37 protein-coding genes and 1 pseudogene are annotated in these 43,069 nt (G+C 64.3%); 19 read left to right on the top strand and 19 right to left on the bottom strand.

Features of this window, described 5'->3' with window-relative positions; translation table 11 throughout:
- A partial coding sequence (locus tag G3O00_RS14420; protein ID WP_206143366.1) for a CaiB/BaiF CoA-transferase family protein occupies positions 1–576 on the bottom strand: 576 nt, incomplete at its 3' end.
- Between the two features lie 793 nt (positions 577–1,369).
- Between G3O00_RS14420 and G3O00_RS14415 the strand changes: the two genes are divergently transcribed.
- Positions 1,370–2,923 (top strand): MFS transporter, encoded by a 1,554-nt coding sequence (locus tag G3O00_RS14415; protein WP_011350182.1) that lies wholly within the window; start codon positions 1,370–1,372, stop codon positions 2,921–2,923.
- Between the two features lie 273 nt (positions 2,924–3,196).
- Positions 3,197–3,904 (top strand): Imm50 family immunity protein, encoded by a 708-nt coding sequence (locus G3O00_RS14410; RefSeq protein ID WP_174929100.1) that lies wholly within the window; start codon positions 3,197–3,199, stop codon positions 3,902–3,904.
- Between the two features lie 17 nt (positions 3,905–3,921).
- On the opposite strand, the gene G3O00_RS14405 is transcribed toward G3O00_RS14410, so the two are convergent.
- Positions 3,922–4,566, bottom strand: coding sequence for an HD domain-containing protein (locus G3O00_RS14405; protein ID WP_206143368.1), 645 nt, complete (start codon positions 4,564–4,566; stop codon positions 3,922–3,924).
- Positions 4,567–4,735: 169 nt separating this feature from the next.
- Between G3O00_RS14405 and G3O00_RS14400 the strand changes: the two genes are divergently transcribed.
- A complete protein-coding gene (locus tag G3O00_RS14400; protein WP_011350185.1) occupies positions 4,736–5,143 on the top strand; it encodes a DUF3224 domain-containing protein in 408 nt (135 codons plus the stop codon).
- Between the two features lie 197 nt (positions 5,144–5,340).
- Here G3O00_RS14400 and G3O00_RS14395 read toward each other — a convergent pair whose 3' ends face one another.
- Complete coding sequence (locus G3O00_RS14395) at positions 5,341–6,579, bottom strand: SfnB family sulfur acquisition oxidoreductase (protein ID WP_206143365.1); 1,239 nt, start codon at positions 6,577–6,579, stop codon at positions 5,341–5,343.
- Positions 6,580–6,870: 291 nt separating this feature from the next.
- On the opposite strand from G3O00_RS14395, the gene G3O00_RS14390 reads away from it, so the two are divergent.
- Both G3O00_RS14390 and G3O00_RS14385 read left to right on the top strand, forming a co-directional pair.
- Positions 6,871–8,148 carry an acyl-CoA dehydrogenase family protein gene (locus G3O00_RS14390; protein WP_206143364.1) on the top strand — a complete coding sequence of 426 codons (1,278 nt, stop codon included), beginning with the start codon at positions 6,871–6,873 and terminating at the stop codon, positions 8,146–8,148.
- A complete protein-coding gene (locus G3O00_RS14385; RefSeq protein WP_206143363.1) occupies positions 8,145–9,539 on the top strand; it encodes an LLM class flavin-dependent oxidoreductase in 1,395 nt (464 codons plus the stop codon). The genes G3O00_RS14390 and G3O00_RS14385 overlap by 4 nt, the downstream gene beginning before the upstream one ends.
- A 272-nt stretch (positions 9,540–9,811) precedes the next feature.
- Here the strand turns inward: G3O00_RS14385 and G3O00_RS14380 are convergent, their stop codons facing one another.
- Complete coding sequence (locus tag G3O00_RS14380; RefSeq protein WP_206143362.1) at positions 9,812–11,239, bottom strand: MFS transporter; 1,428 nt, start codon at positions 11,237–11,239, stop codon at positions 9,812–9,814.
- Between the two features lie 332 nt (positions 11,240–11,571).
- Between G3O00_RS14380 and G3O00_RS14375 the strand changes: the two genes are divergently transcribed.
- Genes G3O00_RS14375 through G3O00_RS14365 form a run of 3 tightly spaced genes read left to right on the top strand, consistent with a single transcriptional unit; the run spans position 11,572 to position 14,248 of the window.
- Positions 11,572–12,564, top strand: a complete 993-nt coding sequence (locus tag G3O00_RS14375; protein ID WP_206143361.1) for an aliphatic sulfonate ABC transporter substrate-binding protein — start codon at positions 11,572–11,574, stop codon at positions 12,562–12,564.
- Between the two features lie 11 nt (positions 12,565–12,575).
- Positions 12,576–13,430, top strand: coding sequence for an ABC transporter permease (locus G3O00_RS14370; RefSeq protein ID WP_206143360.1), 855 nt, complete (start codon positions 12,576–12,578; stop codon positions 13,428–13,430).
- Positions 13,427–14,248 (top strand): ABC transporter ATP-binding protein, encoded by an 822-nt coding sequence (locus G3O00_RS14365; protein WP_206143359.1) that lies wholly within the window; start codon positions 13,427–13,429, stop codon positions 14,246–14,248. Before G3O00_RS14370 ends, G3O00_RS14365 begins: the two co-directional genes overlap by 4 nt.
- Positions 14,249–14,455: 207 nt before the next feature.
- On the opposite strand, the gene G3O00_RS14360 is transcribed toward G3O00_RS14365, so the two are convergent.
- Together G3O00_RS14360 and G3O00_RS14355 are read right to left on the bottom strand one after the other, a co-directional pair.
- Positions 14,456–14,986, bottom strand: coding sequence for an OsmC family protein (locus G3O00_RS14360; RefSeq protein ID WP_206143358.1), 531 nt, complete (start codon positions 14,984–14,986; stop codon positions 14,456–14,458).
- A 467-nt stretch (positions 14,987–15,453) separates the two neighbouring features.
- The gene (locus tag G3O00_RS14355) at positions 15,454–17,019 is read right to left on the bottom strand and encodes a methyl-accepting chemotaxis protein (protein ID WP_206143357.1); all 1,566 of its coding nucleotides are present in this window, start codon (positions 17,017–17,019) and stop codon (positions 15,454–15,456) included.
- A 1,236-nt stretch (positions 17,020–18,255) separates the two neighbouring features.
- On the opposite strand from G3O00_RS14355, the gene G3O00_RS14350 reads away from it, so the two are divergent.
- Positions 18,256–19,809 (top strand): DHA2 family efflux MFS transporter permease subunit, encoded by a 1,554-nt coding sequence (locus G3O00_RS14350; RefSeq protein WP_011350196.1) that lies wholly within the window; start codon positions 18,256–18,258, stop codon positions 19,807–19,809.
- Positions 19,810–19,900: 91 nt separating this feature from the next.
- Here the strand turns inward: G3O00_RS14350 and G3O00_RS14345 are convergent, their stop codons facing one another.
- From G3O00_RS14345 to G3O00_RS14330, 4 genes are all read right to left on the bottom strand, one after another.
- Positions 19,901–20,050 carry a hypothetical protein gene (locus G3O00_RS14345; protein ID WP_206143356.1) on the bottom strand — a complete coding sequence of 50 codons (150 nt, stop codon included), beginning with the start codon at positions 20,048–20,050 and terminating at the stop codon, positions 19,901–19,903.
- Between the two features lie 102 nt (positions 20,051–20,152).
- Positions 20,153–20,644, bottom strand: a complete 492-nt coding sequence (locus tag G3O00_RS14340; RefSeq protein ID WP_346778976.1) for a VOC family protein — start codon at positions 20,642–20,644, stop codon at positions 20,153–20,155.
- Between the two features lie 19 nt (positions 20,645–20,663).
- A complete protein-coding gene (locus G3O00_RS14335) occupies positions 20,664–20,951 on the bottom strand; it encodes a cupin domain-containing protein (protein ID WP_011350198.1) in 288 nt (95 codons plus the stop codon).
- 179 nt (positions 20,952–21,130) lie between these two features.
- Entirely contained in the window at positions 21,131–21,772 is a 642-nt protein-coding gene (locus tag G3O00_RS14330; protein WP_341459754.1) for a MarR family transcriptional regulator, read from the bottom strand.
- Between the two features lie 130 nt (positions 21,773–21,902).
- Here G3O00_RS14330 and G3O00_RS14325 point away from each other — a divergent pair, with 130 nt between their 5' ends.
- Together G3O00_RS14325 and G3O00_RS14320 are read left to right on the top strand one after the other, a co-directional pair.
- Positions 21,903–22,907: a catalase family peroxidase gene (locus G3O00_RS14325; RefSeq protein ID WP_206143355.1), complete on the top strand. Its 1,005-nt coding sequence runs from the start codon at positions 21,903–21,905 to the stop codon at positions 22,905–22,907.
- 130 nt (positions 22,908–23,037) lie between these two features.
- Entirely contained in the window at positions 23,038–23,424 is a 387-nt protein-coding gene (locus G3O00_RS14320) for a tautomerase family protein (protein ID WP_241025136.1), read from the top strand.
- A 155-nt stretch (positions 23,425–23,579) separates the two neighbouring features.
- On the opposite strand, the gene G3O00_RS14315 is transcribed toward G3O00_RS14320, so the two are convergent.
- Together G3O00_RS14315 and G3O00_RS14310 are read right to left on the bottom strand one after the other, a co-directional pair.
- Positions 23,580–24,317: a formylglycine-generating enzyme family protein gene (locus tag G3O00_RS14315; RefSeq protein WP_206143353.1), complete on the bottom strand. Its 738-nt coding sequence runs from the start codon at positions 24,315–24,317 to the stop codon at positions 23,580–23,582.
- A 15-nt stretch (positions 24,318–24,332) separates the two neighbouring features.
- A complete protein-coding gene (locus G3O00_RS14310; protein WP_346778977.1) occupies positions 24,333–24,821 on the bottom strand; it encodes an ATP-binding protein in 489 nt (162 codons plus the stop codon).
- Positions 24,822–25,290: 469 nt separating this feature from the next.
- On the opposite strand from G3O00_RS14310, the gene G3O00_RS14305 reads away from it, so the two are divergent.
- Together G3O00_RS14305 and G3O00_RS14300 are read left to right on the top strand one after the other, a co-directional pair.
- A complete protein-coding gene (locus tag G3O00_RS14305; protein ID WP_174929075.1) occupies positions 25,291–25,626 on the top strand; it encodes an aspartyl/asparaginyl beta-hydroxylase domain-containing protein in 336 nt (111 codons plus the stop codon).
- 8 nt (positions 25,627–25,634) lie between these two features.
- Positions 25,635–26,909 (top strand): MFS transporter, encoded by a 1,275-nt coding sequence (locus G3O00_RS14300; protein WP_206143350.1) that lies wholly within the window; start codon positions 25,635–25,637, stop codon positions 26,907–26,909.
- A 193-nt stretch (positions 26,910–27,102) separates the two neighbouring features.
- Here G3O00_RS14300 and G3O00_RS14295 read toward each other — a convergent pair whose 3' ends face one another.
- Complete coding sequence (locus tag G3O00_RS14295; protein ID WP_206143349.1) at positions 27,103–27,450, bottom strand: hypothetical protein; 348 nt, start codon at positions 27,448–27,450, stop codon at positions 27,103–27,105.
- 140 nt (positions 27,451–27,590) lie between these two features.
- Between G3O00_RS14295 and G3O00_RS14290 the strand changes: the two genes are divergently transcribed.
- A complete protein-coding gene (locus tag G3O00_RS14290; RefSeq protein ID WP_206143348.1) occupies positions 27,591–28,499 on the top strand; it encodes a PDZ domain-containing protein in 909 nt (302 codons plus the stop codon).
- A 51-nt stretch (positions 28,500–28,550) separates the two neighbouring features.
- Here the strand turns inward: G3O00_RS14290 and G3O00_RS14285 are convergent, their stop codons facing one another.
- On the bottom strand, positions 28,551–29,252 hold the full coding sequence (locus G3O00_RS14285; protein ID WP_206143347.1) for a TetR/AcrR family transcriptional regulator: 702 nt from the start codon (positions 29,250–29,252) through the stop codon (positions 28,551–28,553).
- A 53-nt stretch (positions 29,253–29,305) separates the two neighbouring features.
- On the opposite strand from G3O00_RS14285, the gene shc reads away from it, so the two are divergent.
- Positions 29,306–31,342, top strand: a complete 2,037-nt coding sequence (shc, locus tag G3O00_RS14280; protein WP_206143346.1) for a squalene--hopene cyclase — start codon at positions 29,306–29,308, stop codon at positions 31,340–31,342.
- A gap of 12 nt (positions 31,343–31,354) precedes the next feature.
- On the opposite strand, the pseudogene G3O00_RS14275 reads toward shc, so the two are convergent.
- Positions 31,355–32,142, bottom strand: a pseudogene (locus G3O00_RS14275) (IS5/IS1182 family transposase).
- 666 nt (positions 32,143–32,808) lie between these two features.
- On the opposite strand from G3O00_RS14275, the gene G3O00_RS14270 reads away from it, so the two are divergent.
- Positions 32,809–35,232 (top strand): right-handed parallel beta-helix repeat-containing protein, encoded by a 2,424-nt coding sequence (locus G3O00_RS14270; protein WP_206143345.1) that lies wholly within the window; start codon positions 32,809–32,811, stop codon positions 35,230–35,232.
- A 321-nt stretch (positions 35,233–35,553) separates the two neighbouring features.
- On the opposite strand, the gene G3O00_RS14265 is transcribed toward G3O00_RS14270, so the two are convergent.
- Positions 35,554–36,216 carry an ankyrin repeat domain-containing protein gene (locus tag G3O00_RS14265; RefSeq protein ID WP_206143344.1) on the bottom strand — a complete coding sequence of 221 codons (663 nt, stop codon included), beginning with the start codon at positions 36,214–36,216 and terminating at the stop codon, positions 35,554–35,556.
- Between the two features lie 43 nt (positions 36,217–36,259).
- Positions 36,260–37,117: a helix-turn-helix transcriptional regulator gene (locus G3O00_RS14260; RefSeq protein WP_206143343.1), complete on the bottom strand. Its 858-nt coding sequence runs from the start codon at positions 37,115–37,117 to the stop codon at positions 36,260–36,262.
- 271 nt (positions 37,118–37,388) lie between these two features.
- On the opposite strand from G3O00_RS14260, the gene G3O00_RS14255 reads away from it, so the two are divergent.
- From G3O00_RS14255 to G3O00_RS14245, 3 genes are all read left to right on the top strand, one after another.
- A complete protein-coding gene (locus G3O00_RS14255; RefSeq protein ID WP_206143342.1) occupies positions 37,389–38,507 on the top strand; it encodes a polyamine ABC transporter substrate-binding protein in 1,119 nt (372 codons plus the stop codon).
- A 77-nt stretch (positions 38,508–38,584) separates the two neighbouring features.
- Positions 38,585–38,956 (top strand): cupin domain-containing protein, encoded by a 372-nt coding sequence (locus G3O00_RS14250; RefSeq protein ID WP_050781553.1) that lies wholly within the window; start codon positions 38,585–38,587, stop codon positions 38,954–38,956.
- A gap of 121 nt (positions 38,957–39,077) precedes the next feature.
- The gene (locus G3O00_RS14245) at positions 39,078–39,965 is read left to right on the top strand and encodes a LysR substrate-binding domain-containing protein (protein WP_206143341.1); all 888 of its coding nucleotides are present in this window, start codon (positions 39,078–39,080) and stop codon (positions 39,963–39,965) included.
- Positions 39,966–39,977: 12 nt separating this feature from the next.
- Here G3O00_RS14245 and G3O00_RS14240 read toward each other — a convergent pair whose 3' ends face one another.
- Positions 39,978–40,664, bottom strand: a complete 687-nt coding sequence (locus G3O00_RS14240; RefSeq protein WP_174929064.1) for an HAD family hydrolase — start codon at positions 40,662–40,664, stop codon at positions 39,978–39,980.
- A gap of 141 nt (positions 40,665–40,805) precedes the next feature.
- Positions 40,806–42,947, bottom strand: coding sequence for a phospholipase C, phosphocholine-specific (locus tag G3O00_RS14235; RefSeq protein ID WP_206143340.1), 2,142 nt, complete (start codon positions 42,945–42,947; stop codon positions 40,806–40,808).
- Positions 42,948–43,069 lie beyond the last annotated feature (122 nt).

Raw genomic sequence — 43,069 nt, 5'->3', positions numbered from 1 at the left:
GACCACCTGCCCCTTGCCCGACCGCTTGCTCTCGAGGATCGCCGACACGACGCCTAGCGCGAGATACAGCGAGCCGCCACCGAAATCCCCGGCCAGATTGAGCGGGATCACCGGCGGGCCGCCGGCCGTGCCGACCGAATGCAGCACACCGCTCAGCGAGATGTAGTTGATGTCGTGGCCCGGCGCCTGCGCGAGCGGGCCCTGTTGCCCCCAGCCGGTCATCCGGCCATAAACCAGCGACGGGTTCGCCGCGAGGCAGGCATCCGGCCCGAGACCGAGTTTCTCCGCGACACCGGGGCGAAACCCTTCGACCAGCGCATCGGCCTGGCCGACCAGCTTCAGGATCGCCGCAGTCGACTCCGCTTTCTTCAGGTCGAATGCGGCACTGCGCCGGCCACGGTTCAGCAAGTTGAAACGCGGGTCGCCGGGCTGGCCGCCGTCATAGCCGGGCGGGCGGTCGATCCGAATGATTTCGGCGCCGAGATCCGACAGCAGCATGCAGCAGAACGGCACGGGGCCGACGCCCCCCAGCTCCACGATCCTGATACCGGCAAGCGGCCCTTTTGCGCTGTGCATCCTGGTTGTCTCCATGAGAGTGTTTTTCAGCTTCGGCGCGCCGGGCATCGTGCGTGCGGCACGCGGACGCGATCGTGTGATTGCCGATCCCGCTACGTGATGGGTCGCGCCGCGAGGCGCCTTTCGCGAAGCGCGGGCCCGTGCGTCGCGCATTTTTCCGCCGAGCGCGCGGCCGACAGGAGATGCCAACCTCACGCGCGAATGCGCTTGCGATCCCTTCGCCGATGCCTCGATACGCACCGGTATTCGGCACACGCTTCTCGTCTCGGATCGGTATCGCGGCTCACGTGCCGGCCGGTCTCACGACATCGCCACACCCGCTACATCGCAAACGACTGCGGAATCCGCTGACCATTTCATTGTGGGATCTAGGCTACCGTCGTCGATTCCTCGATCCAATTGATCATTTTCGAAGTGCCGCCTTCCCTGCGTCGAAACGGCGGGCAACGCGCGGCACAATGGCGCTCACGCAGCGAATGATCAAACGGACGGGGACTAGCGCGCGATCAGAGGACACGACGGCCACGATCCGCAGTGCCCGCATGGCTTTCATGGAAATCGCACGTCGACGATGCCGTCGGCGACCACGCATGCGGATTTCGAAGTACGGAATCGATGCGCGTTAACCCTTGATCTCGCGAGAGGGCAGGCCGAATATCCGTCGGATTTCGCCCGGAGACCACGTGTTCCATCAGCCTCACATCGGCGCCACGCTTCATGCGCGCGTCCTGCCCCCCACCCGATTCGTCCGCCGCCACCGGCCGCCGGCGCGCACGCCCGACGGTACCGCGTCATGAAACTCACGCCTGCCCGCGCCCGCCTGTTCACGCTCAGGCATCTGCGCAGCGACCTGCTGCCGTGGGCGATCGCGTTGTCCGTCGGCATCGACTACTTCGACAACTCGATCTTTTCGTTCTTCACGAGCTATATCGCGGGCGGCATCAATGCGTCGCCGGACGAGCTGGTGTGGTCGTCGACCGCCTACGCAACCGCTTCTGTGCTCGGCATCGTGCAGCAGCAATGGCTGATCGAGCGCCTCGGCTTCCGGCGCTACCTGAGCGGCTGCCTGCTGATGTTCGCGGCCGGGTCGCTCGCCGCATCGCTCAGCGAATCGTCGATGTCGCTCGCGATGGCCCGCGGCTTCCAGGGCTATTTCATCGGACCGATGCTCGGCACCTGCCGCATCATGCTGCAAACCGGCTTCACACCCGAGGAACGCGCCCCCGCCACGCGCATCTTTCTCGTGATGATCCTGCTCGCCAGCGCGCTCGCACCGATGGCGGGCGGTTATCTCGTCGCGCACTTCGACTGGCGCGCGCTGTTCCTGTGCTCGACGGTCGGCGGGGCCGCGCTGTCGGCGTTCACCTTTCTCGTGGTGCCGCACATCGGCCGCCGCCCGATCGAGCGGCGCAGCGACACCCATCTGTGGCCTTATCTGGTGTTCGCGATCGCGCTCGGCGCACTGCAGATCGTCGCGCAACAGCTGCGCTTCGAAGTGTTCAGCACCACGCCGCTGATGCCGCTGGCCACCGTCGCGGGGCTGACCGCGCTCGGCTGGTTCGCGTGGCACCAGTGGCACGATCCGCGCCCGCTCCTTCGCGTGAATGCGCTGCGCGAAGGCCCGTTCCGGCAAGGCATCGTGCTTTACGCGTTCTATTACTTCATCAGTAATGCGATCGGTTTCCTGATCTCGCGGCTGCTGCAAAGCGGGCTCGGCTATCCGGTGGAAAATGCGGGCCGCCTCGTCGGGCTCACTTCGCTCACGGCGATTCCGATGGCCATCGCGTATTTCAAATACGCGCGCCTCATCAAGCGCAAATGGCTGATCGTGCCGGGCTTCGCGATGGCGGCCGCGATCGGCATCTGGGTGCTCAACCTGCCGCCCGACGTCAGCATGGGCTGGCTGCTGCCGCCGCTGGTGTTGCGCGGCTTTCTGCTGATGTTCATCGCGCTGCCGACCGCGAGCGCCGCGTTTCAGATTTTCTCGAACGACGAATTCACGCACGGGTACCGCTTCAAGAACGTGGTCAAACAGCTGGCCTACTCGCTGTCGACGGCGACATTCATCATCGTCGACCAGCATCGCACGGCCGTGCACCAGACGCGTCTCGTCGAGTTTGCGAATCCGTACAACCCGGTGTTCGTGAACACGCTCGACACGATGACGCACGCGTTCGAGGCGCAGGGGCTGGGTGCAGCCGAGGCGCGCGGCCTGTCGTTGGGCCAGATCGCGCACATGGTCGCGCACCAGGCCAGTTTCCTGAGCGCGCTGGACGGCTTCGAGATGATCGTGGGGCTGGCGCTGGTGGGGGGAACGATCGCGTTCGTGCAGCGGCAGATTCGGTAGTCCGGGGTTCGAAGCCGCACTTCCCGGCGCGGGTTTCCCAAGCCCGGCCAAGCCGCGCCGGTGGGTCTTTGCGCATTGCCGCAACCGTAGCCGATACCGCCACCGGCTCACAACGGACGATTGACAGCCGCCGGCAGACGGCCGACAGTTCCGGCATCGCAGGTCGATCGCGCAGGCCGGAATGCCGGGGATCGGTCGCCGCGAGCGCGAGTGCCGCGCCTGTCGCAAGCAAGGCGCCAATGGACTGCTGGCCAACAATACCGAGAGAACAGCATGCCGCTTCAGTCAAACTACCCCAACACGCTCCACTACGTCCGGCAGAATGCGCGCCGGCTGACTTATGACATCGGTTACTACCTGAGCCCGCAAAGCGACGGAGCAATCACCGTCGGCTACGAGATCGTGCAAGCGGCGCACAACGGTCGCATCAGCTGCGCTGCGACCACGCTCGACTTCCGGGGCTCGCTCGAAGAAGCGGAGCGGTACTTGATCAAGATGCTCGAAGCGATGGTCGAGGGCTTATCCGAGTCGTGGGAATCGGATCAATACAGAAACCGCAAGGAGACGGACGAGAGCGCGGTCGAGCATGCATGGCTGATACGCAGCGTCTACGGCTACTGGCCGAAATTCCACGATGCCGGGGTGCTGGCCATCACGCTGCGCCGGGTTAATGTGAACGGTGGATGGCAAACGGATATGGAACTCACGATCCGTCATGCCGGGCAAGACAATCCGGCCTGGAAGGGGCCGCAAACGCCTTGCCGGATTACGTTCCTGTTCGAGGACGTCGAGGGAAGCGAGTTCGAGACGGAAAATGTCGCGTTCCCGTCGTGGATTTACGATCTGCGGTTTTCTCACTGCGACGACGGCCGCATCCAGATCGACCTGTATCCGTCGACCGGCTTCGGGATCCTGCTCTACTGCCGTGCCGCGACCGTCATCCGCATCGAGCCGTGCGCATCAGACAACCACGGCATCTAAAAGCCGCATCGGCACCATCAGATCTCGTCGGAAAACTCGTCGAGAAAGCGCTGCAATCGATCGCGGCGAACGATCGCCATGCGCGTACCCGTGACGGTCTGGAAACCGGTTGAAAGCCGCAGCAGTTTCGTGCGGAAGTGATCGATCGCGAAACGCGTGTCGTCGAGCGCACGTTCCGATGCGTGCGGATCGACCGGGTCATACAACGCGCTGCCCATCCGGCCCGCGACATAAAAACACCGTGCGACGCCCACCATGCCGATCGCATCGAGCCGGTCGGCATCCTGCAGTATCCTGGCTTCCAGTGTCGTCGGCGCGATACAGGCCGAAAAACTGTGGGCCTCGACCGCATGCGCAACCGCATCGATCTTCGCATCCGGCCAATCCAGCGATTTCAGCACCTGCCGGGCCTTGTCCGCCGACAGCCGCGATGCCTGCGCGCGAAGCGGGGAATTTTTCTCCACCGCCACGCAGTCGTGCAGCAGTGTCGCCGCAAACAGCACCTCGGCGTCGCCGCCCTCCTTCGCCTGGATCGCGGCCGCGTTCTTCCACACGCGTTGCAGATGCGACGTGTCGTGGGAGCCATCGCCATTGGCATCGCTCCAGTGAGCGAGCAAGGCGTTGGCCAGGTCCTGAAAGGGTGCGAACGCAGGGAGAGTCATCGGGGGAAAGCAGTGGAGGTCGGGATGCCGATTATCGCCGCAAGTGCCGCGCGGCATACGATCCGCGATCCGATCCGTCCTTAATGCCGGCAGATCAAGCAAACCGTTACCTCCGGCGATACCCGGTTGGCTTATAGTGCGGGTTGCCAATTCGACGAGGAGCGCTGCAATGACACTGCTGGCCAATGGTCCGTTTGAAGTGAAGCTGAATCCGGAATCCCTGAGTCCCGTCGCGGAGCAGACCGGGCTCGGCCGCATGTCGCTGGACAAGCAGTATCACGGCGACCTGGAAGCCGTCAGCCAGGGAGAGATGCTCGCGTTTCGAAGCAGCGTCCAGGGTTCCGCCGGCTATGTGGCGATGGAAACCGTGCAAGGCGCGCTGGGCGGCCGCCACGGCAGTTTCGTCCTGCAGCACAGCTCCACCATGACGCGCGGGCAGCCGCAGCAGTCGATCACCGTCGTACCCGATTCCGGCACGGGAGAATTGCTGGGGCTCACCGGCTCGCTGATCATCACCATCGACAACGGCCAGCATTCTTACCGCTTCGACTACACGCTGCCGGAATCGCCTCGGTAAGCCGACTCACAGGGATGCGGCGACTTCATCGCGTCGCCGCGCCAGTGCGATAACGCGCCCCGGGCGGCCCGATACCCGGCACTAGCACTTCGACGAAGGCATTGCCGGGTTCGCTCATGATCGCGTGGCGGCGTTCGACCGCCGGGACGCGCTCAACTCGCTCATCGGCGAGCCGTCACACGCCGATCGCCACGCATTCAATTCCACGCATGGCGCGCCGGCCGCACGCCGTTCAGGTAGTAGTTACCGACGAGGTGATATTTCCAGCGCACCGGATCATGCAGCGTATGCGTGCGAGCGTTGCGCCAATGCCGGTCGAGGTTGTGCTCGGCCAGCGTCGACTGCGTGCCGGCCAGTTCGAACAGCTTCTCGCCCGCCAGCAGCGCGATCTCCGTCGTCAACACCTTCGCCTCGCCCACCGCCACCGACGCGCGCGCGACATCGTCCTCGGTCACGTTGCCGCTCGCCGCGATCTCGTCGAGCGTACGCGCCGCGCGCTCGAGCAGCGCCTCCGCCGCATGCAGCTGAATGTGCAGATGGCCGATCTCGCGAATCGTCAACGGATCGTCGGCCGCCCGTTCGACGCCGCTGTCGACCCACGGCCGCGTGCGCGAGCGCACGAAGGTCAGCGTATCGTCGAGCGCGGCCTTCGCGATGCCCGCGTCGATCGCGGCCTGGATGATCTGCGACAGCGGGCCGTTCAGCGTCGGCAGATCCGACACGCGCTGGGCCGGCAGCACATGCGAGGCAGGCACGCGTACGTTGTCGAGCACGACGGTGCCGCTCGCGGTGGTCCGCTGCCCGAACCCCGACCAGTCGTCGATCACGGTCAGCCCCGGCGCGGGCTGGCGAATGTACGCGAGCCACGCGTGGCGCGCGTCGTCGAGGCCGAGCACCGGCACGTAATGCGCGAACAGTGCTCCGGTCGAATAGAACTTGGTGCCGTCGACGACGTAGTCGTCGCCGTCCCGCCGCACGCGCGTCTTCAGGTCGAGCACGTGCTTCGTGCCCTTCTCCGAAAAGCCGTTGCCGAACCGCTTGCCGCTCAGCACTTCCGAAAACAAGTGGCGCTTCTGCGCGTCGGTGCCGGTCAGCGCGATCACGTCGACCAGCCCGAAATGATTCTGCGGCAACTGCCCGAGCGACGGATCGGCCGCCGCGACGATCTTCACCACCTCCGTCAGCGTCACATGCGAAACGCCCGCGCCGCCATAGGCCTTCGGCACCGTGATGGCCCACAGTCCCGACTGCGAGAACCATTCGATCTCGTCACGCGGCAGCCGGCGCTCCCGGTCGCGCTCGGCCGCGCCTTCCGCGAGCCGCTGCGCAAGGGCATGCGCGGTCGCGATGGCCTGCGCGTCGTCGGCGATCACGTGGGCCGCCTGCGGTTGCGTATCGGCCGGCCGTTCCTGGATCGTGGCGCTCGTGTCTGACATCGGGCTCTCCTGCTGATTGACGGAAACATTCAATCTAGCAGCGCACCGCACGCCGGCAAACCGAGCGATTCGCACAACGATATTCCTTCGCATGACAAGCGATACGGCACGCTGCGCGCAAGCAACCGCGCGTCAGCGGCGACATCGACGCTCCGGCATCGACGCCGCGCCGCCTCGCCCGCGTAATGCCCGATGGCGATAACGATGTACGAATCCGTTATTGGATCGTCCGCAGCGTGCTTCCTATACTGGCCTGCCGGCATCGACGGCCCCGCCTTTCAAGGACCCCGCATGACTTCGTCTCCCGCAGCAACCGAACTTTCCACCGGCACCGACTATGACGCGCTTGCCAGCCGCTTCAGGCCGATCTTCGAACGCATCGCGGCCGGCACCGCGGAACGCGAACGCCGCCGCGAGCTGCCGCACGAGGCGATCGGCTGGCTGAAGGCGGCCGGCTTCGGCGCCGTGCGGCTGCCGGTGCGCGATGGCGGCGCCGGCGCGTCGCTGCCGCAGCTGTTCCGGCTGCTGACCGAACTCGCCGCCGCCGATTCCAATCTGCCGCAGGCATTGCGCGGGCACTTCGCGTTCGTCGAAGACTGGCTGAATGCGCCGCCCGGCGCCGATCGCCAGACGTGGTTCGACCGTTTCGCGAGCGGCCAGCTCGTCGGCAATGCGTGGACGGAAACCGGCGACGTGGCGCTCGGCCAGACCATCACGAAGGTATCGGAAAAGCATGGCCGGCTCGTGCTGAACGGCCGGAAGTTCTACAGCACCGGCAGCCTGTTCGCCGACTGGATCGATGTGTTCGCGCAACGCGCGGACGACGGTAGCGACGTGATCGTCGCCGTGGCAACCGCGCAGCCCGGCGTGATCCGCGAGGACGACTGGGACGGCTTCGGCCAGACGACGACCGGCAGCGGCACCACACGCTTCGAAGATGCAGCGGTCGACGCCCGGGACGTGATCGACTTCGCGCGACGCTTCAAGTACCAGACGGCGTTCTACCAGCTCTTCCACGTCGCGACGCTGGCCGGCATCGGCCACGCGATCGTGCGCGACGCGGGCGACCTGGTGCGCCGCCGCACCCGCGTATACAGCCACGGCAACGCACCGCGCGCGGCCGACGACGCGCAGCTGCAACAGGTGATCGGCGAAATCGCGTCGTGGGCCTATGCGGCCGACGCGCTCGCGCTGCGCGCCGCGCAGCCGCTGCAACAGGCCTACGAAGCGCACTTCGGCGGCGACGCCGCGGCCGAGCACGATGCGAACGTCGCAGCCGAGATCGAATCCGCGCAAAGCCAGCTCGTCGTGTCGGAACTCGTATTGCGCGCGGCGACGCGCCTGTTCGACGCGCTCGGCGCCTCCGCGACCCGCAGCACGACGGCGCTCGATCGTCACTGGCGCAACGCGCGCACCGTGTCGTCGCACAATCCGCTCGTCTACAAGGCGCGGATCGTCGGCGACTGGGTCATCAACGGGCGCACGCCGCCGTTCGTCTGGCAGATCGGCAACGGCCCGGGGGCGAGTACAAGCACGAGCACGCATGCAGAAACAGGAGCCGCCCAATGAGCAAGACCATCCGCTTCAATGCGTTCGAGATGAACTGCGTCGGCCACCAGTCGCCCGGGCTGTGGGCCCATCCGCGCGACCGGTCGTGGCAGTACAAGGATCTCGACTACTGGACCGACCTCGCCCGCGTGCTCGAACGCGGGATTTTCGATGCGATCTTCATCGCGGACGTGATCGGCTACTACGACGTCTACAAGGGCAGCAATTACCACGCGCTGCATCAGGCCGCGCAGATCCCGGTCAACGATCCGCTGCAGCTCGCCGCGCCGATCGCGATGGCGACCGAGCATCTCGGCATCGGCATCACCGCGTCGACGACGTTCGAGCACCCGTACACATTCGCGCGCCGGCTGTCGACCGCCGACCATCACACGAAGGGCCGGCTCGCGTGGAATATCGTCACGTCCTACCTCGAAAGCGGCGCGAAGAACGTCGGCGACAACGGCCTGCGTACCCACGACGACCGCTATGCGGTCGCGGCCGAGTACGTCGAGGTGCTGTACAAGCTGTTCGAGGGCAGCTGGGAGGACGGCGCGGTGGTCCGCGATCGCGACGGCCGCGTGTTCACGCATCCGGAGAAGGTGCACGAGATCGGCCACAAGGGTCGCTTCTTCGATGTGCCCGGCTACCACCTGTGCGAACCGTCGCCGCAGCGCACGCCCGTGTTGTTCCAGGCCGGCGCGTCCGGCCCCGGCAAGGCATTCGCCGCGCAGCACGCGGAATGCGTGTTCGTCGCCGCGCCGACCCGCCCGCAGCTGGCGCGCGACGTGGCCGACGTGCGCGCGCAGGCCACGGCCGCCGGGCGCGACGCTAGCAAGGTCCTGATCTACAACCTCGTCACCGTGATCGTCGACGAAACCGACGAGAAGGCGCAGGCCAAGTTCGACGAATATCGCAAGTACGTGTCGTACGACGGGTCGCTGGTGTTCATGTCCGGTTGGACCGGCATCGACTTCGGCCAGTACGCGCCGAACGATCCCGTCCGGCGCGTCGAAACGAATGCGATCGTGTCGGCGGTCGAACACCTGGCGGGCGGCGACACCGCATGGACCATCGAGGCACTGGCGGCCTGGGGCGGTATCGGCGGCCTGGGCCCGGTGTTCGTCGGGTCGGCCGCGACCGTCGCGGACATCCTGCAGGAATGGGTCGCGGCCACCGACGTGGACGGCTTCAACCTTGCGTATGCGGTTGCGCACGAAACCTTCGAGGACGTCGTGCGTTATCTCGTCCCCGAGATGCAGCGGCGCGGCGTGTATCCGACCGGCTATGCGCCGGGCACGCTGCGCGAGAAACTGTTCGGCGGATCGGCGCGGCTGCCGGACGAACATCCGGCCGCGCAGTACCGCGACATTGAGCAGGTCAAGCGCGAGGCCGAACAGGTGGCGGCCTAAGCGTGACGGCCATGCAGCGGCTGGTTGGCCCGCCTGCGCGGGCCAACCGGCTGGCTTCACGATGAGCAGCAACCGGTGCGTCGGGCCACCACTCGCCCGACACGCCGCCGCTTGATCTCCCCGCTCCCCTCACTCGACTCCCGGTGCAGCCCCGATGCGGGTTCTGCCACCGCGCTCGGACATCGAGAGGACGAACATTGTGGTTACAGCAACGAAAACGCGCGCACTGAGCGTGCGCGCGCTGCCCCAACGATGAGCGACCTCGACCGTGTTCAAACCACGCCGTCGTCGTCGATATCACGCGCCGTCGGCTCGTAACGCACGATCAACAGGAACACGATCGGCGTAGCGGCGCTGATCGCGACAACCCAGAACATGTCCGTACCGAGCCGCGCCTGCAGGATCGGCAGCACGAACAGCGCAAGCGCCTGACCGATGCCGCACAGCGAACGCCCGAAGCCGACGCCGGTACCGCGGATCGCCACCGGATACGACAGCGTCGGGTAGATCATCATCTGCGCGCCCGGCCCGAACCCTTCCGCGAACAGCCAGGTGCCGAGCATCAACAGCACGAAGCCGATCGCGAGGGCGCCATGCGGATGCCCCGCCAGCGCGAGCGCCACGAGCGCGACGAACTGGAGCGCGAACCCCGCGATCGCGACATGACGCGACGCATGGCGATGGGCGAGGCGCATGCCCAGCAAGCCGCCGGTGAACGCAAACAGCACGTTCAGCGCCAGCGACGCGGCGATCGTTTCGAACACCCCGGCACCGAGAAACTGCGACAGGATCGACGGCAGGAAGAAAGCGATCGCCGTGTATTCGAACGGGATGCACAGGTTCATCACGCTGGCGACGATCGTGCGCCCCAGGTACGGGCGCTGGAACAGCACACGAATTCGCACGGGCGGCGGGCTCGGCGCACGCCCGGCGTCCTCCGCTTCGTGTGCATGAATCCCGTACGACTCGCGCAGAATCCGCGCGGCGTTGGCCAGGTCACCCTGGTTCGCGGCCCACAGCGGCGATTCGTTCATGAACCGGTTCCTGAACAGGATGATGACGAGCGCGGGTACCGCGCCGAAGATCAGCGACGCGCGCCACAGCCATCCCGCATGCTCCGCAGGCAGCAGGAAATACAGCCCGAAGATCAGCAGGAAGCAGACCGAGGACGCCACGTACCACATCGGGCACCACGCCGCAAGCCGCGACGCCTTGTTGCCGCGACCGTTGAACTTAGAGAATTCCGCGAGAAACGCCATCGCGACGGGCAGGTCGATGCCGACACCGAGCCCCATCACGAAGCGCGCACCGATCAGCACCCAGACGTTCGGCGCCAGCCCGGCCGCGATCGCCGCGACCACGAAAAACAGCATGTCGGCCATGAACACCTGATAGCGGCCGATCTTGTCGGTCAGCCATCCGCCGATCAGGCTGCCGAAGATCGTGCCGATCATGATCGCCGACCCGACCAGCCCGGTCAGCGCCGGCGTCAGGCCGAACTCGCGCGCCACGTCGTCGATCCCGTAGGACAGGGTCGTCAGATCGTACGCATCGAGAAAGACGCCGCCGAGCGCCAGCAGCACGATCATCCGGGCATGGCTGACCGAGCTGTCCACCGTGTTGATCAGGCGCGCGACGTCGCTGGCCGAGCGAATGGGCGAGGAAACCGGGGTGACGGCGTTCAGATCGATCGAACTCATCGCATTCCTTAGTGTTTCGCCGCATGATCGGCGATGTCCGCATGGCGCCGGAAGTCGCGCGTCTGGCATTCGCGCCCAACAGAGATCCGATGCAACCGCGATCCCTTCGCGTTCCGGCAGCAGGCATTCTGTTCTCCCGATCCGGTTATCCCAAGCGATATAAATCGATAAATTAATCGGCCCGCGTCATTAAGTTGCTCGCCGTCCGCGCTTAGCAGCGGCGTGCATGTTCAATCGCGGATTTCTTCGTTCGCGGCGCGCCGATGCTTCGTTACATTAGCCGGTCACCCTGCCTGTACGCGGCCCCTTGCCGCCCTTCCGGAGAATCCCCGATGAAGCTGTCCTGGTCCCGCGCGTGGCAATCCGCGGCCCTCGTCGTTGCCGCGTTCGCCAGTCTCGTTTCGGTGCAAGCCCGCGCGGCGACGCCCGCGGAAATCCGCGTCGACTACGCGTACTACTCACCGGAAAGCCTGGTGATCCGCCACTTCGGCTGGCTCGAGGACGAGTTCAAGGCCGATCGCACGTCGATTCGCTGGGTGCTGAGCCTGGGCAGCAATCGGGCGCTCGAATACCTGAACAGCGGCGCGGTCGATTTCGGTTCCGCCGCGGGCCTCGCGTCGGTGCTCGCGCGCGCGAACGGCAACCCGATCCATACGGTGTACGTGTTCTCCCGCCCCGAGTGGACCGCGCTGGTGGTCCGCAAGGATTCGCCGATCCGCTCGCTCGCGGACCTGAAGGGCAAGAAGATCGCCGCGACGCGCGGCACCGATCCGTTCCTGTTCACGCTTCGCGCGCTGCACACGGTCGGCCTGACCCGCGACGATGTCGAGATCGTCAACCTGCAGCATCCCGACGGGCGCACCGCACTCGCGAACGGGCAGGTCGATGCGTGGGCCGGCCTCGATCCGCACATGGCCGCGGCGCAGCTCGACGACGGCGCTCGCCTGCTCTATCGCAATGTCGCGTTCAACACCTATGGCTTCCTGAACGTCCGCGACGCGTTCGCCACCCAGTACCCGCAGGCGGTCACGCGCGTACTGAAGGTCTACGATCGCGCACGCCAATGGATCGTTGCGCATCCGGCCGATACCGCGCAGATCGTCGCCGACGAATCGAAGGTATCGCTGCCGGTGGCGAAACTGCAGCTGCAGCGCAACGACTTCAGCGATCCCGTTCCGGGTGACACCCAGCGCGCGGCGCTGAAGGCGGCGGCGCCGGTGCTGACAGCCGAACAGCTGACCAAGCCGGGCGTCGATCCCGCGAAGATCGTCGATACGCTGATCGATCCGTCATTCGCGCGCCCGCTGGTCGACGCGTCGCGCTGAGACTGCCGCCCATGACCGACACCGCTGCCCGCGACGATACGCTCGCACCCCGCCGCCCCGCCTCGTCACGCGCCGTCCGGCGCGATCCGCTTCGCAGATGGCGGATCGCGGGCCTCGCGCTGCTGTTCGCGGCGCTCGCGTTGCTGGAAGTCGTCGTGCGGCAGGGCTGGCTGCCGAGCCATCTGGTCCCGGCGCCGAGCGAGATTCTCGACACGCTCGCCCGCATGGGCGTCACGCGCGTGGCGCGCCATGTCGGCGCGAGTACGCTGCGGGTCGCGGCGGGGTTTGCGGCGGGCGCCGGACTCGCGCTCGTCGTCGGCGCGGCGATGGGCCTGAGCCGCCGGATCGACGCGCTGTTCGAGCCGACCTTCCAGGCGCTGCGCGCGATTCCGTCGCTCGCCTGGGTGCCGGTGTTGCTGCTGTGGCTCGGCATCGATGAAGCCCCGAAGATCACGCTGATCGCCATCGGCGCGTTCTTCCCGGTCCACCTCGCGGTGGTCGCGGGCATTCGCGATGTCGACCGCAAGCTCGTCGAGCTTGGCGCGGTGTACCGGCTCGGCCCGCTCGCGCTGTTCCGCCGCATCCTGTTGCCGGCCGCGCTGCCGCAGATCGTCACCGGCTTGCGCACCGGCCTCAGTCTCGCGTGGATGTTCATGGTCGCCGCGGAGCTGATCGCGGCCACGCGTGGCCTCGGCTTCCTGCTGAGCGACGGCCGGGAAACCGGGCGGCCGGATCTCGTGTTCGGTGCGATCCTGCTGCTGGCGTTGCTCGGCAAATTGACCGACGGCGCGATGGCGCGCGTCGAATCGCACTGGCTCGGCTGGCGCGACGCCTTCGATCACACGCCACGCAAGGTGTCGACATGAGCCCCCCTCCTTCTGCACACACGGCGGCGAGCACCGCTACCCCGCTGCTCGACCTGCGCATCACCCGCAAGCTTTACGGCGATCGCACGATCCTCGCCGACGTCCCGCTGCAGGTCGCGCGCGGCGAGATCGTCTGCGTGGTCGGCCCAAGCGGTTGCGGCAAGAGCACGCTGCTGCGGATCGTTGCCGGCCTCGACACGGATTTCCGCGGCAGCGTGAAGCTCGGCGGCATCGCGCTCGACGGCCCCTCGCCGCGCGCTGGCGTGATCTTCCAGGAACCACGGCTGCTGCCGTGGCTATCGATCGCCGACAACGTCGGCTTTGCGGCGGGCCCGCGAGGCGGGCGCGAGCCGTCCGTCGCACGGCTGCTCGACGAAGTCGGCCTGGCTGGCGTCGCCCGGCAACTGCCGGCCACGTTGTCGGGCGGGATGGCCCAGCGCGCCGCAATCGCGCGCGGGCTGTTCGGCGAGCCGGACCTGCTGCTGCTCGACGAACCGTTCAGCGCGGTCGATGCGATCACGCGGATGCGGTTGCAGACGCTGCTGCTCGATGTCGTCGAGCGGCACCGGACAGCCGCGATCGTCGTCACGCACGATCTGGACGAAGCGCTGTATCTCGGCGATCGCGTGTTGATGCTCGCGCCCAACCCGGGCCGCATCGATGACGAGATCCACGTCGAGGTCGCCAGGCCGCGCGATCGCCGTGACCCGACGCTGGCCGTGCTGCGCGCGCGGCTGCTGGACGCATTCCAGCAACTTCAGGATCGTGCCGACGAGACGAAGTGCCGAACACTCGACCTTCAAGCCGCTGCGGCCTGACTTCGCGCCGGCTGGTGCACGACGACCGGCGTCGCCCGGCCCCGAGTCGGCACGCGCTCAGCAGCTGGATGACGCATCCGCCATCGAATCCCAGTGCGACAGGAATCGTCGTCATATCAGAGCCCCGACAGGGTGCTCGGCGTAGCGACCGCCCGCTCACCCCGCAGGGACGCGACACGCTGCAACGTGCCGATGCACCGGCGCACTTCAACCGTGCGTATGCCGCAACTCGCCGTCGATCGTCTGCGGCAGCCTCAACAGGTTGAAGATCGGGCACACGGCCTCGACTGCTTCATGCAGTGCACGAATCGTCTCCGGCGGTTCAGGCGAGACGATATCGAGCGTGTAGCGAAGGTTGTGCGGGAACACCGGCACATGCTCGAACCCCGGTTGCTGCGCAAGCGGGTGCTGGTCGCCGGTCACCTCGACTTCGATCGAGTCGATCCTCAGGCCGCGCTCCGCGGCCTGGATCAGCGTGATGTGCGTCAGGCAACTGCCCAGCACGCCGAGTTGCAGCTCCGGCGACGCCGGCCCGAGGTTGTAGCCCGCGAAATCCGGCGGGCTGTCGCTGATCACCTGGAAATCGCGAATGCGGATCTCCCGCACGCCGCTGCGGCCCAGTGCGCGCACCGTCGCTTTCAACGGGGTGGCCTTGAGTTCCGGATTGCCGCGGGCGGCTTCTTTTTTCGCGAGCCAGGCGTCGCGTTTTTGTTGGAGATAGTCGTTCAGTGTCGTCATGTCGGGCCGGTACGGTCGCAATGACTGGCCATGCATACGGCGGCCAATCGAGAGGGATCTTCATGCTATTCCCTTCCGTGACAGCCACGAAACGATCATTCCGGCAAAGCAATTCGCGGTATGTGATGTCGCATTGCGACACGCGTGTCGGGGAATCGTCGGCGGTCCTTCATGCTCCACGAGTTATCCACAATTTCCGTGCATAACCCTGTGGAGAACCTCGCCGCAATTGCGCCGCAGCCCCTGCCGACAGGCGTCACGGCGCTACCTTCGTCGCGTCGCAGGCATTGCACGCCACCCCATCGCATCGGGTTCGGCGATCGTGCTTCACCGAGTCGGTGCATGGACCGCGTCGAGATCGGCAGTCGGGCGGTTCGCACCAGAAATGTGCCGCGTCGACATCGGGCGCGCCGCGTCGGCCACAAGCCCGGCCCGACGCGGCAGCTCCGGTCGCGAACATCGGCGCATCAGGCGACCGCCTCGTCACGCAGACGGAACTGCGCCACCGCCGCGCTCAGCCGCGAGCCTTGTTCATCGAGCGACAGCGCCGCGGCTGCGGCCTCCTCGACCAGCGCGGCATTGCGCTGCATCGTCTGCTCCATCTGGATGACCGCGGCGTTCACCTGCTCGATGCCCGACGATTGCTCCTCGAACGCACTGCTGGTGTCGTTCATGATCGTATTGACGCGCTCGACCGCCGCGACGAGCTCGGCCATCGCCGAGCCGGCCAGGGCAACGAGGCCGCTGCCGTCTTCGACACGCTGCGCGGAATGGCCGATCAGTTCGCGGATCTCCTTCGCCGCCGACGCGCAACGCTGCGCGAGCCCGCGCACCTCGGTCGCGACGACCGCGAAGCCGCGCCCCTGCTCGCCTGCGCGCGCGGCTTCGACGGCGGCGTTCAACGCAAGGATGTTGGTCTGGAACGCGATGCTCTCGATCACGCCGACGATCCCGGAGATCCGCGTCGAACTGTGCGAAATCGCCGACATCGTCTCGACGACGCGCTGCATCGCCTCACCGCCGCGCGACGCGATACCGGCCGCGCCTTCGACGTAAGTGCGGGCATCGCGCGCGTTGTCCGCGTTCTGGCGCACGGCCGCCGTCAGCTGCTCGACGCTCGCCGCCGCCTGTTGCAGCGAGACGGCCTGCTGCTCGGTGCGCGCGGACAGGTCGACGTTGCCGCTTGCGATCGTGCGGACGTCGCCGACGATCGTCTCCGTGCTCGCGCGCACCTGGTTCACGGTATCGACGAGGCCGTCCTGCATCCGCTTGAGCGCATGCAGCAGATAGGCCATCTCGTTCTCGCCGGGCACGACGACCGTTCCGGTCAGGTCGCCTTTCGAGATCTTCTCGAACTGGTCGACCGCGAGGTTGATCGGCTCGATGATCGCCTTCGCGAGCATGCGCTGCGCAAAGAAGCCGACAACGAGTGCGAAGAGCGCGACCGCCGCCATCCCCCACACGATCCGGTGGAAATGGACTCCGGCCGCCTCATAGCGCGCCTTTTCGCGCGCGACCTGGAACGATTCGAGCACATCGATCGCCTCCTGGTAGGCGACGAACAGCGCGGGCGGCGCGGTACGCTGCGTGTCGAGGAAGCCGAAACCATCGTCGCCGTCGAGTTGCGAAAGCGCCTTCACGAACACGCCGTCGAGCAACGCCCGACGGCGATTCTGCAGCGTGTCGAACAGCGCCTGTTCGTCGGCGTTGCGCGCGTGCAGGCCCGCATAGGCGTCCAGTTCGTCGTTGCTCTGCTTGAGGAGCGTGCGGAGTTTCGCGATCTCTTCCTTGCCCGAGCGGCCGGCGCTGATGATCTGCGCGACGTCGCTCATGCGTTCGCGCAGCACGAGCATCCGCTCGGAGCTGGTCTTCAGGTGCAGCAGCGACGCGGTGTCGTCGCGGTACATCGCCTCGAGCGAAGCGTTGCCCATGTAGAGGGCCGCGATGCATGCGCCGACCACCAGTACGAGCAGCACGGTGTAGCCGGCGATGGTCGCGACGAGACCACCACGGATAGTGAGTTGTTTTCGCATGACGTTCCCTTGCGCCGGCCGGGCGCGGCCAACGACGGATGTGGATTCCGGATCACGAAAGACGCACGCCGCGTCACAACGCGGGGCGCATGGGCTGCGAACGGGTTAACGGCGGCGGGAACGGGGAGGTTTTATCTGCACGCGACGTGAATCTTGACGATTGCGACAGGTGTCGGTCGCCCCGCGCCTGTTTCGGGCTTGCAATCCGCGACCGGCTCCTGCGTGGTCGGGCTCAGGACGTGCAGCGATGCAAGCATTGAAGGCGGAAACTTCCTGAAGCGGGCCTTGACATCAGGAGCGACGGCGTCCGATGCGACTGGCTTTCCCGATGCGTCTATCGGGTGGGCCACGATCAAACTGAAGCGTGGCCCCCGGTGCTTCGCGCATCGGATGAGGGCCGATCGCGGCGCGCTGGTGAATCCCTCGAATTTCATTTTCGATCATTGTTCTGTATGCCGAAAATTTTCCGGAGCGCGTCTCGATCAGTCATCCGCGGCAATTTTTATTGCCTGAATCTCCTATGAATAGAATGGCCTGCATATATCAGACGATGCATTAACAGGCAGCACCAGAGCGATCAACACGCTATACCTTTGACGACGCTTGATAAATCAATACTGGATACACTCATGCGGCACTATTCAATAAATCCGGGAAATTCAGCACTGATTCCGTCATTCCGATTTATTGCAGACTGACTACACGTGACGCAACAAAGACTTTCTCACACACGTAAACAATCGAGCTTCTTTTCATTTCATTCAATAATCGACGACGCGTGCAACTGATATTTGCGTGATTCACGGTTCAACGCATCCGTCGACGAATCGGATAGCCCCGTACATCGCCGGATGCCCCGCAATGGGGTGGCATCGAAAACTGCATGCCTGGCTGCGGTTTCCCCTGTTTTTCGCCAATTCACCGCGAATCATCCCGAGTTCGCCCATTCCCGGCTCGACGTTGCGCCGGCAACAGCGGCCGACCCTCTCGCCACTGCCCGCCCTCACTACAACGCCGATTAATTCTGAAATTGCATCAATCCCGAGAAACGCGCCGCGCGCGCCACTGCTTCAAAAGAAAAGTCTCGGCACAATGCCGTCGCATGCAGGCGGTCGATGCTCGCGAATCCATCGCTGGCCAGCCGCATCGCCGACCGGATCGATTCGTCGATATCGCGCGCAGCCCGTTACACACGTCCGGCTCTCGAACAAGGACGTGCCCCACCCCGGTTCCAACATGGCTCAGACATCCACTCACCATCCGCCCCTGGCTGGCGGCCAACTCGTCGTCGCGACTTTCGTGGTGGCGCTCGCCACGTTCATGACCGTCCTCGATACGTCGATCGCCAACGTCGCGATTCCCAACCTGTCCGGCAATCTCGGCGTATCGGTCGACGAGGGCACGTGGGTCATCACGATGTTCGCCGCCGCCAACGCGGTGTCGATTCCGTTGACCGGCTGGCTTACGCAACGCATCGGCCAGATCCGGTTGTTCGTCGGCTCGATCCTGCTGTTCGTGTTCGCGTCGTGGCTGTGCGGCATCGCGCCGACGCTGCCCTTCCTGCTGGCCGCGCGCATCCTCCAGGGCGTGGTGGCCGGCCCGCTGATTCCACTGTCGCAATCGGTCCTGCTCAGCTCGTATCCGCGAGCAAAGTCCGGCACCGCACTGGCGCTGTGGGCCATGACCGCGACCGTCGGCCCGATCGCCGGCCCGCTGCTGGGCGGCTGGATCACGGACAGCTACAGCTGGTCGTGGATCTTCTACGTCAACATCCCGGTCGGCCTCTTCGCGGCCAGCGTGATCTGGGCGATCTATCGCAACCGGGAAACGGAGACCCGCAAACTGCCGATCGACGTCGTCGGCCTGGTGCTCCTGATCGCGTGGGTCGCCACGCTGCAGATCATGCTCGACAAGGGGCGCGACCTCGACTGGTTCTCGTCGCCCGTCATCATCGGGCTGACCATCGCTGCGCTGATCAGCTTCGCGTTGTTCCTGATCTGGGAATTGACCGAAGCGAACCCGATCGTCGATTTGCGATTGTTCACCCAACGCAACTTCCTCGGTGGCACGATCGCGATCTCGGTATCGTATGCACTCTACTTCGGCAACCTGGTGCTGCTGCCGCAGTGGATGCAGGAAGACCTCGGCTATCGCGCCTTCGACGCCGGGCTCGTCACCGCGCCGGTCGGCATTTTCACCGTGCTGCTGTCGCCGTTCATGGGACGCGTGCTGAAAGCGGTCGATGCCCGCATCATCGCCACGCTGTCGTTCATCGGGTTTGCCGGCGTGTTCTACATGCGCGTGATGTACGTGACCGACATCGACACGTGGCATCTCGTGATTCCGACGCTGCTGCAAGGCATTCCGGCCGTGCTGTGGTTCGTTCCGCTGATCGCGATCATCCTGTCGGGATTGCCGCCGGAACGCATCCCCGCAGCGGCGGGCCTGTCGAATTTCGTCCGCATTTTTTGCGGGGCCGCGGGCACGTCCATTGCCGGCACGGTATGGAACAACCGAACGATCATGCACCACGCGCATCTGACCGAGCAGGCCAACGTCGGCAACCCGATCTTCAATCGGCAGATCGACGCGCTGCAGTCGTCGCTGCATCTCGACATGTCGTCCGCGCATGCGCTGTTCAATTCGCTCGTCGATGGCCAGGCCGCCATTCTCGGGCTCGACGATTTCTTCTATGCGTCGACGTTCATCTTTATCTGCATCATCCCGCTGATCTGGATCACCCGGCCGCTGAAGGGCGAATCGTCCGACGCTGCATCGGGCGCGCACTGACGCGTCCGGCGCAATCGGAACGCCGTCGGCGCCCCGGTATCGGGTGCGTCGACGGAGCGTTCGGGACAGTGGCGGTGATTGCGACGCTTCGTCAGCTCGATGCGCAACGCATGACGAGGCTGCCGCTCGTCGCCAGTCTCGTGTCGCCGCCTTCACGCATGCTTGACGCGATCTTGCCGCACACCACGTGGAGCAACACGTCGACGAGATCGACCCGCACTCGCTTCCGAGCATGCAGCATGTCTGCCATCTCAAGCAGTGCAGACGATCATTCGGGAGAATCTCTGCGAACCTTGGGCGAGAAACGACGCATCCTGAATGCCCGACACACCGTGACTGGTACCTAGCCGCCGCTGGCCAGCCTTGAACGGATCTCGTCGGGCGAGAGATCGCGCCGATGCGTGGCGATCTGCCATACATTTCCCCACGGATCCCTCACCATCGCCCGCCTGTCGCCGTACGGCAGGTCGGCCGGCGCTTCGAGCAGGGTCGCATGCGCTGCAAGCGCCCGCTGACAGGTCAGATCGGCATCCTCGACATAGACGTACAGAAACGCGACCATCGGATCGCGCAGGCCGTCTTCCCCGCTGATCATCACGACCGAATCGCCGATCCTGATTTCCGCAGGCAATCCGGGGCGGTACTCGCCCTGCGCGTGAAATACCGTTCGAATGAATTCGATCAGGCCTGGCGGATCGGGCACGACGATTCGGGGCGTGACGGTATGCCATCCGTCGGGCTGGAATTTGACCATGTCGGGCAGCCTCCGAAGAGATATCCGGGGTATTGTCCTCCCGGCACCGGAGGTCTGCAAAGGATCGACTACGGCTGGCACGCGGGGTTTTACGCGGCCCTCAGAGAATCTCGACTTCGACAAACACCACTTCGTGGTCCGTCGCGTTGACGACGTTGTGTTCGACGCCCTTCGGCCCCGCATAGCTGCGCCCGGCGTGCAGTTGCGACTCACGGTTGCCTTGTGCGGTTTCGAGCAGAAGCTGCCCGTCGGTTTGCGGCACGACGACATAGTCATGCTGATGAACATGCCAGCCGGTCTCGGCGCCCGGTGCAAATCGCCATTCGGTGACGATCACGCGCTCGTTCGCTACCTGCTGCGTCGGGACAGCTTTCGGACGGTGTTGCATCGTATGTCTCCCACATTATCGGGTGGCTTGGCGGCACCCCACCGGATGCCGCGATTCTGACGGCTCGCGATGCTCGCCGCCCATTCTAAAGACGAAGCGCATCGTTCGGCACCTTCAGATGGCTTGTGTTTTCCGGGGCATCTGTTTTCGCCGAACGCAGTGCACACCGGTCGGTGCCGCTACTTCTTCGCGATCCGGTACTGGCAGATGAGACGCCCGTCTCGCAGGCAATGGTCCGTGACCGTGCGCCCCGTCGCCTCGGAAAAGTAGGCGGCGATGGCGCGACACACGCAGGGCGTTTCGCGCACGGCGCTCGCGACCGGGCAGCTGTAATTGCGGACCATGATCGCATTGCCGTCGGGGACCGCTTCGGTGTGTGCGCCCAGTGCGTCGACGACGGCCATCGCCCCGGCCAGGTTCGTGTCGAAGTCGTCCGACGCCGGCAGGCCGTTCTCGCGCGCCAGGCGCCGGCCCGTTTCAACGAGCACCTTTTCGAGCTGGCGTTCGTCGAGATGCGCCTGAAGCGTGGCGAGCAGTGCCAGCAGAAACGCCGGATACGCGCTCGATGCCGCGTCCTCGCTGCCCGGCGCAGCCTCGTAAAGCACGGCCGGCTTGCCCGGTGTCCCGGTCTGCACCGGCTTGTGCCGGCGCACGAGCCCCTCCGCTTCGAGCTGCTTCAACTGCATGTTGATCGCCGTGCGCGTCACATTGAGCGATTCGCAGAGCTGCACGACGGTCAGCGGTTCTCGTTGCAGCGCGCGTAGGACGTCGTTCTTGGTAGTCACGGGAAAAGGGTTCGGATCGGCGGGTGAGCGGTCGATTATAGCCTCGCGCCGGAAGGGCTCGACCGGACCATATTAACAATAACGACACATCTATTTGTCATTATTGTCGATATGCACTAGACTCGTGTTGCCGTCCCCGTCCCCAACCCACTGAAGAGTTCCGATCATGAGACGATCCGCGTCCCATCTTTCCTGGGCGTTCCTGCTTGGCCTCGCGGCCACGCAGGCAGCGTCCGCCCAAACGCCGGCGCCCTCCGCCGGCCAGAAGTCGTCCCCGACGCAATTGGTCGATGCGCTGAATGGCGTGTTTGGCCGGCATCCCGGCGCGCGCGCCGTGCATGCCAAGGGCATCGTGCTCGAAGGGTCGTTTACGCCGAGTGCCGCGGCGCCCGGCATCAGCAAGGCGCCGCACTTCCAGGCCGCCGTCCCGGTGATCGTCCGATTCTCCGACTTTGCCGGCATTCCCGATATCGCGGACAACCATCCGCTCGCGTCGCCGCGCGGCTTCGCGATCAAGTTCAAGCTGCCGAACGGCAGCGATACCGATATCGTTGCGCATTCGTTTAACGGGTTTCCGTCGCCGACGGCCGACGACTTTCGCGATCTGCTGATCGCGATCGGCACGAGTGGCCCGAATGCGGCCAAGCCGACGCCGCTGGATACCTATCTGGCAAGCCACCCGGTCGCGAAGGCGTTTCTCACCGCGCCGAAGCCGTTCCCGGCCAGCTATGCGACGCTGCCGTACTTCGGCGTCAACACGTTCCGCTTCATCGACGCGAAAGGCGCCGTGACCTACGGGCGCTATCAGATGCTGCCGGTCGACGGCGAGCACTATGTATCGGATGCGGAGGCCGCCAAGGTGGCGCCCGACCATCTGCAAGCGGAAATCCGCCAACGCGTCGCGCAGGCGCCGATTCGGTTCCGCCTCGTCCTGCAGATCGCCCAGCCCGGCGACAAGCTCGACGATCCCTCCATCGTATGGTCGAACACCCATCGCACCGTGGAGCTCGGCACGATCTCGATCACGAAAGCGGTAGCCGACAATGCGGCGGCACAGCGCCGTCTGCTGTTCCTGCCCAACGCACTGCCGGCCGGTATCGAGGCGGAAGATCCGATGATCAATGCGCGTTCGGCCGCCTATCCGGTATCGTTCGCGCGCCGCCAGCAGTAAGTGCGACGATCGTTCCGGCCAACCTCTATGCCATTAACTCAGTAGTCCGTATGAAGAACGGCATGCCACCGCTGAAAGAAGCGGCATGCCGTACCGACGCTATCCCGACCCAGGAGAAAATCCCGTGCCAATGCTCAAATTCGACCTCATCGAGGGCCGCACCGACGAACAGGTACGCACCCTGCTGGACGCTGCCCATCAGGCGATGGTGCAGGCGTTCGATGTTCCCGCGACCGATCGCTATCAGTCCGTCACGCAACATCGCCCCGGCGAACTCGTGGTGGAAGACACCGGCCTTGGCTATCCGCGATCGCGGGACGTGGTGCTGTTGACGGCCGTGAGCCGCCATCGCACTGAGCCGCAGAAGCTCGCGTTCTATCGTTTGCTGGTCGAGAACCTGCAAACGCAATGCGGCATCTCGCCGGACGACGTCATCGTGTCCATCGTCGAAAACGGTGACGCGGACTGGTCGTTCGGTCGAGGGCGCGCGCAGTTCATCACCGGCGAGCTCACCTGATCGCCGGCTGCGCAACGCTGATTTCGATCGCCAACCGCTCCGCCCCGGGTCGAATGTCGCCGGGGCGGGACGAAGGTTGATACGGGCGGCGCACGCACATCGCAGGCCGCAGCCCGGTCGTCACGACACGACTTGCCACGACGAGGCGGCCACGATCAACCGCCGGACGATCCACGCACGACGTGCGCCGATCTCCCGTCCCCCGCATCAAGCGACCGCGCAACGCGAAACCCGAGATCGTCGATCGCAAAAGTCGGATGACTGCGACGGCGATTCGTCGCAAGGCAACTGCGCTCGACGTCGGCCCAGCCCCCGCCGCGAAACACGCGATACGAACCGTAGACTTCCGGGTCGTATTGATCCGCGCACCACTCCCACACATTGCCCAGCATGTCGTGCAGCCCCCAGCCGTTGGGCTGCTTCTGACCGACCTCGTGCGTGCGGCCGCCGGAATTTTCCCGGTACCACGCGATGGCGTCGAGCTCGCCATATCTCGGGCCCTGCGTTCCCGCACGGCATGCGTACTCCCACTCCGCTTCGGTGGGCAGCCGATAGCCGTTGCTGCCCGGAACCGGCGAGGCATTCGTTCCGTCCTCGTGGATGTCGTAACCGCAACGCAGACCGTCGGCCGTCGACAGCCGGTTGCAGAACCGGACGGCGTCGAGCCACGAGACGTTCTCCACCGGGCGTTGCGTGCCGGCATGTGACGATGGCGCCAGCCCCGTGATTGCCGCGTATTGCGCCTGGGTCACCGGGTAGCAGCCGATCGCAAAGCGTTGCAGATCGACGCACCAGGTGCGGCCGATCCGGTCGTCCCTCAAGGCAATCGTGCCGGCGGGAACCTGCACCATTGGCAGCTCGAGCGTTTCAGACGGATATTCGATGTTCACCACGCTGGCGCACCTCTTTTACGAAGACAGCCGGACGAAACCGGCCTCGTCATAAGCGACGACGCTCAACCCTTCCGCCGCGGTCGGCGCAACGAAGTACCGCGTAATCCGTTCGAACTCGGCGTCCGACGCCTGGAACGGATGGTCGCCTCGCGCATTGCGCGCGTGCAGTCGCGCCTTGCAAACGGCATCGCTGACGTCGAGGTAGTGCAATCGATGGTCGCAGCCGGCTGCCTGAGAAATGGCGAGGCCCCATGCGCGCGCGGCGACGGTATTGAACGGGACATCGAGCACCACCGACACGCCGGCCTGCAGCACCGCGCGGGCGTGATCGGCAATCACGTGGCCGACGCGCTTCGCGCACCGGACATAGTCGTCGATCGACAGGATCTCGCCCGGATAGAGTTGCGCGAGCCACGCATCTTCGCTGATCGAAACGACCGGCCCGGCGCTCACGAGCCGCGCGACGAGCGTCGATTTTCCGGATGCGATCTTGCCGCATATCATGTGGAGCAACACGGCATCGTCCGATGCCGTCGTGTGAAGTGACTTCCCGGTCTGCATTTCCAGGCTCTCCATCGAATGCCCAGAAAGCAAAAACCCGCCTTCCGGGCGGGTTGTGACGATATCCATTCAGTCGATCGCTATCCCGCCGGCAACATTGCGGCGCAAATAATCGAGGGGGTTTGCGAATGGGTCATGGGCGTCAGAATAGCTAACATCCTGATCGTGAGCAAGCGGATTGGACGCGACGCAGGTCAGTTGGTGTGCTTGCAACGGATACGCTTGCTGGACACCCAATTTCGATTCCCTGCCCCTCTTGCCGCTCCAATTCAGATAAATGTTTTTTCAGATTCATGACCCTACGCTAAAAAGAATAATTTATTAAAAGAATGCAAACCTGAAAGAATCCGAAAGATTGATTCTCGACTCGCCAGAATTCATCAATGTTCAGTCACTCAGTTATATCTGACAGGTGCCGCATGAGAGTCCGTGGCACGGATTGCCTTTCAATCTCCAACTCCGAAGCACGTGGAAAGAAGGCCAGGTATTGGCGTTTGACGACAGCTTTGAGCACGAAGTGTGGAACAAAAGCTCGTCGTCGCGCGCCATTCTCCTGGTGGACGTTTGGCATCCGGAATTGTCGTTGGCAGAGCGAACGCTTCTCGAGCCTGCACTAAAACTTTTGGACGACGACTACAATGCGTCATTCACTGTCGAGAATGCAGTTCAGGATGTTGAGCGGTCCTTCGCCCAGATCTGCCATAGCGGCAACGGCCATGATCTGGTGATCGGGGAGAGGCAGATATAGGAGAGCCCATGAGCGGATACAGGAACGAAGTCGGCGAAAACCAAAAAAATGTTCGTGCGCGTGACTTTCTTCGAAGCGTGCGCGCCGATTTCGTTTCTCTTCCGCGCGACGTGCGAACGCTTTTATTCGCGCAGTTCTTCCTCAACGTATCGACATTCATGGCATTTCCGCTCATGGCCGTCTATATGGCGAGAGGACTGCATTTCTCGGCAACCGAGATTGGCACGGTCCTGACAATCCATCTGATCGGGGCCCGTGCCCTACCGATCGTCACCGGCCCGCTTTCCGACCGCTTTGGTTTCTGTGTCTTGATGGTGTCAGGACTCGCGTTAAGGGCCGCAGGCTTCATCGGATTCGGGGCGGTCAGCAGTTTCTCCCTGATTACCGTAGCGACGCTCGCAATAGGGCTGGGCACGTCTCTTTACGAATCCGCTGTCTATGGCATTTTCGGGCGGCAGGTGACCGATCTCGTCCCACGGGTATTCGTGCTCAACAATCTGCTGCTGAATCTTGGAGTCGTCGCTGGTCCGATGCTCGGTGCGTTGCTCGTCAGCTTCAACCCCGTGGCTCCGTTCTTCGTGAGTGGGGCACTCTTCGCCGCCATGGCGATCTGGTGCATCAGATTTGGTCACCTCGATAGCCTGTACCCCAGCAGGTCGTCGTTCCTATCGGGCTGGCAGGCAGTGACGCGTGACCGTGTTTTTCTCCTGTTCTTGCTTGCGACGTCAGCATGGTGGTTCTTGTTCTCGCAGCTGTTCGTCTTGTTCCCGATCATCGCCGCCAGGCTAACCGGCTCCGAAGCCGGAGCAAGCGCCGTTTTCACAGCCAACGGCATAGCCGGCCTGGTGTTCGTCGGTGCGTCGCTGCTGGTCTTCAAAATTGTTTCACGGCATCAGGTTTTGCTGTGGTCGTATGCCTTTCTCGCGGTTCTTTATCCGCTGGCCGGACTAGGCGACGGGTTTGGATGGTTACTGGCCGTCGTTGTGGCCTACACGTTCGCGGAAACGATGATTCTTCCCGCCATCGAGTCACTCACGGCTGAACTCGCACATGAGGGGAAACAAGCAACGTTTTTTGGTGCCGTAGGACTCTCATGGGGAATCAGTGGCGGCATTGGCAACTACGTTGGCAGCTGGCTCGCAATCAGCCAACGTAGCCCGATGGTCATATGGGGCACGCTAACAATCGTTGCCTTGGTGGGCGTAGCATTGGCGGCATGCTTCAATGCAGCCTCGAAATACGGCAGGACGCTGGAAGCGAAAGAATCCTCGCACGCTAGCTGAGGTCAATCTTGCAGCATCATGCGTGTGGCGACCGCGGACGCTCGACATTGGGTTCCACCTGGACCAACCGCGTATTCGCGTCGGTCACCCAAAATACCTCGGGGTCGAACCGTTCACCGAGCCAGTCAAGCAGTTCACGTCTGGCATTCGCCATCGGGCCGGCGAGTGTGCGTCCTGATATGGATACCTCGATTTACCAAGCTGTCTCGAGCGCGTGGATGCTGCGACGGCTGCGATGTTCGCCAGCGCCTCTGATGCCGTCTTCCGTGATCTGGCGAACGTCAATTTGACGCCGCTCACCACGATTTTCGGTACTGTTCGAAGCGTATTCGAACGCGATCTGCCGGAAGACGGAGGCCGTGCCGTGCGTAGGCAACTGATCTTGATGTATATCTCTTATCTGAAGCTTGTCGGATAAGCGATTCGGCAAAGCATGAAATCGAACCGAGTTCGTGTTCGCACCGGGCTCTGCTGACGATCCGAGAACGCTTCGACGCCACGCATGTGGATGATCGTTGTCCGGCAAGGTTTGGGTGAACATGGCAGTTCAATGAACCTCGGCAACGGGTCATTCAGAATCTCTCACGTCACCCAAGACCCGCCATCAGATCTCACACGCGAACACCGATGTCGGGAATGAACGCACGAGCAAGATAACAACACATAAGAGGGCAACCGAGAATGAAACGTAGTTTTGTCTATGCCGCCCTGCTGGCGATGTCGTCATTGGCCGCACAACCGGCACTGGCGCAAGAAAAAGCCGTGCCGCCTGTCTATGCGGGGCTCTCCGAGCGCTTCCAGGGAAACACGCGTTACGATTCCCCCGTATTGACCGTCAGCGATTCGGGATTATCGGCGGATCAAGGCATTGTCAATGCGCAATTGACGCTGGTCCAGACGCCGCGCGGTGCCGATTCCGTGCTGGGGCTGGCGGTCGGCTTCCATACGACGGAGAAGTTGAATTTCAGTACCGTGCGCGACTACGGGAAATTCAGCACCCGCTACAAGGAGGCCAACGTCCCGGTCGCGATCCCGACGCTGAACGGCGGCGGCTACAACGACACCGAAAACTGGAACACGGTGGCCGACGGCGGCAAGACCTGGCCCGTCAACGGCGGCCTCTTCATCAAGCTGGACCGCTTCGACCTGAAGGCCTACGAGATCAGCGGGACCGACCTCGTGCTCACCCTCTCGAACTACGACGCGGTCGACAAGGTCTTCCGGATCCGGATTCCGGCCGCGTATCTGGCGCGCTTTCTCGACAGCATTCCGAACGACCGCAGCCTGATACCGGCGGCGATGTTGAACCGTCCGTCGGTCTTCGGCGTGCACTTTGTCGACCTGGACGAAAAAGCGCAGGCCTCAATGAAACTCCCCGGCAGCGCGATGCAAATCCTCGCCGTGCTGCCCGGCACGGTCGCCGATCGCGCCGGCCTGAAGAATTACGACGTGCTGCTGCGGTTCGGCGATCGCCCGCTGAAGCAGATGGACGACCTGAGAGACGCGGTGCTTTCGACACCCAAGGGCACGGTGGTGCCGCTGACGGTCTGGCGCGATGCCAGGGAGGTCAAGCTGCCGGCGCAATTCTGAGATCGCCGTCGAACCGGGACGCGAACGCGGCCACGCACCACGCCGCAGGCGTCACGCCGCCCCGTCGCGCCCCTTCGGAAACACGCCGCGGCTCATCGCATCGAGCTGCCGGCCGATCTCCGCGTGCAATTCGGCGGATATCTCGAGGCTGTCGAGCAGCTTCGAAATCCACAGCCCGTCGGCGGCGAGCCGGCAGATCATCAGCGTCGCGGCCTGCTCGAGCGGCACGGGGTCGGGCCGTGTCCATTCCCGCATCGGCACCGACCAGCGCTCGCGCGTGTCCTGGTCGGTAATCATCGACGCGACCAGCACGCGCAGCACGTCGGTACTCGCAACCGGATGCGACTCGTCGAGCACCGCATGCATGTACGCCCGTGCCACCGCGCCGGCGCCATCGGCATCCGCCGCCACCCGCGCAGCCATCTGCTCGGCGAACCGCTCGGTCGCCTGACCGAACAGCGCATCCAGCAGCCCCTGCTTGTTCGCGAAGTGATACTGCAGCGCGCCTTTCGTCACGCCGGCCCGCTCGGCCACCGCATCGAGCGTCAGCGCGGCCACGCCGTGATGTGTCGCGATTTCCGATGCGGCCGCCAGCAACTGCGCTCGCACCTGATCCGGCGCTTTTTTTCGACGCACGCCGGCGGTGGGGACGGCCGGCGCCAATGATGCTTCAGGCGCCTGTGTGCCGGCCGCTCCAGCCGGTTCGACGGGCGCGGGCACGTCGTGCGGCGCGGGTTCGAGGTGTTTTTTCATGGTGCGGATGTTAGCACCCGGGCGTCTCAATATAAACATTCCGGCCGGATGGTATGATCCGCCGCATGACTACACCCACCCCCTCCCCCTGGTCCGCGCTCGACACCGCCATCGCCCGTGGACGCGACGCCCTCGTGCGTCTCCAGCAGCCCGACGGCAGCTGGTGTTTCGAACTCGAATCCGACGCGACGATCACCGCGGAATACATCCTGATGATGCATTTCATGGACAAGATCGACGACCTTCGCCAGGAGAAGATGGCGCGCTACCTGCGCGCGAACCAGCGGCTCGACACGCATGGCGGGTGGGCGCTGTACGTCGACGGCGATCCGGACGTGTCGTGCAGCGTGAAGGCGTACTTCGCGCTGAAGGCGGCCGGTGACAGCGAACACGCGCCGCACATGGTCCGCGCGCGCGACGCGATCCTGAAGCTCGGCGGCGCGGCCCGCGCGAACGTATTCACGCGTATCCTGCTCGCGACGTTCGGCCAGGTGCCGTGGCGCGCGGCGCCGTTCATGCCGATCGAATTCGTGCTGTTCCCGAAGTGGGTGCCGATCTCGATGTACAAGGTCGCGTACTGGGCGCGCACGACGATGGTGCCGCTGCTCGTGCTGTGCTCGCTGAAAGCGCGCGCCCGCAATCCGCGCAAGATCTCGATCCGCGAGCTGTTCGTCACGCCGCCGGACGAGGAACGCCAGTACTTCCCGCCCGCCCGCGGCATGCGCAAGCTGTTCCTCGCGCTCGACCGCACGGTGCGCCACGTCGAGCCGCTGATGCCGAAGGGCCTGCGGCAGCGCGCGATCCGCCATGCCGAGGCGTGGTGCGCGGAGCGCATGAACGGCGAGGACGGGCTCGGCGGCATCTTCCCGCCGATCGTGTACTGCTATCAGATGATGGAAGTGCTCGGCTACCCGGACGACCATCCGCTGCGGCGCGATTGCGAGAACGCGCTGGAGAAGCTGCTGATCACGCGGCCGGACGGCAGCATGTATTGCCAGCCGTGCCTGTCGCCGGTGTGGGATACCGCGTGGAGCACGATGGCGCTCGAGCAGGCGCGCGGCGTGGCAGTGGCGGAAGACGGCGAGCCGGGCGAAGCACGACGCGCACTCGACGAACGCATCGCACGCGCATACGACTGGCTGGCCGAACGCCAGGTGAACGACCTGCGCGGCGACTGGATCGAGAACGCGCCGGCCGACGTCCAGCCGGGTGGATGGGCGTTCCAGTACGCGAACCCGTACTACCCCGACATCGACGACACGGCGGTCGTCACCGCGATGCTCGATCGCCGCGGCCGCACGCATGCCAACGCGGGCGGCACGAACCCGTATGCGACGCGTGTCGCGCGCGCGCTCGACTGGATGCGCGGGCTGCAATCGCGCAACGGCGGTTTCGGCGCATTCGACGCCGACTGCGACCGCCTGTACCTGAACGCGATCCCGTTCGCCGATCACGGCGCACTGCTCGATCCGCCGACCGAGGACGTGTCGGGCCGCGTGCTGCTGTGCTTCGGCGTGACGAAACGCGCGGACGAACACGCGTCGCTCGCGCGCTGCATCGACTACGTGAAGCGCACGCAGCAGCCCGACGGCAGCTGGTGGGGCCGCTGGGGCACGAACTACATCTACGGTACGTGGAGCGTGCTGGCCGGCCTCGCGCTCGCCGGCGAGGACAAGTCGCAGCCGTATATCGCCCGCGCGATCGAATGGCTGCGCGCACGGCAGCATGCGGACGGCGGCTGGGGCGAGACGAACGACAGCTACATCGACCCGAAGCTGGGCGGCACCAACGGCGGCGAGAGCACGTCGAACTTCACTGCGTGGGCGCTGCTTGCGCAGATGGCGTTCGGCGACTGCGAATCCGATTCGGTGAAGCGCGGCATCGCCTATCTGCAGTCGGTGCAGCAGGACGACGGCTTCTGGTGGCACCGCTCGCACAATGCGCCGGGCTTTCCGCGCATCTTCTACCTGAAGTATCACGGCTATACCGCGTACTTCCCGCTGTGGGCGCTCGCGCGTTATCGGCGGCTGGCGGGAGCGGCAAACAAGCGCGTATCGACTGCGGACAAGACAGCGGACGCAATGGCGTAAGGGTCCGTTTCATCAAGGCAGTTCAGCGCGCCGGACGGTCATCCGGCAGACCGGACGGCAACCGAGTCCGGGGAACGCGCCGTGAATGCCGGCATGGCGCGCGAACCCGATTCGGGTGCGACGGAAGTCCCTCAGCAACGCATGAATGCGGTCAACGACCCGGCGGTATGTGCCCGGGTCGCCACCGTGTTCGGTACGGCGCGCAGCCATGCAACGCGCTCGATGTCGCTCAACGTCGCAATTACGATCGACATGGACCACTCGTGGTCTGCGCAGCGGGTGGCCACGCAATCCGCGAATCGATGAAATCGCGGCGATCAGCGGTAGTCATTGCGTAACGTCGTGGAAGTTTTCGACAGCCGGGATCGCAATGAGCGGCGTACCGCTGGCATCGGTGGAGATGGGGTACCTGGGGCCGCGCGCAATCGGCAGGGCTGGGTCCAGCTTCAGGCCCGCCCCGACAGCACGAATTGATGTGAATCGACGAAGGCACGCGAGAAGCCGATCAGGTCTGCCTGCCGCGCGCAGTTTCGCGAGCGGCAACTCGCGTAGACAGTCCCACACGCCGGCTTCCCGGCAATCGCCTAGCCGTCGCCAACATGCCAAGTCCAGGCAATCCCCTCTCGGCGCGCAGGTCGTGCCTACACAGCCCGGTGTCTTGAGCACGAACAAGATGCCTGTCAACTGCGTGCGATGAAAGCGGGCAGGCGGCCTGGATCCTTCTTGCACCGTGGATTGAATAGTGGAAGCAACGACTCGATTCGTGTCGTCAGATTGTCGTCGATGACAGGTTTGCCCACCTTCTCGGTTTCAGTTGTTCCGATACCCACGGTTAGCCACTTGCAGGCAAGGTGACTCGCCCGAGAAACCTGTCCGAAACCCTCTCTTACTCTCGGATTACATGCTACGCGGGTCCTCAATGCATGCAGTTCCAAGCGATTGACTCGATCACCATGCTGCATGGGAGGAAGCATCGCTGCATACATCACGCACCGGCTCCCGCGATGCCCATTTGGTCAAGCCTTCAATTCGGATTGATTGGCGCAGCAAGACTGATTTTTCTTCAGCGCCCAGGCACGGATCGTTGTGAAAAAATCTCACAACCATATCCTCATCGAATCAATCAGGAATCACTTCGTCGGCCCTCTCCTGCCATCCAATTCACAAAAATAACTCCACAAGCAATGAATTGCGAATCAATGGCCCTCGACTTAATCCAAAATTGACTTTTGTTATTTACCGCACCGTTCTCAAAAAATATTCCCGAACCTCAAAATCAACACGTACGATTGATCGTGCTCGCGCCCCTTTACACAACCTGAAGAACAGTGCGCCGAGCGCGTAATTTCCATTAATACCTCCAGCACCGCCCAAGAAAAAGCCAAGGGATTTGAATTACCCATCGTTCGATGGATTAATTTCCATTTGCCAAAATTACCATCAATTTTCGATATACGAGGCGCTCAATGACTACCGAATTTCCGGCCACATTCATCGTTGGCACTGCAACGGGTCTGACCGCTCGTACGCTCCTGCAGGAACTGGTCGATCTGCCGATGAGCGTGAGACGGTTTGGCGTAATGGGTGACGGCGTGACTGATGATACGGCGGCGCTCCAGGTGGCCTTGAATGCAGGGATTCCCCTTTACTTCCCGCCTGGGACCTATCTGTATAGCAATACATTGACCGCAACCGCGTCAATAATAGGGGCCGGGTGGAATTCGATTCTTCAGTGCACGACCTCACAAGGTCAAAACGCATCCATTTACTGGAACAACGCAAGCAATTTCAAAATCCAGAATTTGCAGTTTTATTCAAAGAATGCAGCAGGGTACTACAGCAGCGAGAGCGCCGGCCCGGTCAATCTGGAATCCTGCAGCCTGTTCGAGATATCCGGATGTCAAGTCAACAATGCCGCGAGTCAAGCCGTCATGATGCGTGCATGCGTCAACGGGAAGGTGTTTGGAAATACGCTACGCAATCTCTGGCATGATGGCTTTCACGTCACCGGAGCAAGCTCCGACATTACCATCACGAACAACGAAGTAATAAACGGCGGCGATGACGCATTTGCCGTCGTCGGATATCAACAAGACGGTATTCGCCCGCGACGCATCATCATTTCCAACAATCGCGTCGACCAGACAAAATACGCCCGAGGAATCGCCATCGTCGGCGCCCAGGAGATAACGGTCACGGGGAACCAGATTTATAACTCCCAGTGTGCGGGCATTTATATTGCGTCGGAAGCGAGCTACGCGACGTACGGCAATGCCAATATAAAGGTTGCCGACAACATCCTGGATACATGCGGCATTTCCTCCAATATCAGTGCGTTTCCTGATTTTACGAACGGCACAGACGGTTATGGCGCGCTGCAAATCAGCGCAACAACCGGGTTCAACAACTCCCACATCGACATCACCAACAATACAATCAAGAATTCGGCGGGAGGGCCAATAGCCGTCATCAGCAACGGAGGCACTCATACCCAGATCAGCATTTCGCAAAACAAGTTGATAAACGGATGGGATCCAAAGAATAAAAACGGATTCCCGTTGACGACAATCAGTGCAGCTTCGGCCACCCGCACGCTGAACTTCGCCAATAATCCGGGCGTGGTCGTCGGCATGACGGCGTGGTATTTCAATGGCTCGACGAGCGTGCAAATCGGTACGGTTGTTTCCGCCACTGCATCGACGGTCACGCTGAACCAGAACGCGACCGTCCCTAGCGGCGGGACCGTGATCTTTTCCGGTGTGGGCTTGTTCGGGGCAACGATCGCGACAACGGCTTCGGCCTCGGGCGGCGCCAACTCGCTCACCTTCGCGACGACAACCGGGGTTGCCTACAACGACAATTACGGCTTTGGCTCGCCGGGCGATGAAACGACCGGTGTGTCAATCGGACAGGGCGTCAGCGGTACCAACATCGCGGCCGGAACCTTCGTGATCGGTGTGACCGCGAATTCGGTGACGCTGAGCCAAGGTACGACGGGCGCCATCGCAAGTGGTGCGTCTATCGTTTTCACGCCGATGGTCTGCATGGCATCGCAGACGCTCGCGACCTCGATCGCTGCAGCATCGGGAACCAACACCTTGACGTTCACGCCGTATCCGTCGGCGCGCGGGTGTGCGGTGGGACAAGGGGTATCCGGAACGAATATCCCGGTCGGCACTTACGTGACCTCCGTGGCCGGCAATGGAAATGGCCCGACCGTCACCCTGTCCAATAACTTTACCGGTAGCGGAATTGCCAGTGGCGCCGCCATTACCTTCACCGGGACGGGCTCATTGAACAACACCAATGGAATCGAACTGTTCAATACCAGGGAATGCCTTGTTTCGAAAAATCACCTGTCCGGCATCGCCAAAGCCGGAATTTACCTGGACCCTTCCTGCACGTATTTGACGGAGATCAGCGGTACTATCGGGGAAAATATCGGTTGCTGCAACGCAGACGCCTATCTGATTGCGGCGGGCGCACTCGTGACGGGCGCATCTCTTAAATTACGAGGAAATTATATGGCCCAGCCGGTCAATTATCCTCGGGCGGTTTCCGGTCTGATTTTTTCGAGTTCGTGGAATTACACGTCGTGGAGTGAAGACAATTTCGCCCAAAACGGATTCGTTGGTCCAGTTGTCCCGCTAACGCCCGTCGTGGAGACGGTCGGTGCTTCGCCGTGGACGTTTGCCAACAGCAACCTGAGCGCAGTCAGCATGTCGGTCGCCGGTGGCACCGTGACGTCAATCAGTGTCTCGCGGAACGGACAAACGGCTTTTGCAACCGGATTGACGAACGGCATGATCGATCTCAAGCCGGGAGACGCCATGACGATCACCTATAGCGCCGCCCCCACCGTCACGATGATTCCGAGACTGGGGCAATGACACGGACGTGACGGCGACACGCACGCGGGGAGATCGACGATGATGATTGCGTCACTCGGCACCCCGCGCTCCGTCCGACATCGATGCGGGACGCCGTAGAGGGTAGCGGCCGTGGCAAATATCGCGAGAGCGTCGAACGGACACATGCGTGGTCGCCCCCTTCCGTCGGCATCCTGTTCGTTCCAAGCGTCGTGCCGATATGCACGGTGCGCGCCTCGAATCCAGTCCTGCCTGGTCGGTCGGCATACCCTTCGGCCTGCCCGGCAGCCTTGATGAAGCCAACGCCAGGCTTGCCTCGCGCGGCGACATCCGTTGCCGCGCCTACACGAACCCCTCCTCCACCAGCGTGCTCCCGTCCGCCGTGATCTCGTGCCGCTGGCCGGAGCCGCCGACCACGCGGCTCCAACTCTTCGACACGAGCACGGCCGCAGCGCCGTCGGCGTGCAGCGCATAGCCGAACCCGCCATACATGCCCGGCACCCCGAACCACATGCTGTCGGCCTTTGCGTCGAGCTCAAGCAGCGGCTCGAGTTCGGGCAGGCGCAGCGCGTCGACGCGCAGGTGCGCGATGCGGCCGCGAATCATGTCGTGGAAGTGGTGCTGGATGTCACGCAGCGTCCCGTCGGGCACGAAACGCCGCGGCTGCGGCGTCAGCAGGTCGACGAGATGTCGATGCCCGCGCTGCTCGGCCAGATCGACCGGGCGCGCACCCTGTGCATCGCGCAACATGCGCCATGCACCGAGCTGCAACAGCTCGACGACAACCTCTTCCGGTGCGCCGCCATATGCAGCCTGATGCAGCGGCGTATAGCGCGACGTGCCGCCCAGCCGGGTCGCATTGACGAGACTCGACTGTTTCGCAACGAGACCCAGCATCGTCGCCCAGTCGCCATCGCGCGCCGCATCGGCCAACGCGTGCCGGCTCGCGACCTGTGCGTCGTCGAGCACGTCGGCGCCCGTGATTCCATCCCATGTAATGCTCAATCGGCTCTCCTGGTGTATCGGCCAGCGCTATCGTAGCGCGCGATCACGCAATGCCTCTCCGCGTCGACGACGCATCGAGCACGTCATGATCCAGCAGCAGGTTCAGCAACTGGCGGCGTGATTCGATGCCGAGCTTCGCAAACGCGCGCCGCGCGTAGGTATCGATCGACGACGGCCGGATGCCGAGTTCGTGCGCGATGTCCTGCGTCTTCCTGCCCCGAATGAGCCGCGCGCACACCTCCGATTCACGAGACGTCAGCTTCCCGAACACGTCGTTCAGGCGCTGCGCGGCACCGCTTTCCTGCGCGCGTGGCGCATCCGCGTCCGCATCGGCCGGGCGATCGCCGACGATGCGCCGATGCGCGACCGCCAGCGGCAACACGATCAGCGCGACATGCCGGACGATGCTCAGCTCCTTCAGCGAAAACGCCGGCAGCCGTCGCGCGCGGCACACCGACAGCGCATAGGTCAGCTCGTCCACGCGATACGTGACCACGCACTCGTCGTGGATGTCCTCGGTGTCGTAAAACGCGCGGCGGATCTCGGGGTTCAGCCGCAGCGTCGAGAGCTGCAGCAGCTGCGTGTCGCGTTCGCCGCGGATGCAGTCGAATGTCGTGTCGATCCGCGCGAAATCGCGGTAGTAGCGCGTCATCGTGCGCTCGATCTGGTCCGGATAGGTGCCGTAGCTGCCGATCCAGCCGACCCGGCGATCGTGCAGCGATTCGTCCTCGTAATCGAGATGAATGGAATCGCAATCGACGATGCGCGTCAGGCTCTCGAACACGACCGCGACGAAATCCGGCGAGCCGATCGCGGCGGCCACGGCCGACAGCGCGTCGGACATGAAGACGAGCTGGCCCAGCTGGATATCGATCGTCGTATCGGCGTCATGGTCGGTCATACGATGCACGGGAGAACGGGACGCTTACCGTTACCACGCCAAAAGTGCGCTGCCAATTCCCGCGCGCGGGTTTCCGGTGCGTGGCGCGGGTCCGCTGTACGGATTTCATGGACAGACACGCCAACAGCTGCCGCATACAGTCATCCCCGAGATTCGGCGAGGCCCGCCGGTGCGCACACGCAGCACAGCGAACCACCGCGAGCCTCATCGACCGACCCGCGGCGCGCGTGCGCGATGCCACGCGCCGCCCTCGTTTCGAAAGGGAGTGACCATGACCGTCCGCGCTTTCCGTCTCGCCTTCCCGGTTGCGATCGCAGCCGCCGCCTGTTTCGCGCCGTTGTCGGCGATACCCGCCCATGCTGCGGATGCCGAACTGAACGTCTACAACTGGTCCGAGTACATCGCGAAAACCACGATTCCCGACTTCCAGAAGCAAACGGGCGTACACGTCCGCTACGACGTCTACGACAGCGACGACACGCTGCAGTCGAAGCTGCTGGCCGGCAGTTCCGGCTACGACATCGTCGTGCCGACCTCGAACTACATGGCAAAGCAGATCCAGGCCGGCGTCTACCAGAAACTCGACAAGTCGAAGCTGCCGAATCTCGCGAACCTCGATCCCGCGCTGATGAAGAAGATCGCGGAATCCGATCCGGGCAACCAGTACGGCGTGCCGTGGGCCTACGGCACCGACGGGGTCGGCTACAACGTGCAGGCAGTCAGGAAGGCACTCGGCGATGGCGCGCCGCTCGACAGCTGGGCGCTGGTATTCGATCCGGCCAACGTGGCGAAGCTGAAAGGCTGCGGCGTGTCGTTCCTCGATGCGCCGGACGACGTGTTCGCCGCCGCGCTCCAGTACATCGGCAAGGATCCGAACAGCAAGAACCCGGCCGACTACCACGCGGCGTTCGACATGCTGAAGAAGGTGCGCCCGTACATCACGCAGTTCAATTCGTCGGGTTACAACAACGATCTCGCGAACAACGACGTATGCGTCGTGCTGGGCTGGTCGGGCGACGTCAGCGTCGCGCGCCGCGAAGCGATCGCGGCGAAACGCGGCTACGAGATTCGTTATGCGAACCCGAAGGAAGGCGGCATCCTGTGGTTCGACGTGATGGCGATTCCGAAGGATGCGCCGCATCCGGAGGCTGCATTGCAATGGATCAACTACATCCAGGACCCGAAGGTCAACGCGGACATCACCAACGAGATCTACTATCCGAGCGCGAACAAGGCGGCCCATCAATACGTGACGCCGGCCGTCGCGCACGATCCGAACGTGTACCTGCCCGCCGACGTGCTCGACAGGATGACGCTCTCGAAGCCGCGTTCCGCGGACATCGCGCGGCTCGAGAACCGCCTGTGGCAACAACTGAAAACCGGCAATTGACCGGGCCCGCCGCCGGCATACAATCCTGCGGACGCGCCGGCGGCGCGCTCCGCTCAACCCGAAGAAGGATGTTGTCCATGATCGACGTTTCATCCATTACCGACGCACTCGCTCCGCAAGGCGAGCCGACCACGTATCGCGTCGCGCCCGAGAAGCTGATTGCCGGCGACCCGCTGCAGACGCTCACCCCCGGCTTCACGAGCCCGTGTGGCCGCTTCTCGACCGGCATCTGGGAAAGCACGCCCGGCCACTGGCACGTCGCGTATACCGAAGCCGAATACTGCGAGATCCTGGAAGGCACGTCGGTGATCACCGACGAGGAAGGCAACGCGAAAACCCTTCGCGCCGGCCATCGCTTCGTGATTCCGCCGGGCTTTCGCGGCACCTGGGAAGTCGTCGAACGCACGCGGAAGATCTTCGTCGCCTACGACGAGCAGCCGCCCGAATAAGCGACGGCCGCGTGTCAAGTACGCCACATCGCGCCCCAATTTGCCACGCACATCCACGCCAATGACATGGAATTGACACACGCGGTCGGTAATTTCCGCACGTCTCGTCCCGTGTGTCGCCATGCTTGCCCTGCTTCTCGCCGCCTTCTACGAAACCGCCCGCCAGGGAAGCGTGACCGCCGCCGCGAAGCGCCTCGACGTGAGTCAGCCGACGATCACGACGCGCATCCAGCAGCTCGAGCGCCATTACGGCGTCGAGCTGTTCCATCGCCGCGGCAACCGTCTCGATCTCAGTGACGCGGGCGCGTCGCTGATGCCGATGATCGGCCAGATGCTGCAGATGGAGAACGATATCGATTTCGCGCTGCGCAATGAGCGCGAACTGCATACCGGCAACCTGCGCATCGGCACCACCGGCCCGTTCTACATCCTGCCCGCGATCGCCGCGTTCCGGCGCCAGTATCCGGCCGTGAAGATCAGCATCGAGATCGGCAACTCGCAGCAGGTGCTCGACGCGCTCGTCGATTTTCGCTGCGATGTCGCCGTGTCGTCGCAGCGTGACGACGATCCGCGTTTCGTGCGGCATACGATCGCGAACGATCCGCTCGTGCTGGTCGTGCACCGTTCGCATCGGCTCGCCGCGCGCGAGTCGGTTGCGCTCACCGCGCTGGCCGGCGAGACGCTGCTGCTGCGCGAGGCCGGCTCGCGTACGCGCGCGCTGATGGAGCACGTGCTGAAGCACGCGGGCATCGGGCTGCCCGCGAACGCGATCGAGCTCGGCAGTCGCGAAGCGATCCGCGAAGCCGTGCGGCACGACATGGGTTGCACGCTGATGCCGCGCGGCGAGGTCGGCGCGCATCCGGAACTGCGCGCGGTCGCGTTCGCCGACGATCTGCCGCCGATGCACGAATACCTGTACTACCTCGACGCGCGCGCCGGCACGCGGCTGATTACCGCATTCATGGCCAACGTCGAACGCCACGACGAAAGCGCGCGAGCCTGCGCGTGACGGCGCGCAGGCTCACACCGTTTCGAACAGCTCCACGATCCGCCAGCCGCGTGCCGTCGCCAGCGCACGCAGCCGCTCGTCCGGATTGGTTGCGACCGCATCGGTGACACGCTCGAGCAACGGTATGTCGTTGTGCGAATCGCTGTAGAACCAGCTGCGTTCGAAATCGGACCACGCGAGCCCGCGCGACGCGAGCCACGCGTCGGTGCGCACGATCTTTCCTTCCCGATAGCTCGGCACGCCGGACGGACGCCCCGTATAGCGCGAATCGGGCCGCCCGTCGACGGTTTCGAGCTCGCACGCGATCAGCGCATCGATGCCGAACGCACGCGCGATCGGGCGCGTGATGAACGCATTCGTCGCGGTGACGACGCAGCACAGGTCGCCGCGCGCACGATGATGACGCACGAGATCGAGCGCGGCCGGCGAGATCGCCGGGCGCACGACATCGGCCATGAAGCACGCGTGCCAGTGCGCGAGCCGTTCCCGCGAATAGCGGGCGAGCGGCGCGAGCATGTTGCACAGGTGCGCATGGATGTCGAGCGTGCCGGCCGCGTAGCCGGCCGCGAACGCGGCGTCGATGCGGGCGAATTCGGCCGCGTCGATCAGGCCATGCTCGACCATGAAATGGCCCCAGGCCTGGTCGCTGTCGAACGGAATGAGGGTGAAGTCGAGATCGAAAAGCGCGAGTTGCGTCATCGAATGAAGCGTCGTGTGAACAGGAATGAATGAAAAACGCGCGGCCCCGTCGAATCGAGGCCGCGCACAAAACGCCGCCGGCGCGGGTCGGCGCGCCGGCGGCAACCGGTGATGCGACGCCGGCCGCGCGGCCGGCGCCGGTCAGCTGGACACGCCCATCGCCGGATCGCTGATGCTGTCCTTGCCGGTCTCGACACGGCCCGCGAAGCGGCGCATGAGACCGTTCTCGGCCGTCAGCGTGAAGTCGTACCAGCCGCTCGACGCGGCGAGCGTCCAGTACGGCTCGACCTGCATCCCGGCCGGCACCGAGTAACTCCACGGGCCGTCGGTGCGATACGCGTTCGACGTGACCGTGACCTGGCTCGCCGCGTTGCCGACGTTCATGATCGTCAGGTACACGGCGTCGTTCGCCGGGTCGTAGCACACGCGGATCTCCGGCACGGGCCCGCTCGCGGCCTTCGCGACGTTGCCCTGGAATTCGCGCAGGAAGCCGTTCGGCCCGAGCACCCACAGGTCGTAGTTGCCCGCATCGTCGGCCACCGCGCGCCACGAATCCGACAGCTGCTTGCCCGCTTCGACCGTATAGCGGCGCGGCGCGCGATCGAGATGCAGCTTGTCGTACACATGGAACACCGCACCGGCCGTGCCGGTATTGCTGAACGTGAGCCACACCAGCCCGCCCGACACATCGGCGCTCGCGCTCGTGTGCAGCTCGTACGGCAGCGCGCGCGACGGGCGCGTCCCGGCCGGCTGCGCCGGCATCTGCTGCGTGCTGACCGACGGCACCGGCACCGCGCCCTGCAGGCTTTGCTGCACGTGCTGCGCATCGGCCGCGGCCTTGGTCGGCGCCGGGAACGACGTCGTCGGGTTGCCGTTCGGGTTCTTGAAGTTGAACGCCGACGTCAGGTCGCCGCACACCGTGCGGCGCCACGGGCTGATGTTCGGCTCCTGCACGCCGAAGCGCTGCTCGATGAAGCGCAGCACCGACGTATGGTCGAACACCTCGGAGTTGACCCACCCGCCCGTGCTCCACGGCGACACGACGAACATCGGCACGCGCGGGCCCGGCCCGTACGGGCGGCCGTCCGGCGCGAGCGGCGACGAATCGCCGGACGGGTTCGGCACGGTGAAGTACTCGTACTGCGTGGTCACTGTCGACTTGCCCGCATACGTGCCGTCCGCGTTGCACGACGGCGCGTTCGGCGGCGGCATGTGATCGAAGAAGCAGTCGTTCTCGTCGTAGTTCACGATGAGCACGGTCTTGCTCCACACGTCCGGGTTCGCGGTCAGCGTGTCGAGCAGGCGCTGCAGGTAGTACGCGCCCTGCCCCGGCGTCGATGCGCCCGGGTGCTCGCAGTACGCGGTGGGCGACACGATCCAGCTCACCTGCGGCATCCGGTTCGCCGCGATGTCGTCGGCGAGCGACTGCAGGAAGCCGCCGTCGGGCATCGTGTTGCCGATCCCCTTGTACAGCGGCGACAGCGCTTCCATCGCCGGCGTATAGGGCGCATTCGGCGAACCCGGCACGGTCTCGTTGACCTTGCGGAACGCGGCGAAGCCCGCGAGCGGGTTGTCGGTGTAGTTGTCCGGCATGTTCTGGTAGACCTTCCAGCTCACGCCGGCCGCCTGCAGGCGCTCCGGGTAGGTCGACCACGTCAGGCCCGTCTTCGACGAACCGAGGCCGTCCCAGCCGTCGTTGTTCACGACGGCCACGTTCGACGATGCCGTCGGGCCGTTCGTGCCGGTCCACAGGAAGATCCGGTTCGAGTTGGTGCCGCCGTGCAGCGAGCAGTGATACGCATCGCACAGCGTGAACGCGTTCGCCAGCGCGAAGTGGAACGGCAGGTCGGACTGCCGCAGGTAGCCCATCGATGCATCGCCTTTCGACGCGGGCCACGCGGTCATCCGGCCGTTGTCCCACGCCGAGTGCGAATCGGTCCACGAGTGCGCGCCGCCGACGAGCAGCGCATTGCCCTTCGTGCTGTCGAGGTAGAACGGCAGCACCGGTCGCTTGCCGTCGCTTTGCTGCCACACGGGCGTGCCGCCCGGCTGCGGGATCGTCAGGCGGTCGCCGAAGCCGCGCACGCCGGGCATCGTGCCGAAGTAATGGTCGAACGAGCGGTTTTCCTGCATGAAGATCACGACGTGCTGCACGTCGTTGATCGTGCCGGTCTGGTTGTTGGCCGGAATCGCGAGTGCGCGCCGGATCGCCGGCGGGAACATCGAGAAGGCCGTGCCGGCGGCGGCGGCACGAAGAAACGAACGGCGGTCGATGGAAGTCATGGTCGAGAAGGTAGGTCGTCCCGGAAAGGCGCGCGCGTTACGGCGCGCAGCGCAGCTGCGAGTTCAGCGACGGCGACGGCAGCGCGGCCGTGCCCGAGGCGGGGCACGGGCCGGCGCCCGGC

The organism is Burkholderia sp. Ac-20384, assembly GCF_017104605.1.
Lineage (GTDB): Bacteria > Pseudomonadota > Gammaproteobacteria > Burkholderiales > Burkholderiaceae > Burkholderia > Burkholderia lata.
The sequence above is the reverse complement of the archived record's forward strand: the minus strand, read 5'-3'. Positions and strand labels throughout refer to the sequence as shown.

Bases quoted from the DNA above. Each gene is read 5' to 3' on its own strand.
- G3O00_RS14410 (WP_174929100.1), top strand. From the start codon at position 3,197: ATGCCGCTTCAGTCAAACTACCCCAACACGCTCCACTACGTCCGGCAG.
- G3O00_RS14400 (WP_011350185.1), top strand. From the start codon at position 4,736: ATGACACTGCTGGCCAATGGTCCGTTTGAAGTGAAGCTGAATCCGGAA.
- G3O00_RS14240 (WP_174929064.1), bottom strand. From the start codon at position 40,664: ATGACGCAACTCGCGCTTTTCGATCTCGACTTCACCCTCATTCCGTTC.
- G3O00_RS14415 (WP_011350182.1), top strand. From the start codon at position 1,370: ATGAAACTCACGCCTGCCCGCGCCCGCCTGTTCACGCTCAGGCATCTG.
- G3O00_RS14270 (WP_206143345.1), top strand. From the start codon at position 32,809: ATGACTACCGAATTTCCGGCCACATTCATCGTTGGCACTGCAACGGGT.
- G3O00_RS14335 (WP_011350198.1), bottom strand. From the start codon at position 20,951: ATGCAACACCGTCCGAAAGCTGTCCCGACGCAGCAGGTAGCGAACGAG.
- G3O00_RS14355 (WP_206143357.1), bottom strand. From the start codon at position 17,019: ATGCGAAAACAACTCACTATCCGTGGTGGTCTCGTCGCGACCATCGCC.
- G3O00_RS14385 (WP_206143363.1), top strand. From the start codon at position 8,145: ATGAGCAAGACCATCCGCTTCAATGCGTTCGAGATGAACTGCGTCGGC.
- G3O00_RS14380 (WP_206143362.1), bottom strand. From the start codon at position 11,239: ATGAGTTCGATCGATCTGAACGCCGTCACCCCGGTTTCCTCGCCCATT.
- G3O00_RS14350 (WP_011350196.1), top strand. From the start codon at position 18,256: ATGGCTCAGACATCCACTCACCATCCGCCCCTGGCTGGCGGCCAACTC.
- shc (WP_206143346.1), top strand. From the start codon at position 29,306: ATGATCCGCCGCATGACTACACCCACCCCCTCCCCCTGGTCCGCGCTC.
- G3O00_RS14345 (WP_206143356.1), bottom strand. From the start codon at position 20,050: ATGCTGCATGCTCGGAAGCGAGTGCGGGTCGATCTCGTCGACGTGTTG.
- G3O00_RS14390 (WP_206143364.1), top strand. From the start codon at position 6,871: ATGACTTCGTCTCCCGCAGCAACCGAACTTTCCACCGGCACCGACTAT.
- G3O00_RS14235 (WP_206143340.1), bottom strand. From the start codon at position 42,947: ATGACTTCCATCGACCGCCGTTCGTTTCTTCGTGCCGCCGCCGCCGGC.
- G3O00_RS14245 (WP_206143341.1), top strand. From the start codon at position 39,078: ATGCTTGCCCTGCTTCTCGCCGCCTTCTACGAAACCGCCCGCCAGGGA.
- G3O00_RS14365 (WP_206143359.1), top strand. From the start codon at position 13,427: ATGAGCCCCCCTCCTTCTGCACACACGGCGGCGAGCACCGCTACCCCG.
- G3O00_RS14370 (WP_206143360.1), top strand. From the start codon at position 12,576: ATGACCGACACCGCTGCCCGCGACGATACGCTCGCACCCCGCCGCCCC.
- G3O00_RS14310 (WP_346778977.1), bottom strand. From the start codon at position 24,821: ATGATATGCGGCAAGATCGCATCCGGAAAATCGACGCTCGTCGCGCGG.
- G3O00_RS14260 (WP_206143343.1), bottom strand. From the start codon at position 37,117: ATGACCGACCATGACGCCGATACGACGATCGATATCCAGCTGGGCCAG.
- G3O00_RS14285 (WP_206143347.1), bottom strand. From the start codon at position 29,252: ATGAAAAAACACCTCGAACCCGCGCCGCACGACGTGCCCGCGCCCGTC.
- G3O00_RS14255 (WP_206143342.1), top strand. From the start codon at position 37,389: ATGACCGTCCGCGCTTTCCGTCTCGCCTTCCCGGTTGCGATCGCAGCC.
- G3O00_RS14300 (WP_206143350.1), top strand. From the start codon at position 25,635: ATGAGCGGATACAGGAACGAAGTCGGCGAAAACCAAAAAAATGTTCGT.
- G3O00_RS14320 (WP_241025136.1), top strand. From the start codon at position 23,038: ATGCTCAAATTCGACCTCATCGAGGGCCGCACCGACGAACAGGTACGC.
- G3O00_RS14295 (WP_206143349.1), bottom strand. From the start codon at position 27,450: ATGTTCACCCAAACCTTGCCGGACAACGATCATCCACATGCGTGGCGT.
- G3O00_RS14360 (WP_206143358.1), bottom strand. From the start codon at position 14,986: ATGACGACACTGAACGACTATCTCCAACAAAAACGCGACGCCTGGCTC.
- G3O00_RS14325 (WP_206143355.1), top strand. From the start codon at position 21,903: ATGAGACGATCCGCGTCCCATCTTTCCTGGGCGTTCCTGCTTGGCCTC.
- G3O00_RS14375 (WP_206143361.1), top strand. From the start codon at position 11,572: ATGAAGCTGTCCTGGTCCCGCGCGTGGCAATCCGCGGCCCTCGTCGTT.
- G3O00_RS14395 (WP_206143365.1), bottom strand. From the start codon at position 6,579: ATGTCAGACACGAGCGCCACGATCCAGGAACGGCCGGCCGATACGCAA.
- G3O00_RS14405 (WP_206143368.1), bottom strand. From the start codon at position 4,566: ATGACTCTCCCTGCGTTCGCACCCTTTCAGGACCTGGCCAACGCCTTG.
- G3O00_RS14250 (WP_050781553.1), top strand. From the start codon at position 38,585: ATGATCGACGTTTCATCCATTACCGACGCACTCGCTCCGCAAGGCGAG.
- G3O00_RS14290 (WP_206143348.1), top strand. From the start codon at position 27,591: ATGAAACGTAGTTTTGTCTATGCCGCCCTGCTGGCGATGTCGTCATTG.